The 57,428-nt window shown below is 53.9% G+C and carries 51 protein-coding genes, 1 tRNA gene and 1 other RNA gene (1 of these 53 running past the window's edge); 28 read left to right on the plus strand and 25 right to left on the minus strand.

Annotated elements, in window-relative coordinates:
• Nucleotides 1–168: 168 nt before the first annotated feature.
• Nucleotides 169–520: a transfer-messenger RNA gene (ssrA, locus tag ABQ298_09825) on the minus strand.
• Nucleotides 521–774: 254 nt separating this feature from the next.
• Nucleotides 775–1,014, minus strand: coding sequence for a hypothetical protein (locus ABQ298_09830; GenBank protein MEQ9824671.1), 240 nt, complete (start codon nt 1,012–1,014; stop codon nt 775–777).
• Nucleotides 1,015–1,567: 553 nt separating this feature from the next.
• Between ABQ298_09830 and ABQ298_09835 the strand changes: the two genes are divergently transcribed.
• A complete protein-coding gene (locus ABQ298_09835) occupies nt 1,568–3,013 on the plus strand; it encodes a Fic family protein (GenBank protein ID MEQ9824672.1) in 1,446 nt (481 codons plus the stop codon).
• 185 nt (nt 3,014–3,198) lie between these two features.
• Nucleotides 3,199–3,357, plus strand: a complete 159-nt coding sequence (locus ABQ298_09840) for a YqaE/Pmp3 family membrane protein (GenBank protein ID MEQ9824673.1) — start codon at nt 3,199–3,201, stop codon at nt 3,355–3,357.
• 79 nt (nt 3,358–3,436) lie between these two features.
• Here the strand turns inward: ABQ298_09840 and uvrA are convergent, their stop codons facing one another.
• Nucleotides 3,437–6,295, minus strand: a complete 2,859-nt coding sequence (gene uvrA, locus ABQ298_09845) for an excinuclease ABC subunit UvrA (protein MEQ9824674.1) — start codon at nt 6,293–6,295, stop codon at nt 3,437–3,439.
• A 115-nt stretch (nt 6,296–6,410) separates the two neighbouring features.
• Here uvrA and ABQ298_09850 point away from each other — a divergent pair, with 115 nt between their 5' ends.
• The 5 genes from ABQ298_09850 (at nt 6,411) to ABQ298_09870 (ending at nt 9,698) form a co-directional block, all read left to right on the plus strand.
• Nucleotides 6,411–6,662 carry a hypothetical protein gene (locus ABQ298_09850; protein ID MEQ9824675.1) on the plus strand — a complete coding sequence of 84 codons (252 nt, stop codon included), beginning with the start codon at nt 6,411–6,413 and terminating at the stop codon, nt 6,660–6,662.
• Nucleotides 6,663–6,684: 22 nt separating this feature from the next.
• Nucleotides 6,685–6,957 (plus strand): glutaredoxin family protein, encoded by a 273-nt coding sequence (locus ABQ298_09855; GenBank protein MEQ9824676.1) that lies wholly within the window; start codon nt 6,685–6,687, stop codon nt 6,955–6,957.
• 33 nt (nt 6,958–6,990) lie between these two features.
• Nucleotides 6,991–7,458: an NYN domain-containing protein gene (locus ABQ298_09860; protein ID MEQ9824677.1), complete on the plus strand. Its 468-nt coding sequence runs from the start codon at nt 6,991–6,993 to the stop codon at nt 7,456–7,458.
• Between the two features lie 63 nt (nt 7,459–7,521).
• Nucleotides 7,522–8,898: a M20/M25/M40 family metallo-hydrolase gene (locus ABQ298_09865; protein MEQ9824678.1), complete on the plus strand. Its 1,377-nt coding sequence runs from the start codon at nt 7,522–7,524 to the stop codon at nt 8,896–8,898.
• A gap of 92 nt (nt 8,899–8,990) precedes the next feature.
• Nucleotides 8,991–9,698 carry a carbonic anhydrase family protein gene (locus ABQ298_09870; GenBank protein MEQ9824679.1) on the plus strand — a complete coding sequence of 236 codons (708 nt, stop codon included), beginning with the start codon at nt 8,991–8,993 and terminating at the stop codon, nt 9,696–9,698.
• 64 nt (nt 9,699–9,762) lie between these two features.
• Here ABQ298_09870 and ABQ298_09875 read toward each other — a convergent pair whose 3' ends face one another.
• Nucleotides 9,763–10,566, minus strand: a complete 804-nt coding sequence (locus ABQ298_09875) for an indole-3-glycerol phosphate synthase TrpC (protein MEQ9824680.1) — start codon at nt 10,564–10,566, stop codon at nt 9,763–9,765.
• 97 nt (nt 10,567–10,663) lie between these two features.
• Between ABQ298_09875 and ABQ298_09880 the strand changes: the two genes are divergently transcribed.
• From ABQ298_09880 to ABQ298_09895, 4 genes are all read left to right on the plus strand, one after another.
• Nucleotides 10,664–11,329 (plus strand): MazG family protein, encoded by a 666-nt coding sequence (locus ABQ298_09880; protein ID MEQ9824681.1) that lies wholly within the window; start codon nt 10,664–10,666, stop codon nt 11,327–11,329.
• Nucleotides 11,326–12,069, plus strand: coding sequence for a YgjP-like metallopeptidase domain-containing protein (locus ABQ298_09885; GenBank protein ID MEQ9824682.1), 744 nt, complete (start codon nt 11,326–11,328; stop codon nt 12,067–12,069). The genes ABQ298_09880 and ABQ298_09885 overlap by 4 nt, the downstream gene beginning before the upstream one ends.
• 81 nt (nt 12,070–12,150) lie before the next feature.
• Nucleotides 12,151–13,032 carry an SAM-dependent chlorinase/fluorinase gene (locus ABQ298_09890; GenBank protein ID MEQ9824683.1) on the plus strand — a complete coding sequence of 294 codons (882 nt, stop codon included), beginning with the start codon at nt 12,151–12,153 and terminating at the stop codon, nt 13,030–13,032.
• Nucleotides 13,022–14,026 carry an alpha/beta fold hydrolase gene (locus tag ABQ298_09895; protein MEQ9824684.1) on the plus strand — a complete coding sequence of 335 codons (1,005 nt, stop codon included), beginning with the start codon at nt 13,022–13,024 and terminating at the stop codon, nt 14,024–14,026. The genes ABQ298_09890 and ABQ298_09895 overlap by 11 nt, the downstream gene beginning before the upstream one ends.
• A gap of 66 nt (nt 14,027–14,092) precedes the next feature.
• Here ABQ298_09895 and ABQ298_09900 read toward each other — a convergent pair whose 3' ends face one another.
• The 6 genes from ABQ298_09900 to ABQ298_09925 form a co-directional block, all read right to left on the minus strand.
• The gene (locus ABQ298_09900) at nt 14,093–14,974 is read right to left on the minus strand and encodes an Hsp33 family molecular chaperone HslO (protein MEQ9824685.1); all 882 of its coding nucleotides are present in this window, start codon (nt 14,972–14,974) and stop codon (nt 14,093–14,095) included.
• Between the two features lie 117 nt (nt 14,975–15,091).
• Entirely contained in the window at nt 15,092–15,607 is a 516-nt protein-coding gene (locus ABQ298_09905; GenBank protein ID MEQ9824686.1) for an Lrp/AsnC family transcriptional regulator, read from the minus strand.
• Nucleotides 15,608–16,033: 426 nt separating this feature from the next.
• Nucleotides 16,034–18,322: a TIM-barrel domain-containing protein gene (locus ABQ298_09910; GenBank protein MEQ9824687.1), complete on the minus strand. Its 2,289-nt coding sequence runs from the start codon at nt 18,320–18,322 to the stop codon at nt 16,034–16,036.
• Nucleotides 18,323–18,442: 120 nt separating this feature from the next.
• A complete protein-coding gene (gene mgrA, locus ABQ298_09915) occupies nt 18,443–19,438 on the minus strand; it encodes an L-glyceraldehyde 3-phosphate reductase (GenBank protein ID MEQ9824688.1) in 996 nt (331 codons plus the stop codon).
• A 119-nt stretch (nt 19,439–19,557) separates the two neighbouring features.
• A complete protein-coding gene (locus tag ABQ298_09920) occupies nt 19,558–22,884 on the minus strand; it encodes a UTP--glucose-1-phosphate uridylyltransferase (GenBank protein ID MEQ9824689.1) in 3,327 nt (1,108 codons plus the stop codon).
• A 5-nt stretch (nt 22,885–22,889) separates the two neighbouring features.
• On the minus strand, nt 22,890–23,732 hold the full coding sequence (locus ABQ298_09925) for a sugar phosphate nucleotidyltransferase (GenBank protein ID MEQ9824690.1): 843 nt from the start codon (nt 23,730–23,732) through the stop codon (nt 22,890–22,892).
• 367 nt (nt 23,733–24,099) lie between these two features.
• Here ABQ298_09925 and rsmA point away from each other — a divergent pair, with 367 nt between their 5' ends.
• The 4 genes from rsmA (at nt 24,100) to ABQ298_09945 (ending at nt 27,902) form a co-directional block, all read left to right on the plus strand.
• Nucleotides 24,100–24,930, plus strand: coding sequence for a 16S rRNA (adenine(1518)-N(6)/adenine(1519)-N(6))-dimethyltransferase RsmA (gene rsmA, locus ABQ298_09930; GenBank protein ID MEQ9824691.1), 831 nt, complete (start codon nt 24,100–24,102; stop codon nt 24,928–24,930).
• A gap of 195 nt (nt 24,931–25,125) precedes the next feature.
• Nucleotides 25,126–26,148 carry an NAD-dependent epimerase/dehydratase family protein gene (locus ABQ298_09935; GenBank protein ID MEQ9824692.1) on the plus strand — a complete coding sequence of 341 codons (1,023 nt, stop codon included), beginning with the start codon at nt 25,126–25,128 and terminating at the stop codon, nt 26,146–26,148.
• 32 nt (nt 26,149–26,180) lie between these two features.
• Nucleotides 26,181–26,924, plus strand: coding sequence for an SDR family oxidoreductase (locus ABQ298_09940; protein ID MEQ9824693.1), 744 nt, complete (start codon nt 26,181–26,183; stop codon nt 26,922–26,924).
• A 135-nt stretch (nt 26,925–27,059) separates the two neighbouring features.
• Nucleotides 27,060–27,902 (plus strand): hypothetical protein, encoded by an 843-nt coding sequence (locus ABQ298_09945; protein MEQ9824694.1) that lies wholly within the window; start codon nt 27,060–27,062, stop codon nt 27,900–27,902.
• A 51-nt stretch (nt 27,903–27,953) separates the two neighbouring features.
• Here the strand turns inward: ABQ298_09945 and ABQ298_09950 are convergent, their stop codons facing one another.
• Genes ABQ298_09950 through ABQ298_09965 form a run of 4 tightly spaced genes read right to left on the minus strand, consistent with a single transcriptional unit; the run spans nt 27,954 to nt 31,723 of the window.
• Nucleotides 27,954–28,871: an RlmF-related methyltransferase gene (locus ABQ298_09950; GenBank protein MEQ9824695.1), complete on the minus strand. Its 918-nt coding sequence runs from the start codon at nt 28,869–28,871 to the stop codon at nt 27,954–27,956.
• 21 nt (nt 28,872–28,892) lie between these two features.
• Nucleotides 28,893–29,354, minus strand: coding sequence for an FKBP-type peptidyl-prolyl cis-trans isomerase (locus ABQ298_09955; protein MEQ9824696.1), 462 nt, complete (start codon nt 29,352–29,354; stop codon nt 28,893–28,895).
• A gap of 24 nt (nt 29,355–29,378) precedes the next feature.
• Nucleotides 29,379–30,485 (minus strand): tRNA (adenosine(37)-N6)-threonylcarbamoyltransferase complex transferase subunit TsaD, encoded by a 1,107-nt coding sequence (gene tsaD / locus ABQ298_09960; GenBank protein MEQ9824697.1) that lies wholly within the window; start codon nt 30,483–30,485, stop codon nt 29,379–29,381.
• A gap of 23 nt (nt 30,486–30,508) precedes the next feature.
• Nucleotides 30,509–31,723 (minus strand): S41 family peptidase, encoded by a 1,215-nt coding sequence (locus ABQ298_09965; protein MEQ9824698.1) that lies wholly within the window; start codon nt 31,721–31,723, stop codon nt 30,509–30,511.
• A gap of 161 nt (nt 31,724–31,884) precedes the next feature.
• On the opposite strand from ABQ298_09965, the gene ABQ298_09970 reads away from it, so the two are divergent.
• Entirely contained in the window at nt 31,885–34,251 is a 2,367-nt protein-coding gene (locus tag ABQ298_09970) for a heavy metal translocating P-type ATPase metal-binding domain-containing protein (GenBank protein MEQ9824699.1), read from the plus strand.
• A 24-nt stretch (nt 34,252–34,275) separates the two neighbouring features.
• Here ABQ298_09970 and ABQ298_09975 read toward each other — a convergent pair whose 3' ends face one another.
• Nucleotides 34,276–34,800 (minus strand): putative metalloprotease CJM1_0395 family protein, encoded by a 525-nt coding sequence (locus tag ABQ298_09975; GenBank protein MEQ9824700.1) that lies wholly within the window; start codon nt 34,798–34,800, stop codon nt 34,276–34,278.
• 430 nt (nt 34,801–35,230) lie between these two features.
• On the opposite strand from ABQ298_09975, the gene ABQ298_09980 reads away from it, so the two are divergent.
• The 3 genes from ABQ298_09980 to ABQ298_09990 are packed head-to-tail and all read left to right on the plus strand — an operon-like array spanning nt 35,231 to nt 37,980.
• Nucleotides 35,231–36,052: a transglutaminase-like domain-containing protein gene (locus tag ABQ298_09980; protein MEQ9824701.1), complete on the plus strand. Its 822-nt coding sequence runs from the start codon at nt 35,231–35,233 to the stop codon at nt 36,050–36,052.
• 9 nt (nt 36,053–36,061) lie between these two features.
• Nucleotides 36,062–36,994 carry a shikimate dehydrogenase gene (gene aroE / locus ABQ298_09985; protein ID MEQ9824702.1) on the plus strand — a complete coding sequence of 311 codons (933 nt, stop codon included), beginning with the start codon at nt 36,062–36,064 and terminating at the stop codon, nt 36,992–36,994.
• A 32-nt stretch (nt 36,995–37,026) separates the two neighbouring features.
• Complete coding sequence (locus ABQ298_09990) at nt 37,027–37,980, plus strand: prepilin peptidase (protein MEQ9824703.1); 954 nt, start codon at nt 37,027–37,029, stop codon at nt 37,978–37,980.
• 32 nt (nt 37,981–38,012) lie between these two features.
• Here ABQ298_09990 and cmoB read toward each other — a convergent pair whose 3' ends face one another.
• Nucleotides 38,013–39,035: a tRNA 5-methoxyuridine(34)/uridine 5-oxyacetic acid(34) synthase CmoB gene (cmoB, locus tag ABQ298_09995; protein ID MEQ9824704.1), complete on the minus strand. Its 1,023-nt coding sequence runs from the start codon at nt 39,033–39,035 to the stop codon at nt 38,013–38,015.
• Nucleotides 39,036–39,152: 117 nt separating this feature from the next.
• Here cmoB and ABQ298_10000 point away from each other — a divergent pair, with 117 nt between their 5' ends.
• On the plus strand, nt 39,153–39,620 hold the full coding sequence (locus tag ABQ298_10000) for an SRPBCC domain-containing protein (protein MEQ9824705.1): 468 nt from the start codon (nt 39,153–39,155) through the stop codon (nt 39,618–39,620).
• Nucleotides 39,621–39,873: 253 nt separating this feature from the next.
• The gene (locus tag ABQ298_10005) at nt 39,874–40,857 is read left to right on the plus strand and encodes an NAD-dependent epimerase/dehydratase family protein (GenBank protein MEQ9824706.1); all 984 of its coding nucleotides are present in this window, start codon (nt 39,874–39,876) and stop codon (nt 40,855–40,857) included.
• A gap of 33 nt (nt 40,858–40,890) precedes the next feature.
• Here the strand turns inward: ABQ298_10005 and cmoA are convergent, their stop codons facing one another.
• The 3 genes from cmoA to ABQ298_10020 form a co-directional block, all read right to left on the minus strand.
• Entirely contained in the window at nt 40,891–41,616 is a 726-nt protein-coding gene (cmoA, locus tag ABQ298_10010; protein MEQ9824707.1) for a carboxy-S-adenosyl-L-methionine synthase CmoA, read from the minus strand.
• Between the two features lie 54 nt (nt 41,617–41,670).
• A complete protein-coding gene (locus ABQ298_10015) occupies nt 41,671–42,438 on the minus strand; it encodes an inositol monophosphatase family protein (protein MEQ9824708.1) in 768 nt (255 codons plus the stop codon).
• Between the two features lie 369 nt (nt 42,439–42,807).
• Nucleotides 42,808–43,287, minus strand: a complete 480-nt coding sequence (locus ABQ298_10020) for a peptidylprolyl isomerase (protein MEQ9824709.1) — start codon at nt 43,285–43,287, stop codon at nt 42,808–42,810.
• 178 nt (nt 43,288–43,465) lie between these two features.
• Between ABQ298_10020 and ABQ298_10025 the strand changes: the two genes are divergently transcribed.
• Nucleotides 43,466–43,541 (plus strand) — tRNA-Ala (locus tag ABQ298_10025).
• Nucleotides 43,542–43,819: 278 nt separating this feature from the next.
• Here ABQ298_10025 and ABQ298_10030 read toward each other — a convergent pair.
• A complete protein-coding gene (locus ABQ298_10030; protein ID MEQ9824710.1) occupies nt 43,820–45,970 on the minus strand; it encodes a tetratricopeptide repeat protein in 2,151 nt (716 codons plus the stop codon).
• Between the two features lie 191 nt (nt 45,971–46,161).
• On the opposite strand from ABQ298_10030, the gene ABQ298_10035 reads away from it, so the two are divergent.
• Nucleotides 46,162–46,629 (plus strand): hypothetical protein, encoded by a 468-nt coding sequence (locus tag ABQ298_10035; protein ID MEQ9824711.1) that lies wholly within the window; start codon nt 46,162–46,164, stop codon nt 46,627–46,629.
• A gap of 84 nt (nt 46,630–46,713) precedes the next feature.
• On the opposite strand, the gene ABQ298_10040 is transcribed toward ABQ298_10035, so the two are convergent.
• Nucleotides 46,714–46,929 (minus strand): hypothetical protein, encoded by a 216-nt coding sequence (locus tag ABQ298_10040; protein MEQ9824712.1) that lies wholly within the window; start codon nt 46,927–46,929, stop codon nt 46,714–46,716.
• Nucleotides 46,930–47,235: 306 nt separating this feature from the next.
• Complete coding sequence (locus ABQ298_10045; protein MEQ9824713.1) at nt 47,236–48,447, minus strand: RsmB/NOP family class I SAM-dependent RNA methyltransferase; 1,212 nt, start codon at nt 48,445–48,447, stop codon at nt 47,236–47,238.
• Between the two features lie 204 nt (nt 48,448–48,651).
• Between ABQ298_10045 and ABQ298_10050 the strand changes: the two genes are divergently transcribed.
• From ABQ298_10050 to ABQ298_10060, 3 genes are all read left to right on the plus strand, one after another.
• Nucleotides 48,652–50,241 (plus strand): methyltransferase, encoded by a 1,590-nt coding sequence (locus ABQ298_10050; GenBank protein MEQ9824714.1) that lies wholly within the window; start codon nt 48,652–48,654, stop codon nt 50,239–50,241.
• Between the two features lie 135 nt (nt 50,242–50,376).
• The gene (locus tag ABQ298_10055; protein MEQ9824715.1) at nt 50,377–51,708 is read left to right on the plus strand and encodes an acetylxylan esterase; all 1,332 of its coding nucleotides are present in this window, start codon (nt 50,377–50,379) and stop codon (nt 51,706–51,708) included.
• 106 nt (nt 51,709–51,814) lie between these two features.
• On the plus strand, nt 51,815–52,795 hold the full coding sequence (locus ABQ298_10060) for an aldo/keto reductase (protein ID MEQ9824716.1): 981 nt from the start codon (nt 51,815–51,817) through the stop codon (nt 52,793–52,795).
• A gap of 125 nt (nt 52,796–52,920) precedes the next feature.
• Here the strand turns inward: ABQ298_10060 and ABQ298_10065 are convergent, their stop codons facing one another.
• The 3 genes from ABQ298_10065 to ABQ298_10075 are packed head-to-tail and all read right to left on the minus strand — an operon-like array spanning nt 52,921 to nt 55,883.
• On the minus strand, nt 52,921–53,754 hold the full coding sequence (locus tag ABQ298_10065; protein ID MEQ9824717.1) for a tetratricopeptide repeat protein: 834 nt from the start codon (nt 53,752–53,754) through the stop codon (nt 52,921–52,923).
• A gap of 53 nt (nt 53,755–53,807) precedes the next feature.
• Nucleotides 53,808–54,836, minus strand: coding sequence for a VWA domain-containing protein (locus ABQ298_10070; GenBank protein ID MEQ9824718.1), 1,029 nt, complete (start codon nt 54,834–54,836; stop codon nt 53,808–53,810).
• Nucleotides 54,837–54,857: 21 nt separating this feature from the next.
• Nucleotides 54,858–55,883 carry a VWA domain-containing protein gene (locus ABQ298_10075; protein MEQ9824719.1) on the minus strand — a complete coding sequence of 342 codons (1,026 nt, stop codon included), beginning with the start codon at nt 55,881–55,883 and terminating at the stop codon, nt 54,858–54,860.
• 615 nt (nt 55,884–56,498) lie between these two features.
• Between ABQ298_10075 and ABQ298_10080 the strand changes: the two genes are divergently transcribed.
• The gene (locus tag ABQ298_10080; GenBank protein ID MEQ9824720.1) at nt 56,499–56,825 is read left to right on the plus strand and encodes a prepilin-type N-terminal cleavage/methylation domain-containing protein; all 327 of its coding nucleotides are present in this window, start codon (nt 56,499–56,501) and stop codon (nt 56,823–56,825) included.
• A gap of 63 nt (nt 56,826–56,888) precedes the next feature.
• Nucleotides 56,889–57,428 carry the start of a hypothetical protein gene (locus ABQ298_10085; protein ID MEQ9824721.1) on the plus strand. The gene runs 1,296 nt beyond the window's last position, so 540 of the gene's 1,836 nt are visible here — the first part of the coding sequence; its start codon is at nt 56,889–56,891; its stop codon lies beyond the right edge, outside the window.

The raw sequence follows: 57,428 nt of genomic DNA on the forward strand, positions 1-57,428 counted from the left end.
GCATCTTGTGAGGTAACTGAGGTCTCCGGCTAGCGAAGACCCTACGTTTCTGTTCAGTGAACAAAACCAGAACCAGTATGAGAGGCCCTCCGTCGCTCTACGAGCTATGGCGGGCAGCCTTCGCCAAGACTCCGCACTGGCAGAGCCAGCCGTAGCCTTGGCGAAGCATGGTGGAGGTGGCGGGAGTCGAACCCGCGTTCCCGGGGTTTTCGAAGATGGCGTCTACACGTTTAGTCGGTTCTTTGATGTCGCGCATGGAGCGTGAATCGACACACTCTCCGTTTGCCAGTGTCTGAAAATGTCGGTATTTCATCCCAGACACAAGATGAGCACCCTTGCCTGCTGAATGACGCCCAGACCTCCTTAGCAGGTATCAGGAGCTAGACGTGACTGAACTTATGCAGCCATGGGAAGATAATCTTCTTCATTTATTGTGTTGGTGACCTTTTTACGGAGCCAAGTCACCACCTCCGACGTGCAACCAAGTCCTACGGCCCAGGGTCGAATCCAAAACACCCCCAAAAAATGGATTCGCAATCCGGTGTTATTGCCGGATTGGATTTTTTCAGGTTACTGATTCACACTGGTAAGTTCCATCTTCTTGTCGATATTTGCCAAGACGAGAACAACACCCTGTTGTGATGTAATTTTCATCTATGAAGTACCAAAAGTCGATGGATGACCGAAATGTTAGCGTTACAAAACCTGTAAAAGAACGAATCTTGCACCCTAAAGTGCAATGACGTAACGAAAACACTCTCAGATCGATTGCGCTTACGCAAGTGTATTCAGCATGGTGCCCAATTTCTGGGCTACCTCTTGCTGAGAGGTCGGGAGATTGGCTTCGAAGACCTGACGCGGGAAGTCCGCAGAGCGCACTTGGGTGCGGCCATCGGGATAGAAGGGATTGCCCAGTACACGCTCAATCTCCGGTTTGAGCTTGGGCGCAATCCGGGTTTTGTATTCCAGCGCGGGATCCATCGGAGCGCCAGTATATCCTGAAATTCCGTTCATGATGATCCTAACAGGTTCAGCCAAGTAAAAATCATAGGCAAACGCAGCTCGGCGTCAAGCAAGCGGTCTGTTTTTGGAAAGGGAGAGGCAGGCATGCGCGTGTGGGGTTTTTTCGAGTTCATGAGTTTCGCCTGGAGGCAAAGTGTAGACTTGCCCCAAAAAGAAGGGCCTCCGGCTGGTGCTGGAAGTGTCTCCCATAGCGACGCAGCCGAAAGGCCCTCTTGTTTCTCATGCCTGAAAAGGGCTCCTCACTTCCCTTTCCAGATTCTCTCTCTATCTATTGTCCTCTCTCCCCCGGCTGCAGCGCATTCCTGCGAATGGCACAGCCAGAAAAATGCTTGAAGGCAGATGGGATTCCAAGGTCCGGCACTGCCTGTTTCTCCTTCATTATCGTCTGGATGAGTTGCGGATAAAGCACGAAAAGCAGGGGTTTGATGCATTTTAAATTCCCTCACAATGCGTTCACGAAAATTTTACAACTGAGTGCAGATCTGCCACTTGCGGTGAAGATAAGCATCGCTCCGATGTAAAATTCTGTTACATTCAGTCGTTCATGAAACCCCGAACTTCGTTTCCCCAGTTTCGGCAAATCGAAGAACGCCTGCGCTCGATTGGAACCCTGGCAGACTACGATCCGATCTTCGATGTGGTTCGCGAACAGTTTTTGCGGGAGATCAACCATCACCTGACCTCGCTGACATCGAGCAACGGAAATCTTCCCGATGCGGTGGGGTCCGATGGCTGCGATGCTGGCTGCCGTGAGCAGTTGAAAGCAAAATACCTTGAGATTGGCAAAGAGCATGCGGTCATGCAGCTGCTGTTCGACATGACACGGGGGGAGCTGCGCATGGACGGGGTGCGGGTGCTGGCCGAAATCCTGTTTGGCAGCGCGCAGATGCGCGATACCGAGATTGCGATCCGCAACTCGAGCGGGAAACGCAAGCAGGCGACGAGTCCGGATACGATAGAACGGGAGCTGGAGCACCTGCTCAAGAAATTCAGCGACGGGTTGAAGCGGAAAAAAGCACACCCGATCCTGTTGGCGACAGAGCTGCACCATGGATTTACCCTGATTCATCCGTTCAAGGACTGGAATGGACGCATCGCGCGGCTGATCCTGAATGTTTCCCTGATGAAAGCGGGCTATCTTCCGGTGCTGATTCGTCGCGCCGAGCGCCGCAGTTATTATGAGGCACTGGAAGCTGCAGACTATGGCGACCTGGAGCCGCTGATTCTATTCCTTGCAGAAAAGGAACTCGAATCGATCGAATCCTTTACCAGCAGTGCGGAATTTCTTTCGATCAAAGGAAAATTCGAGCTGGAGCGGCGCTTGAAAGGCCTTGGCCAGCATGACCGCTGTCTGGTGCTGACGGAGGACAGCACCTCCAACAACCTGCTGGCATTTCTTCTGGAAGCGTCGGGATTTCACATGAATGAGACCTACATGCTCTCCTATGAAGGATGCTCCAAAATTGCCTCTGCAAATCTGTTCTCCATTTTTGTGAAACAGAGGATGCCAGACATGCAAGTGCTTGTGCACCGGGATCGGGATTACCTGACGGATGCTGAAATTGAATACCAGCACGAGACCTTTCACCGCATCGATGTTCGCTTTTTTTACACCGAGGGCACGGATGTGGAGAGTTATTTTCTGAACGCGGATCACCTTTGCCATTGTTACCCAAAGCTGGAGCATTCGCTGGCGACTGCTCTGGTTGAGGATGCGATCAACGAGGTGCTGCCCAAGTCGATTGACTACCTCTACAAAAAGGAGTTTGGGAATCGCAGGGAATCGACGACACACCTCTATGATGCACTGGTGGACTATGTGAAAAGTCACCGTTTTCGCTTCACACATGGCAAGACGGCCAAGCAGGTATTGGAACAAAAAATCCGTGAAGCGATTGGACGCAAAGCCGAGATCGACCGGGTTTCTCCGGCACTGCGTGTTCCGCAACTGGCCAAAATCGCGCGGCGAATCTGGAAGGAACAAGCGTAGAGGGACTGGTTGTGGGCATGGCTTGCAGAAAGCGACTGATACAAATGATTGTTTTAGATGCTGAACCCAGGATTTGACAAAACACCGGTCGGCAGATGCCGAACTCAAAACGCTCCGATCACAAGGCCTTTAGATTTTGATGGCGAGATTGCAGAATCGGCGAAGGCGGTTATGCTTCGAATCCTATGAGTCTTCTAACGATTATCCTGAATATCCTGCTGCCTCCTGTAGGCGTTCTCATCAACAAGGGCCTCGGCGTTGATTTTCTGATCAACCTGCTATTGACCATCCTGGGATGGTTGCCCGGTGTGATTCATGCCTTTTGGGTGTGCTCTCGTAAATAGTCGCTGGAGCGGCGATGGACATGCTGTTCCGTCGCCGCTGATCCGCTTCCTTCAGCGCAAAAGGAAAATGGAGTCGGATTCAGGCATCGCGCAGCGATTCATATTGCTGCAGTGCCTGTTGGGTTGGAGTTTCGTGAGCACTGCGAAATGACGTGATCGACCCCTCATAGAGCAAGTGCCCGCCATCGTTACCGCCACTGGGGCCGAGTTCTACGATCCAGTCGGCGAGACTGATGACATCAAGATTGTGTTCGATGATGAGGATGGTATTGCCCTGATCGCGCAACTTGAAGAGCAGGTCCATCAAGTGTTGGATGTCGCTCCAGTGCAGGCCAGTGGTGGGTTCATCGAGCAGGTAAAGCGTGCGACCGGCACTGCGCTTGCTCAACTCCAGTGATAGTTTGACCCGCTGGGCCTCACCTCCGGAGAGCGTCGTGGCCGACTGCCCGATCTTGACATAGCCCAGCCCGACTGCGCGCAGGGTTTCAAGCTTTTCTGCGATGCGCGGCTGCTTGGAGAACAGCTCATATGCGTCATCGACGGTCATGTCGAGCAGCTCTGCGATGTTGACTCCGCGAAAGCGAATCTCGAGTGTCTCGCGGTTGTAGCGCTGACCGTGACAGCTGGGGCATTGCACATAGACATCGCTGAGAAATTGCATGTCCATCTTGATCATTCCATCGCCCTTGCAGCGTTCACAGCGTCCACCTGAAGTATTGAAGCTGAAGCGATTGGCCTTGTACCCGCGCACCTTGGCGAGTGCGGTCTGGGCATAGAGGTTGCGGAGCTGGTCAAAGAGCTTGGTGTAGGTTGCAGGATTGGAACGCGGGCTGCGTCCTATGGGTTCCTGATCGATGCGAATGATGCGGTCAAAATGGTAGAGACCGTCGATCTTTTGATGGCGTCCGGGAAGCGTCTTGGCCCCGTTGAGTTTGAATGCGGCGTAGTTGGCGAGAATGTCGTTGACCAGTGTGCTTTTGCCGGAGCCTGAAACCCCGGCCACAACGGTCATGAGTCCAACGGGAAAGTGTGCGTCGATGGATTTGAGATTGTTCTCAGATGCCCCCAAAACAACGATTTCATCGGAATTCCGACGGCGCACTGCACCAGCGGGGTCGATGCGCAGTTTGCCACTGAGGTAGGCACCGGTTTGGCTCTGGGGTGCGCGTTTGCACTCGCTCGGACTGCCTTCAAAAACCAGGTGACCGCCGCGTGCACCGGCATGGGGGCCGAGTTCAACAATGCGGTCGGCGTGGTGCATGATCTCCCCGTCATGTTCCACGACGATCACAGTGTTACCCTGATCGCGAAGCTCGAGCAAGATGCGGATGAGACGGCGATTGTCGATGGGGTGTAACCCGATGGAAGGTTCATCAAGCACGTAGATGACCCCGACCAATCCCATGCCGAGCTGGGTGGCTAGGCGAACGCGCTGGATTTCGCCGCCGCTGAGCGTGTGGTATTGCCGGTCAAGGGAGAGGTAGCCGATACCGACCTCGTTGAGAAAATGCAGCCGCCGCTCAAGACCATGCACCGCATCGCCGACAGCGTCATACCTGGGGTGGGACACGATGTGTTGCCGCATCCAGTCGAGGGAATCGCAGATGCTCATTCCCAGAAATCTGGCGTAGTTCAGCCCCTCGAGTTCAACCGCAAGGCTTTCCGGTTTCAGGCGCTGACCCTGACAGTGTTTGCAGGTCTGGGCGATTTGATACGTCATCAGCCGTGCGCGTAGTCCTTCACTGCTGGAGTGCAGCTGAGAGTCGGTGAGATCTGCGATCACTCCCTCAAAGGGCATGGGGTCTGGCTTTCGATTGCCGGCCTTGAGTTTGAAGAGGAACTCCCGGTCCGGCACTCCGTGAAGGATGGCGTGTCGGGTTTGCTCCGGCAGCTCCTGCCAGGGTGTGGTGGGGTCAAAGGGCAGCTGCTCGGCGAGCTGTTTGAGCAGGGCATTGCGCTTGATGATCATCGCCTTGGAACCGATGCGCCAGGGCTTGATCGCTCCTTTTTTGACGCTGAGCGTTGGGTCGGGAATGATCAGATCTTCGTGAAACTGAAGGGTTTGCCCGGTGCCGCCGCAGCGTGGGCAGGCTCCCTCCGGGTGATTCCAGGAGAATGAACGCGGTGACAATGGCGCATAGACATGGCCATGTGCCTGGCAGGCAAGGTGTTGACTGAGCGGGATCTCACGCCAGGCTGCTTCCCGATCAGCCTGCACGAGCGCGATGCAGCGGTTTTTGCCTTCCTGCATTGCCAGTTCCATGGAATCTGCGATGCGACTGCGCTGGTCTGTGCGCACGACGACACGGTCGATCACAATGTCCACCGCAATGGGATCACTGCCAGTTGGGATAAGTCTGGGTTCGTCAATGTCTCGAATTTCCCCCTGAATGCGCACGCGCTGGAATCCCTTCTGTTTGAGACGGGGAATCTCTTCGCGAAGGATGGCAGGCTTGGCGGTCATGTAGTGGGCGAGCAGGATAGTGCGGCAACCCTCGGCCTCGAGAAAGAGGTGTTCGATGCAATCATCCAGCGTGCGTTGAACGATGAGGCTGCCATCGATGGGGCAGTGGCGGACACCCATCAATGACCAGAGCAGGCGTGCGTAGTCTGCGATTTCGGTCACGGTGGCCACGGTACTGCGCGGATTGCTTCCCGAACCACTGCGCTGCTCAATCGCGATTACGGGTGAGAGGCCATGAATATAGTCGACATTGGGTCGATCCATTTGATCCAGGATCTGACGCGCCTTGGAGGAGAGGCTTTCGATGTATTTGCGGTAGCCTTCTGCGTAGAGCGTGTCGAAAGCAAGGGAGGATTTTCCCGAACCACTGACGCCGGTGATCACGATGAGCTGACCCCGAGGCAAGTGGATGTCGAGGTTCTTGAGATTGTGCTCACGGGCACCTTTGATGTGGATGGATTGCAGATCGCTCATGACACCCTTTCATGAAGATGGGAAGCATCTGAAATAGCAAACCTGATCCAGCGCGGGGCAGGATCTTGTGGGTTCTCCATTCACCGGGAAAAGGTAGATCGAGGGGTTCGTTGTAGTGTGTGGGGAACGCGAGCTGGAAGCTCCCTCTACGCTGTATGGGACACGCGAGCTGGAAGCTCCCGCTACGCTGGATGGGACACGCGAGCTGGAAGCTCCCTCTACGCTGTGGGGGATACGCGAGCTGGAAGCTCCCGCTACGCTGGATCTTGAGCTGAAAGCATCCACTGTGCTGCATCGAACATGTGCCACTTCAAATGCCTTGCGAAAAACGTCTGGACGGGTTGATGAGATTGTATTTGAAGACTAGTTTTGCTAAGTATTGCTTCACAATGAAACCGATTCTCTACATTAAGTCCGGATGTCCGTGGTGTCGCTCGGCCCGATCCTTTTTTGAACAGCACGGGGTTGAAGTGGAAATCCGTGATGTCATGCGCAGTCCGAAGGACATGGATCGAATGGTGGAAATCAGCGGGCAGACCCTGACGCCGACCTTTGAGTATGGTGAATTCATCGTGGCCGACTTCAGTGTGGATGAGTTTGTACAGGAATTGGAGGAGTTTCCCGAGGTCAAGCGTGAACTGGGTATCGATGATGAGGCCTGACCGCCTCCGGTATTTGCATGTGATTTCTATCTGATGGCAGCGCAGCCCCATGTGATCATCGATGGGTTCAACGTGGTGTTTGGGGTCCAAAACTTGGGCGATTTATTCAGAATCTCCCCGGACGCTGCCAAAGCGGAATTGATCAAACTCGCCCAGGCAACCCATGATGGGGATGGCAGTCAGGTAACCCTCGTGTTTGATGGGAAAGGCAAGCGCCTGCAAGTGGAACACCCGTTTCGGGATGAGCAGTTTACAGTGGTACACGCACCCTCGCACATCAGTGCAGACGGTGTGATTGAGCGCATGCTTTCGCGGGCGCGATTTCCAGATCGCATGACGGTGGTTTCCAACGACCACATGATTCGCGATGCAGCGATTGCCAGTGGTGCGGGTGTACAGAGTGTTAACTCCTGGATGGAGCAGTCGTCGAAGTCCACACGGCTCCGGCCCCCACGACGCGATGAAGCGGGGCATGGTTTTGGGAGTCGGATTCCACTCTAGGCGAGACAGGTTTGAGGGTGCGATTGGCTTGCAAACCCGTTAGGACTGCGGCAGGATTTTCACATGGCACTCAATGCTCTCGAAACTCTGAAAACCCTCGTTCGATTTCCGTCGGTTTCGACCGACCCGACCCGCAAGGCAGCACTGCTGGATACCAAGGATTTCCTGGTTGATACGCTTGCAGGCATGGGATTTGCCACAGAGACCCTGGAAACGCAGGGGCACCCCATTGTCCTGGCAGAGCGCAAAGTTGCCGAGACTGCACCGACAGTCGTGATCTATGGGCACTACGATGTGCAGCCTGAGGACCCCGTTCAGCTTTGGGAGAGTGCCCCGTTTGAACCGACCGTTAAAGGGGACCGCATTTATGGACGCGGGGCGGCTGACAACAAAGGACCGGTAGCGGTTCTGCTGGCAGCAGTATCGCATTTGCTGGAGCAACAACCTTCGCTTCCGCTCAACCTCACGTTTTTACTGGAGGGAGAGGAAGAGATTGGCAGTCCCAGCTTCAAACCCGTGCTCGATCGCCTGAAGCACCGCCTGCGGGGGGATTTCCTGCTGGCCTGTGATACTGGTAGTCAGAAAAACGATCAGATCGTCGTGACCGCGGGTCTTCGGGGCATCACCTGCCTGGAATTCAAAGTAAAGGGAGCCCGCAAGGATTTGCACAGCGGAATTTATGGGGGGGCGGTGCTGAATCCAATCAAGGCCTTGATGGATATTTGTCATTCGCTGCACAATGCTGATGGAACAGTCAATGTGCCGGGGTTCTATGACGATGTGCTGCCAGTGCAGCAATGGGAGCGCGACGAACTCGAAAAGCTGGGATTGGATCTCGATGCCTTCCAGGATTTCCTTGGAGTGCCGGGTTTCTTTGAACAGGCGGGGCTGAGTCCGCTCGAGGCCACACGCTATGCGCCGACATTGGAATACAACGGTGTGTGGGGTGGTTATCAGGGTGAGGGTTCCAAGACGGTTATCCCGTGCGAAGCGAGTGTGAAGATCAGCTGTCGGCTGGTAGCGCGACAGGACCCGGACAAGATCCAGGATCTGGTGATTCAGGCGATACGGGAGCGCTGCCCCAAAGGGGTTTCACTGGAAATTAAAAAGGATCACAATGGCGCCGCATACCTCGTAGTTCCGCCAGGAAAACCCAACACAGCGACCGATCTGAATCCGGTGTTGGCCCGTGCCTTTCACCTGACCGACGCATTGTCGGCGGAATGCTTTGGCAAGCCCGCTGTGTTCATGCGTGAAGGCGGCAGTATTCCCATTATCCACGACATCAAGGAGATCCTGGGCCTCGACTCACTGCTGATAGGCTTGTACCTGCCCGAGGACGGATACCATGCACCAAACGAGAGTTTCAGTTTGGAAATGATGGAGAAGGGGCAGCAGATGATCGAGCGACTGCTTGCTGGGCTTTGCGAGAGCGAGTGACTGCGCGCAGAAGCTTTGCATTTGACGGAACTCCGTGCTCGACTTGAAGGGCATGACAGAAGGAGTAGGCTGGGTGGAAAAATAATCTACTTATGAGACATCTTACTTCTCCCCAGATTCGGATGGTGGGCGCATGCCTTGCCATGATGGCCATGTTTGGAGTGCTTCACCTGCAAGCCATTACGACGCAGACTCAACAGCAAGCGATGAGTCCAGACGAGGTTCTTGAGGACCTGATAGCCGGAAATGAACGGTTTGTGAACGGAGTGACGACTCGTCGTGATTTCCTTGCGGAAGCGCGGCAGAGTGCAACTGAAGGACAGTTCCCAAAGGCCATAATTCTGTCCTGTGTGGATTCACGGGTTCCCGTTGAAATCGTATTTGACCAAGGAATTGGTGACCTGTTTGTCGGGCGTGTTGCTGGCAACGTGGAGGACATCCAGATGCTGGGAAGCATGGAGTTTGCAACGGCACTTGCGGGTTCCAAGTTGGTAATGGTGCTGGGGCACGAGTCTTGTGGAGCAATCAAGGGAGCCATTGACCAGGCGAAGCTTGGCAACCTTACAGAATTGCTTCGGGATATTGAACCTGCTGTGCAGGATGCAGGTGATGTGGAAGGGAAGCATACGTCGAAGAACCCTGCGTTGGTTGAGGCTGCTACGCTGGCGAATGTGAGACGCACGGTTGAGGATCTGCGCAGTCGAAGTGACGTGCTTGCGGATCTCGAAGCGAAGGGAAAGATTCGCATCGTAGGAGCATACTACACACTGCACGACGGACGCGTGCGCCTGGTGGAGTGAAGAAGAGCAACTGCTCTACCTCGGAAACATGGATTCGCGAGGCAAGGCTTTGCTCGTTGATGGATCAGAGGGAGTGTAATTCGCGAACGAATTGCTCGGGGTCGTCGCTCTGCATGAGCGCCTGACCGATCAATACCGCATCCGCTCCCGCATCGCGCGCACGCTGCGCGTCCTCCAGGTCAAAGATGCCACTTTCGCTGACTTTGAATATACCTTCCGGGATCATTGGAAACAGAGATTCCGTGATGGCCAGATCGGTTGTGAATCGAGCGAGATCACGATTGTTCACTCCGATGATGCCCGGGTTGAAGGTGAGTGCACGCTCCAGCTCCGCTTCTGTGTGCACTTCAAAAAGGCAATCAAGCCCCACACGTGTTGCAGACTCCTGCAGGATGCGGATCTCGGCATCCGACAGTGCGCGAACAATGATCAGGATGATGGAAGCACCCGCCTCAACTGCCTCCAGCACCTGAATGGGATGCACCATAAAATCCTTGCGCAGGCAGGGGATGGAGCGCTGGTGACGAATGAGAAGCTCCACCACATCCCAGAGATCGCGCATGTGTCCGCCAAAAAACTTCTCGTCGGTGAGGATTGAGAGCGCGTCGGCTTCGGCATTAAGGTAGCGAATCGCCTGCTCCTCGGCACTGACGCCTTCGGCAATGGAACCGGCGGAAGGGGAGCGACGCTTGATTTCGGCGATCACGGATAGCCGTTGCTGCTGTCGCTCCAAGACTCGGGTGAGCAGGAAAGGAGAGGCATCGGGGCGCTTTGCCAGCCGATCCCATTCCCGGTCAGGGATGGGACGAATGCGTGGGGCGACTTCCTGCCGCTTCCAGTCCATGATTTCTGCAAGTCGATCACTCATTGAGTGTTTACATCAATACCGGAAATGCCTTGATTACAATCCGATTGTGAACAGGAACCCCACCCATTGTGCCTGGGTTCTGAACAGCGATGAACTCATGGAAACTGAACACCCGCACTACCATGCCCTGATCCAGACGATTGCAACCCTGCGGGCACCCGGTGGTTGTCCATGGGATCAGGAGCAGACACACAGCTCCTTGACGGAATGCCTGATTGAGGAGTGCTCCGAGTTGCTCGAGGCAATTGACCGGCTCGATTATGAGCACATGGTTGAAGAACTCGGCGATGTGTTGCTCAACGTTGCCATGCAGGCTGAAATCGCGCGCGAGGCGGGTCATTTTGACATGGAAACGGTCTGCAAACAGGTCAACGAAAAATTGATCCGACGCCATCCCCATGTGTTTGAGCGGGATGCAGACAGCCTTGAGGATTCGCAACAGGTGCTCAAGCGATGGGAGGAGATCAAGGCAACGGAGGTCAAAAATGGGCCGCAGGCGGCTGAGGATTCGCCCTTTAAACCGCAACCACCCCGTCTGCCTGCACTGTTGTTTGCGAAAAAAACCTTCAAACAGCTCAGCAAGGCGGGCTTTCAGAATCATCCGACATTGCCGCATGAGACGATGAACTCCTTGCGAAGTGCCAGTGAGTCCGAGCTTGCCGCCACTCTGTTTTCTGTAGCGGCGGTGTGTCGGGAACGTGGACTGGACCCTGAACTGCTCTGCCGACAGTACACGCAGCAGATTCGCGATGCATTGCAATGAGCGTTGGGCGCAGCAGGATCGCCAGTGGCGCAGATAGCCTGAGCGGAATTCCATTTAACGTGGACATTCGAGCGCATCCCCGCAGTCGTCGTCTGAAACTGAGCTATCGGGAAGGGCGCGGTTTTTTACTGACCCATCCGCGCCGAGTCGCTTCGCACCAGATCCGCGACTTTCTGCAAGAACAGCAAGGGTGGATGCGGGAGGTATGGCATCGTCGACAATCACACGAGCGTGATACCCGTTCTCTCCGGGATTTTCTAACGGAACATGCGGTATTGTCACTGGGTATGACAGAAAAACCAGTTCGTTTCGGTGCAAGCCGGGGGCTACTGGAAGAGCGTGACAATGAAGTGGTGGTATATGACGGCATTGCGGAACCACAGCTCGTTCGCCAATTGCGGCGGTTGAGTGAGCAGTATTTGCCGCTCCATTTGTTGGAACTCAGTGAAAAGCTGGGGCTTCGCAAATGCATCAGCCGAGTGCAGGTGCGCGATCAGCGAAGTCGCTGGGGTTCCTGTTCTTCAAAAGGAAACATCTCCCTGAACTGGAGACTGATCCTGATGCCCCCACTGCTGCAGCGGCACATCCTTTTGCACGAATTGGCTCACCTGCCTCACCCCGATCATTCGCCAGCATTTTGGGCGTGTCTGAAGCGCTGGGACCCTGCCACTGCAGAGCATCGTGACGCTGTGCGACAAATGGGTGGGCGATGGATGAGATTGGGACGTTCGAACTCCTGAAAGAAGGAATATCACTGTGCTGGAGAGCCGTTTTTGAAATTGCCATTGGAGGGAATTTTGCATGAGGATTTGTGTCCAGCCATGAACCTCTCCCTGCGAAAATCCACTTTCCCCACCATTGCCCTAATCACGGATTTTGGACAGAGGGACTGGTATGTCGGGAGCATCAAGGGCCAGATTCTGAAGCATCATGCGGAAGCGAGGATCGTCGATATTTCTCATCAGATTCCTCCAGGTGATATTTGGGCCGCGAGTTATGTGCTGGCCAGCTGCTTGCGTGATTTTCCGGATGGCACCCTGTTTATGGTGGTCGTCGACCCCGGGGTGGGCACGGCTCGAAAATGCATCCTCGGACGCATTGGCCAGGCAACGGTCTTGTGTCCGAATAATGGCATTCTCTCCCATTGTCTACACGAGTATGCAAACCAACAGGGGCCGTTCTTTGAGATCGTGCCCGATATGGATCCGAAATCGCCCATCAGTGCCACCTTTCATGGCCGCGATGTGTTTGCACCGGTTGTGGGTAAGATTGCAGCGGGTACGCTGCATCCGGATGGACTTGGTCCGATTGTGCACGATCTGGTCGTGCTTCCCATTTCCAAGGCAGAACTGAAGCCGGGTTCCATTCATGGAACGGTTCAGTATGTCGATCATTTTGGCAATGCGATCACGAACATCTGCCAGTCCGAGCTTCGCCTCCTGAGGTTCAAGCCAGGCGCGTGTGTGCAGGTTCACCAAACCCTCATACCCTTGCGCTCGACCTTTGGTGAAGTGGAAGAAGGGCAGCCGCTCACCTATATCGGTTCGAATGGATTCCTGGAAGTGGCAGTCAATCGAGGCAGTGCTGCGCGGCAGTTGAAGCTCAAGGCAGGTCAACAGGTAACACTGCATCTGGACGAAGTAGGTGAAGGGGTGGGTTCCCCCGTCACCGGAAATCCGGAGGCAACCCCACATGATCGTTGAACCCGAGTGTCTGGATGCCATGAAAAGTATCGTAATCGTCATGCTTCTGGGGTTGTTGGCAGTGCTGTTGTTAGGGTTGCTCGGACCCCGACCGGTTCTCCGGAAAGTGCCGCATCAGATTCCCGAGATCCCCGGGGATGTGGATGCATACCTGGCCTCCCGCGAGTCCTCGACGAGCGAAGCCATCCGACCCGGCCTGCAGGCCGAAGTCATCTGGGCCTATCCCGACAAGCGCCGCACCCGGCGATCACTGGTCTATCTGCATGGATTTTCATCCAGTCGCGGAGAACTTTCACCCGTGCTCGAAACCCTGGCATCTGAGTGGCAGGCCAATGTATTTTTCACCCGATTTCGGGGCCATGGCAGTGAATCAGGCAATTTGCTGAAGGGTTTGAATCTGGATGATTGGATGCACGATGCGCTGGAAGCACGTGCGATTGGAGAACAGATTGGAGAGGAAGTGCTACTGGTGGGAACGTCGCATGGAGCATTGCTCGCCAGTTGGGTGGCAACTGTTGATGGGTTCCGCTCCGAACTTGCGGGCCTAGTGCTGATCAGTCCGAATTTTGCTCCGGCAGATCCCCGCACCCGACTACTCATCCTACCGTGGGCGCGTCAGGTTCTTCCCTGGGTTTTTGGGAAGAAGCGGGATTGGGATCCCCAAAATTCGGGGCATGAATATTATTGGAACACCGTCTATCCCAGTGATGCGCTGTTTCCCATGATGGCACAAGTGAATTTCATCACTCCGCGAACCCCCGACCAGCTCGATGTCCCCGTGTTGGTGCTGTATTCGCCGAATGACGTGACCGTGGATCCGATGGCCATCGAAGCAGCCTATGCCCGCTTCCCCTCGAAATCCAAGCGCTTGATCCAGATGCCGCCGGTTGGTGATCGGAATCAGCACATTCTCGCAGGCGACATTTTGTCACCCGAATCCAGTGAAACGGTGATCATGGAGATCCAGAACTTTGTGGAAATGCTGCCGAAGTGATGCTCCGAAAGCTCGAAAGCACGCTCAGGGGGAAGCTGTTGTCAACGCATAAGCGAAGAGAACTTGTCAGTTGCCACGGGAGTCTGCATCGTCCTCAGATTCCGGAAGGGAAGCGGCCCGTTGGGCAAGCTCTGCACGGGTGATGGAGTACGTGGCTCCACATCGCGGGCAGTTCACATCGGCGAATTCGGCATCCCCAAATATCGATTCGGCATCCTGTTTCATCATGGGTGCGAGCAGGGCTGCAATCTTCTCATGGGTGCATCCACAGGACCAGTAGAAAGTTCGGGTTTCAAGCAGGTTGACGGTCTCCGTGGAGTCCAGTTGCAGCACGGTTTGAAGGTCCACGTGGGTGAACCAACCTTCATCGTAGTCCGGGTGGGCAGAGACGAGGGCAAAGCGGTGGTTGCCCAAATCAAAAAAACGGGCAGGACGTTGCTCGCTGACATTGTAGAATTGATGAATGGCGGACTGAGCAGTGGAACCGCTGAACTCAATCATGCTCAGATGGGGTTCGCGGTTGGGGCGATGCAACTCCTGGTGCATTTCTCCCATTTCGGCGACCTTGACATGCTGCTGGAAAAAGCGTCCGGTGACGGTTCCGAGTTCTGCATCTGCGGCGAAAAAGAAGCTGACTACCGGAGTTGGATAGCGCAGCGTCCAGGCTACCATTTCATTGCGCGGACGTGAGGCTGCATGCAGTGTAAAAGCTGCCAGCAGTTGGTCGAAGAGCGGAGCAATGTTTGCAGGAACCTCAATGCCGTGTTCCACTCGGTGTGCAGCGACGTTTTCAAATAGAACGCTGGCATCCATTTCCGAGATCAGCACATTTCGCGTGCGTACGAAACGGTTTGAGACTACAAAACCGTTGGGCATGCGGGAATCAGGCTGCGTCAATTTTTCCATAAAACGGGTGTATGGCAAAGCACTGTAGCGATGCAAGTCCATCCTTGGTTTTTACGGTGCGGAAGTTGCGCATCGCTCAACGGATCCGCAAAGGGCAGTGGTGGTCATCGAACAGCCCAGTCACAGCTTTTTCAACTGGGCCTAGAAATCGGACGGATATCAGACGGGAGTCTGGTGTTTTTTGCGCTTGGTCAGGGACCAGGCCGTACTGGTGGTCAATACTGCCGGATGGGATCGAAGAAACTGGGTGACATATTCCCCAACCTTGTCCGCATCATCGGAATAGAGAATGACCACAATGTCATGGTCTCCGCCGAGTAGAACATGCGTGCCGCCAAAGGCAATGCCGCGACTGAGTTCGTTTCCGTTGTGGAAGGACTCAGCAATCTCACGACAGAGCCGGGCCTGGTAGTCATTTCCGAGGTCATCTCCGGCGTGTGGATCGAGTCCGGGGTACTGGGTTTCCATGAAGATCCAGAATCGGAAAATCTTGGGTCCATAATTCTTCACGTGAAACGAAGGAACAATGTATCCTTCATCCTGAAGGTTGCGCCAATGTTTCTGGACTGCCGGGTAGGTCACTCCCAGTTTCTTGGCAACTTCTTCGCGAGTGGTTGACGGGTTCTCCAGGAGAATGGAGAGAATTTTCTCTGGAATGTCTGATTTCTTTGGCATGCTTGCGCAGTTCAGTTTGATGAGTTCGAAAAAGAACCCCTATGAACAAGAGTCAGTGCTATTGTAAGGGACGCGTTAATATGGAATAGAACAAGGAATAAACAAGATTAATTTCCTATGAAATTTGAGTTATTGTTTTTTTTTAGGATGGAAAATTGCATGAATTGCGACAAGAAACCACACGCCATAGCAGTGTTGCGATAAACGGCGATCAGGATTTATACGGTATTGTCAACTGGACTTAGCCAGAAATGCGCCAATCGTTGTTTCTGGATACGAATAAAGCAGGATATTCGAAGAATCGATGATGCGCTGCAAACATTGTTCAAAAATGCACACATCCCCTTCGCGCTGCGGGGATGCTTTCCGGCAGGATTGCGGTGACACTTCTTCAAATCCCAGCGGGGATCCAGAAGATCGGGGATGTTACGGATGCATGTGGATCTCCAGAATGCCCGGAGAGGACAGGTCAGCCTGCGAAAGTTGGCAGGAATGCAATGATCCATTCGATTGCAGAGGGAGTTCCCGTGCCTTCCACTTTACGGATTGCACCGGGAGAGGCGTGACCCATTCCAGGCGTGTATTGTGGGGCAGAGCGGGGATTTCCACCTCGATCCGGTTTGGGTGACGGTGCAGGTGAACAATCTGTTCTTGCTGGGGGCTGGAGGGATCGATGTAAATGAAACGGTAGCTCTCTCCGGGCTTTCCCGGAAACAGGTGCAGTGTCAGATGAGATGGATCCGTTGCCCACTGGCGATCACTGCCACGGTAAATGTTACCACTGATGTAGAGGCTGTTTGCCCGCACAAAGCGCGGAATGTGGTGCAGGGGAGCATCGACGGTGATCCTGCGGGCACCCTCGATAACGGTTGCTGGGTCGTCAAAAGCATGCCAGCTCCCTTCGGGCAGGTAGAGAGTGCGCTCAGTTCCCTTGTCAAATACCGGTGCCACGAGGATTGAATCCCCAAGGAGGAACTGATCCCACAAGTCGTAGGTTGCAGGATCCGTCAAGTCTGCGTAGGCCATCGGCTGCATGAGCACTCCCTGGGTTGCGGAGCGATTGGCCAGCGAGTACAAGGTGGGCAACAGACGCATGCGCTCTTCACAAACTTCGCGGAAAATCTGCTGCAGGCGTGTGGAATAGTGCCACGGCATGCGGTCCTTGCCACTGCCGCCGGCACCGTCGAGTTTGATTTCAAACAACCCGCTCATGGCACCCGCCTGCAGCCAGCGAATGTAGAGATCCTCGGGGATGTCACCCTCTCCAAGGTATCCGCCCACATCACTTCCCCAGATGGGAAATCCCATGAATCCGACACGCATGGCATTGGCAAAATTTCCCCGAAATCCCGCCCAGCTTGAACGCGGATCACCGCCCCAAATCGCGCTGAGGTATGGCTGCACGCGGTGATAGGCAGCGCGCGCAAAATTGAAATGATCGTCGCCCCATTCCTGGGTCAGCGCGTCGTGATGTACTTTCGAAAAGAGATAGACATAGCGGTTGCGTCGAAAAGGTTCAGTGATGTTGGCATCCGTCCAGGGTGCGTAGGAAGGGAACCGTTCATCGGCCCGATCCATTTTGTGACCTCGCACACCGTGCACATATTGTTGGGATTTCAGTTCATGCTGAAAAGCCTGTACGCTTTCGGGATCACTGAGGTCGAGATAGGTATGCCAGTCGTCGAGATGGTGAGAAAAGCGTGCATCTCCAAAAAATGCGGTGGAGGTCCAGGTCATGAACTCGACACCATGGGTATTGTTCAGGGTTGCGATCCATTCCCCCGGGTTTTCAAAACCCTGCCCAAAATTCATGTGAGACCACCGATGAGCGCCATCGCTGTAGGGCCGGTCGACAAACCAAGCGGTGGCGGGGATGCGCAGTTGGTCAAACCCTTTGGCATCGGCGAGGATTTCGGCTGCACCTCCGGCATTGTCATCGCGCCATAGTATGGGACCCATTGCCCAGACGGGGACTGTCTTGGGAGCACCGATGACTTGATAATAGGAGCGGAGAATATCGGTTCCGTTGCTTCCGAAAAACACATACCAGTCCAGTGCTCCGGTGGCGTGAGTGATACGGTGGGTTTTTTCAATGGATGCAAAATGGTAGCGTCCGCGTGCAAAGCTATCAAAAAAGGCACCATACCCGGCACTGCTCATGTAGAATGCAGAAAATGCGGAGGCGTAGTTTTCCACAAGGGTTTCACCATCACTTTTCACCTCAACCTCAATGACAGAACCCCGAAGGTCAGGAGATAGCTGATTATCGGGTTGCAAAGGCTCACTCAGCCCAAATGCATGGTCACCGGAGTCCTCCAATACCAGTGTGACATGCTCGGCCCAATCGGGAGAGCCATGCAGGCGAACACCGCCGGGAATGGCTTCAAGCCAGAGGGTCGCAATGCGTGGACTTTCATCATCAGCGTGATGCCAGAAATCGACCTCCACGGGATAGGAGGCGATGATGTTGAGGCAGCCGTCGCGCGAACCCTGTTCCACCTTGAGGGACAGTGGGGATTTCCAGTCAAACTGAATGGATTGCAGACTGAGAATCTTCCGGGACTGATGGTGAACCTCAATGACTCCATTTTCCTCTGAAACACGGACAAAGGTTTGCCCGGTGAGTTCGAATTCGGAAGCGGCAAGATGCGGGTGAAGTTGGCTGATCGACAGCAAGGCCACACACAGAACGGGGGACAAAATGCGTTTCATCATGGTAGGGTAGGTGGGGTTAGAGTTGTGCGAAGGAAGCCTTCACCTGGGTTCCCAGGTGAAGGCTCTTTTGCATTATACCCAAATGATGAAAAGGCATTGGGTTGTGCATGCAACCTTCTGCTACTCTACCAGAATAGCTTCAATTGCACGCAATTCCTCCTCATCAAAATTTGCGTTGTCGAGTGCTTTGACGTTGTCCTCGATCTGTGAGACCCGGCTCGCTCCGATGAGTGCAGAGGTCACTGTCGTCCGGCGCAGCAGCCAAACCAGCGCGAGCTGGGCCAGGGATTGTCCGCGTTCCTTCGCAATAGCATTGAGCGCGATGAGTTGTTTCAGGCGGGATTCGGTGATGTCTCCGGATTTCAGAAAAGGAGAACCACTGGCTGCGCGGGAATCTTCGGGGATACCAGCAAGGTAGCGCTGGGTGAGCAAGCCCTGGGCGAGCGGACAGAACGGAATACAGCCCATTCCGTTTTCATCGAGAACGTCGAGCAGTTCTGCTTCAACCCATCGGTCAAACATGTTGTAGCGCGGTTGATGAATCAGGCAGGGCGTTCCCAGTTCGCGAAGGATGTGGGCAGCCTGTCGGGTTTGTTCAGCAGAATAATTGGAAACCCCCACATACAGTGCCTTTCCTGCCCGAACGACCGCATCGAGAGCCCCCATGGTTTCCTCCAGAGGAGTGTCAGGATCGGGTCGATGCGAGTAAAAGATGTCCACATAATCCAGCCCCAGCCGTTTCAGACTCTGATCGAGACTGGAAATCAGGTATTTTCGCGATCCCCATTCTCCATACGGACCGTCCCACATGTAGTAACCTGCCTTGGTGGAGATGATGAGTTCATCCCGGTAGGCTGCCAGATCTTCACTGAGGATGCGTCCGAAGTGGGTTTCAGCAGATCCCGGAGGTGGACCGTAGTTATTAGCCAGATCAAAATGGGTGATGCCCAGATCAAAGGACCGGTGGATCATCGCACGCGAGGTTTCGATCAGGGTCTGGTCTCCAAAATTATGCCAGAGTCCGAGTGAAAGCTTCGGAAGTTTGAGTCCACTGCGTCCGCAGCGCTGGTAGAAATCGGAATTCGCGTATCGTGTGGGAGAAGGCGCGTACTGCATGAATGCAAGCGTGTTGAAAACTCCAGGCAGAAGCGAGGGTATTTCTACTAAACCCCGCATTCCACAAATGAAAAGTCCAGGCCTGTCGATGAAGGTGGGTGACAGATGTCGGTGAGGGGTTAGTCCCAACTGCAGAGTGAGGCGATGTAATCGGCTGAACCATCCCGTAGCCACCCATCAAGCTGTGCCTGTTCCTTGAGCTGCTGACCGCGCTGACGATCCACCTTGAGAAATCCGGTTCGGAGTTCGGGAACTGCACTCATATCCCCCCATAGACGTTCGAACTGCAGCACTGGATAGACATCCTCATGACCGCGACCCCATCGTTTTTTCACCTCTTTGAGCGTGATATAGGTCGGCATGCGGGCTGCAAACTTTCGAACGGATGCGCGAACCTTTTGCGGGTCTTTTAAGTCGTGTCGCTCCAGTTCGAAGGCGCGCAGCAGGGAATCGAGATGAACCCATGCGGTTGCGGAGTTGTAGTAGCGGAGCTTGAACTCATCGCGTTCAGAAGGCATCGCCAGGCCCTCAACCAGGCGCGGTTTCCCATCGACACGGGCGAGACCTCCGCCGTGATCGTCGATTTGACGGGAGATGACCTCGAACATCAAATCCTGTCCGGATGCCATGAAAGTGGCAAGCGTGTCGGCATGTAGACTTGCCCCAAGGGTATCAATGTTATGAATGAACAGGTACTGCAGGTCAGGCTGATGGTCGAGCATGCGGGCCATAACGCCATTGAGGAACATGTTGGGAACTTCATACCAGTGACCAACCGGGTGCATGCACTGAAGGGGAAGATTGTCGCGGTAGTCCGAAGCTTCGCCAGTGTTTTCCGCCCAGTCCATCAGCGCCTTGCGAACGCTGCGGCGAACCTTTTCGGATTGTTCATCAAGCTGTTGTTGGGGCAGCACTTCCCACGCAAAATGCAAATCCTCCAGCGTCGGGACAAGGCGCAGGCCCACAGATTTCCCGCGGGACAGCCAAACGGCTGAGTGAGTATGCCGGGCATTTGCATCGTGTTCAAACCAGCTTTGGATGGGACCATGGGTCAGATAACTGGTGGTGAACACATGCAGTGGATGCTGTCCATACTGTTGGTGAATCCGACGTGACTTGGCCAGATGCACTTCCATGAAATTGCGATGTCGACCACCCAGATGGGCAAATGGGTGCAGCGCCTTGACCACGCCAGCTCCCTGCGTCCAGCGCGAGCCTGCACCTGCTGCGAGGGTAATCACTGCCACCTGCCCATTGCGGATCGCGTTTTCGGCACTGGCGATTTGGGTTGCATCCACTTTCGGATGCAGCAGGTCCTGATCCTCAACATCCTCGATTTGGGTGTTGGCGCGCAGGCGGTTTTGGGCGATCCCGATCTTCCCACTTTGCAGTTCACTGCGAATGGTTTCGTGCTGCAGGGGATCAAACCCGTTTTCCTCGAGCAACGCATCGAGGGTGGACAACGGATCTGAAGCGGTTTGGCCCGGATCGCTCAGATCTGGCAGCAAGCCCGAGAGCAGTTCCATGCCGACACCGGCGGGCCAACCCTGCTGGTTGAGACCCCGCGAAACGGACTCAAGGTCTGCCCGGTCGGTACGGGTGCGCTCATTCGGCGAAAGTTGCAGCAGGCGATTGAGCCGAAGTCGGTAGTAGGAGGACGGAAACAGGGGTGCCAGTGCAGCGGTGGAACCTGCATCGTTGATGGCAAAATCGTAGATAACCGGGTCCATCGCAAAGGGGAGAGCATGCTCCATTTGGCGTTTGGTCCTGAGCAGAATTTCATGGATGATGGATTTTGCGCTCTGCTGTCGCGCGGGTGCGACCATGAATCCCATGCCACCGCCGGACATGCCGCCAAGCATCCAAAATCCCCAGAAATCTTCACCTAGCGCAGTGCGGACCTGTTCGATCACGCGTTCGGTGTAGGCGTTGCTGGCCCAGGGAATGATGCGTTTGAGGGGTCCGAAAAAATGACGTGTGGTGAGTTCTCCAAGCTTTTGAATGTCACCTTCTTCGAGGGCCTTGAGTATGTGTTGGGTGATCTCGAGGGACTCCAGGCGTGCGGTCCAGTCATCACGGGTTCGCAGCAGGTAGCGCTCGGTCACCATTTCGAGAATGGGACCTACATTTTGTGCCATGCCCCCATGAACGAGAATCAACGAGTCCTGAAGTGCCTGACGTGCCGAGGGAGAAATTTGATCGGGGCCAAAAACGGTGTGGCGCGGAAGCAGTTTGCCACGACTGACTCCGAATTCACGGTCGCGCTCCTGTGCCAGGCAACCCTCGATCAGCTTGATGCCTGGCCATACTCCACCGGAGTCCTGCCAGCCGCCACCGGAGCCACCGAGCCACTCTCCGAGGATTGCCCGGGCGGCGATGAGTCGGCGCTCATTTTCTGCAAGCGGACCGGTAAGGTGCTTGACCTGTTCTGTCGCACGCATGCAGACAGAGATCAGTGCGGCGAGCAAGTTGGTTGAAACCGCCAGGCGCGAACCCTTTGGAATGTTTTCGACGGAGCTGACCAGCTCAAATCCAAGACCCGGTCCAATCATGCGTTCGAGCAGGGCAGAAAGAGGTTCATCGGAACCCTCCATGCCCGGAGGAACCAGTCCGGAGGCGATCACGGCAGCCTTGAGCAGGCCCAGATAGTCGCGTCCGAAGTCAAAAATTTCATGAAAGGAGCGGATGCTCGCACTGCATTCCAGGTCGATTGACACCAGGCGGATGACTGGCTCGTCAATGACACGGAAGTAGGCTTGAACAGGAGGTTTGGGTCCATGGGCCGCATCGCGCAGGGCGAGATCGATGGAAATGTTGATCACCCGTGCATATTCGGGGCGATCCATGCCGAGGAAAAAAATGTCGCTCCAGGAACTATGAGAGAGGTCCATGCGTACTGCGGTTTTTTCCGCGAGGATCGGGAAGCAACCAGCACCCTCTCTGAGTTCATTGCGGATGCGAAGCGGAAAATCGAGCGGGTGACCTGTTCGGAACATCCATTGGTTGCCGACAACGCCGCGCACGCAGGAGCGGACCTGGTCGGCAAGGAATTGAAGGCCCAGTCGCATGTAGGCGTGAGCCAGTCCGCTGCTGATGGTGTCGTTGAGTCTTGGATCCGCTTCGGCCTGGAGAAAGGTCGTAATTGCCTCGGTGAATCGACGGCTGAGCAGGTGCTGAAAAGCGGTGTGGGGAATGGGACCGTAGCGATTCAGGCCGGTTTTTTGCGGTAGCACAAAACGATGAATGGCATAGAGGAAGAAGAGGGCACGAACGCGATGGTAGAGATTGTCTGTGGATTTCCAGAATCGTTCGAGTTCTTCGCAAGACTTGAGCAGCCTGTCCAGGGGCATATCCCTGCAGATGTGAAACAGAGACGTGTCGCGGACGGAAGCTTCCTGCGAGAGGATCACTTCCACAAAGGGGTCCATGTGTTCGGTTGCAGGCATCGCGATCAGGGTTTGCTGGAGGCGAGCAGGCTGATCAACCCCGAGAGCACCTCGTCGCGGTGTTTACTGTCCAGCGCGAGCGCCAGCTGGGCAAAAAGCAGACCGTGGCGGTTTTCCAGATCATACCGTTTTCCCTTCAATTCGACGGCGAGGTATTGACCCTCGCGACCATAGGCGAGCAAGGCTTCCGAAAATCCGGTAAATGCACCTGATTCGGTCATGTGAAGGAATTCAAAAATCCGGGGGGTAAGTAGGTGGATGCCAAAGAAACAGAGGTAATATCCACTGCGCATGCCGGGCACCCACAATTTTTCCTCCGCTTCCGTCGGAGTGGGTTTTTCGATCACTTCGTGGATGCGGTAAAGTGCACGGTTGGCATCAAAATACTCTCCGCCGATGGTGCCAAAAAACCGGATTTGACTTTCATGAGTCGACTGAACTGCGGAAACCGGACAATTCTCCTGCAGATAGGGTTCGATGACCTGAGTCACGCAGTTTTTTCCTGAATCCTGGCTGACGAAGATGTGATCACCAACCATCAGAATGAAGTCATCCTCCCCCACAAAATCGCGTGCCAGCGAAACCGCATGGCCATACCCGAGGCGTTCGTGTTGCACAATGAAGCTCAGTTTGTCCACATGTTCTCCGGCAGCCTCCATGTAGAGGGATTCCGTTCCTGGCGATACGACCATGCCAATCTCCCGAATGCCTGCTTCGACGAGTTCCTGAATCTGCGAGAAAAGAGTCGTGACCGGATAACCTTCACGCCCGGTGAGAGTTTGCACGGGAAGGTGGCGATGGGAGACTCCTGCGGAGGTGATGACAGCTTTATTGGAAAATTCACTCATGGCGGCAGCGAGTTGGATCAGCGCGACAGGTCAGGCAGGCAATCGATCATCATGTTCATGTGGGAAGCGATAACGAGATGCAGGCGTTTGAGATCAAAGCGGAGCACCTTCATGCCGTTCCGGCCGTGTGTTCGGAGAAGGGATCACAAGTTGATGGTGAAGCGGTTAGGTTATGGGGTGCGCGTGGGCAAGGTAAAGCAAATTTCCATGGAACTGCATGGAATTCATGCGTCGCTTCATACGGAAGTTCAAGAAGCTTGATGCGTTGCCAGAATGGGGAAGGATGCTTTTGCAGATGGGCTGGGCATGAAGGTTTCACCGGTATTCGCGATTGTCTTTTGCGAAAGCTTGGGTTGGATCGAAGCCTGTGAATCGAAGCGAACTCATCGATTACTTTCGGACCACCGGGTTTCATCCCAGTCACCGCATGGGGCAAAATTTTCTGGTGGACCGCAACCTCGCGCAGAAACTGGTGGCACTGGCGAAGGTTGAACCGGGGAGTAAGGTCGTCGAAGTCGGGCCGGGCATGGGTATGATCACACGTGCGATTCTGGAGACCGGTGCCAGCTTGTGGACTGTCGAAAAAGATGAGCGCTTGTGGCACTACCTGAATGCACGGCTGCAACCCGAATTTCCAGACCAACTGCGACTGCTCCGGGGCGATGCCGTGCAGCACCCGCTGGCAGCAGCCATGCCGGTTGCAGAGCTGACCGTGATTGCAAATCCGCCTTTTGCCATCACAGGACCCTGGCTGGCAGCAGTGCTGGATGCAGGCTTCCCTCGGGAGATGTCGCTCTTGTTGCAGAAGGAAGCAGTGGATCGGTTGACGGCAAGGGCCGGGAGCAAGTCCTATGGAGTGCTTCCGATCCGCATGCAAGCGGCATACGATGTGGTGGCGACCCATGCTGTGCCCCCGCAGAGTTTTTATCCGGCTCCGAGCATTGATTCTCAGATCGTCTTGTTGAGGAGAAAGGCGGAACCCGTTGAATTGCCGAACCGGTTGATCACAGTGATGCAGGCATTGTTCCAACAGCGGCGCAAGCAGATGGGAAGTCGACTTCGGTCGCTTTTAACGGAAGGGGAACGTCACACTTGGGAGCACGTCTTTGAGAGGAATGGATTGACGCTGCAGAGCCGACCCGAGCAGGTCCCGCTGGATGCATGGATCATGCTGGCCCGACTGATGGAAACCGGGTGAAGCGGGGTGTCTGTCGGGGTACATGCCATTCACCTGAAGCGACGCGCACGTGAGCCGGGAGATACATGCTCTGAGGGGAACGTTCATCGTGAAAGGATTGCATTTGGTGCTGGAATCCTTGCCGTAGCTCCATCGATTTGATAGTCTGCACCTTCCCTTTTCACAGACAATCCCTAACCCCAATCGCAATCCATCATGAAAGTCCTATTGATCGGCGGAACTGGAACCATCAGCATGGCGATCACGCGCCAACTGCTCGCCCAAGACGTGCAGGTAACCCTGCTCAACCGTGGAAATCGCAATAACGGACTGAATGGTCCAAATTTGCGATATCTGCATGGAGACATTCACGACGAGCCGCAAATGAGGGACTTGCTCGCAGAGGAAACCTTTGACGTGGTTGCGGATTTCATTGCGTTCACGCCCGCTCACCTCGAACGGGACTTTCGCTTGTTCAGGGACAGATGTGGACAGTTTGTGTTCATCAGCTCGGCTTCTGCCTATCAGTCTCCACCAGTGGATTATCGTATCAATGAGGGAACTCCCCTGCAGAATCCTTTCTGGAAATACTCACGCGATAAAATTGCCTGTGAAGCGTACTTGTTGGAGCAGTATCGCGACCACGGATTTCCGGTAACACTCGTGCGACCCAGTCACACTTATGATGAGCGATCCATTCCGCTGGGGGTGCACGGAGCGCGTGGAAGCTGGCAGGTGGCCAAACGCATGCTGGAAGGTAAGCCTGTGATCATACACGGAGACGGAACTTCGCTCTGGACCCTCACTCACAATCGGGATTTTGCGACAGGATTCATTGGATTGCTCGGGAACATTCACGCGATCGGGGAAGCGGTACAGATCACCTCCGATGAAAGTCTGACCTGGAATCAGATTTATGGGTGTATCGCCCATGCGCTGGGGGTTGAGCTGCGCGCGGTGCATGTGTCTTCCCGTTTCCTTGCAGACTGCAGCGACTACGATTTTGAAGGAGGATTACTGGGGGATAAGGCCAACTCAGTGGTGTTTGACAATTCCAAGCTCAAGCGACTGGTGCCCGGGTTTCAGGCGACCACGCGATTTGACCAGGGGATTCGGGAAACAGTGCAACATATCCTCAATCATGCAGAACTCCAGGTGGAAGATCCGGAGTTTGACCAATGGTGTGATCGTGTGATTGCGGCGATGCAGCAGGCACTGAACGGGGTCAAAACTTCCTGACATTCTGTCACGAATAAGAAAGGAACGAAATCATGATATCCGTTAAGGGAAAATGGGCACTGATCACTGGAGCGAGTCGGGGAATTGGAACCCTTGTCGCGCGCTTCATGGCAGATCAGGGCTGTCATTTAATTCTTCACAGTCGCAAAGTAGAGCACTGTGAAGCACTGGCAAGGGAGCTTCGTGTGCTGGGAGTTGAAGTGGTAACGGTTGCGGGTGAATTGGGGGATCTCGCGGCGGTTCGCGCGATGCTCGAAGCAATTGATGCGCTGGAAGTTCCGGTGGACCTGCTGTTTAACAATGCGGCGGTGCAAATTGCGTATCGTCAGGATTTTTGGCAGACTCCGGCTGATGATTACGAGCAGAGTTTTCGCATCAACTGCATTGCTCCTGCGATGATGTGCTACCACTTCATGCTGGGTATGATTGCCAGAGGATTTGGACGCGTGATCAACACGACGAGCGGTATTCGCGATGAACCCGAGCAGGCTGGATATTCGGCTAGCAAGGCGGCACTCGACAAAATCACGAAGGATTTGGGGACCAAGGTTGAAGGCAGCAATGTGATCATCAGCTTGACGGATCCCGGTTGGTGTCGAACGGATCTCGGAGGTCCCCGGGCACCCAACGACCCGGCATCTGCACTTCCCGGAGTGATCGTGGGCGCCTTTGTCAACGATGGGCGCAGTGGGAGGATGTTCCATGCTCAGGATTTTGCGGAGCTTTCGCTGGCGGATGCGGTGAAAAAAGCGGAGAGCCTGGTTCGGCATGACTGATGGGGTCGGATGGAACCTGGGAAAGGGGAGATCAACTTGCGGTTGACCTGAACGGGATTCCGCATTGATTGCTGAGTGATCTGCAGCAGCTTTGCGGCGGCGCAGTGATTGGAATTACTCATGCTCCCAAACCTGATGATGTTGAAACCTCGATTCAGCGTATTCGTTGCACTGGTGCTTACATTCAGTGCAGTTCCACTGGCAAGTCTGGCTCAGTCAGAGGGGTTGCCCCAAGGCACAGGTTGGACGAGCAGCAGCTTTGATTCACCCGGGTCAACCCATGGAGAGGGGTTCAAGGTTTCGTTTCAAGTGGAGCTCAAAGGAAACGCAGCGGAGACGATGGACCGCATCACTCTCGAGGGAGAGACGCGAGTTCAGAATTCACGTTTGGATCTCTATTTCAAGCAGAAGGAACGTGAGTATCAGAGTTCCGGGTCTGTTTCGGGCATGGGAGCGATGACCGATGCGGCGCAGCGAACCCGTCCAGAGCGTCCGTCACGTGATGGCGGGCTTCCAGAGTCCGGCTTGGCGGAGCAGATGGGAAGTGACAGCTGGGGAGATAGTTGGGGCGAGCCGCAAGCCAGTCTATTGCAGGGGCATTTCAAACTGCTTCGACTGCAGCCCTTGGCGAGCACTGGTAATGTGACGGCGGAACTCTATATTGGGAAAGAAACCTTTTCCCCTCATTTGGAAGCACTTGAGGTGCGGCTCAATCCATTCAAAAAAACGGTCATGGAAGTGGTCATGTCGGGATTTACCAAGGTGGACCTGCGCAATGTCCGTGTGGTAGTGGATCTTGATGGTCCCGTGAAGCCCGAGTGGAAGGAGCAGGAGTTCAGCGCGATCTTTCAGGTTGAACTTCAGATTGGAGAGTATGCGAGTGAATGGGATTCCGGCTTTGGTGATGAGCCTGAAATTCAGTGGGTCGAGGATGAGGAGAGCACTGAATCAGAGGAAGCCCAAGGGGATCTCTTTTGAACGGCAAACAAGCTGTTGTCGCTGCAGCCAACGTGTGGTGGTGGGTGAAGCTTACGAGCAGGTATTGAATCGCCAAGCGAGAATGCGTGACTGCTTGTTGCCGTGCTGCATGGGAAGGATGCGCACTTCGGCAGGATTGAGTTTTTCGAGCATGGGCTTGAGCTGGGTAACGGAAGATGCCCGCGAGAGCAGAGTGGTGAACCAATGCACTCGAGATGCATGGACGGCGCTCTCATGGAGCAGTTGTTGCACAAACCCGACCTCGCCCTCAGGGTAACAGAGTTCGTGAATCCATCCCCCGGTGCTCCGAAACCTGGGGTGGCTGGGAAGATTGCGCCGCAGATGCGTGCGATGTTTGTGATGATGTGCCCGAGCTGCGGACTCCGGGGAATCATAGAAAGGGGGATTGCAGACGGTGGCGGTGATCTGATCATCGTTGTGGAGCACGCCCTGCAAAATTCGAGCGGGATCAGCCTGAACCCTTATGACTATTCTTGACGCGATTTGCGGGTTGCGCAGCAGCGTAGTCCGAAGGCACTGGAGGGATGGCGGGCTTGCATCGCAGGCAATGACACGCCACTTGAAATGGGAGGCGGCGAGCAGGGCGTATATCCCGCTGGCACCCGTTCCGATGTCGAGCAGCGTGACCTCAGGAACGTTTTTTCCGATCAGCGAGCGCAGATGGAAAAGGTAGTCGATGCGTCCCGGAATGGTGGGGCAGAGGTAGGGTTCGGGAAGCTCCCAATCTGATATCCCGTAGTCGTTTTCCAGGATCGCGCGATTGAGCAACCGAACTGCTGTCGGGTCGGAGAACCGGATCCAGCGTCCGGAACCGTCCGGTTTTTCGATCAAGTGAGAGTTTAGTTTGGGAAAAGCACTTGCGAGCTGGTCAAAATCGTAAGGTCCGACGTGAGGATTGTCGGGATGAAATCCCGAAATTGCCGGGTGTTTTTCATCCTCATTTTGCATTGGAAAGGGGGCAGAATTGGGTCAGCGCAGGATGCTGACCAGCTCCACCTCAAAGTGAAGGGTCGAATGAGCGGGGATGCGCGCTGATGCACGTTCACCATAAGCGAGATGCGATGGGATAAAGACCTCCCAGATGGATCCGACCGGCATCAATTGCAGGGCCTCACTCCAGCCATCAATCAGTTTGTCCACCTCAAAAATTGCGGGTGGGCGAATGATTTCGGTTTCATCGAAGATGGTGCCATCGAGCAGATATCCCTGATAATAAACCTCAACGCGGTCATGGGGTCCGGGTCGTGGACCATCCCCCTCAACAAGTATGCGGTACTGCAACCCGCTTTCAGTGGTAATGACACCTTCTTTTTTGGCGTTTTCCTCGAGGAAGCGCTCTCCCTCGATACGATTGGATTCGCTTGCACTGACGCTGGATACAAGCAGCAGGAGTAATGAAAAAAAGAACGAAATGCCTGACAAAACCTTCATGGCAGCAGCGTGAAACATCGTCTGCTACTTTGCAACAGCAGATCCATGTTCGGTGGGTGCGGCATCGACTCGCAGTGAGGGGTCAAACGTGAGTGATTGTTCCCTGCTGTCGGGAAGGTTGTAGTCCGGCTGCATCCATGCGGCAAAGGCGATCATGGACGCATTGTCACCCGTATGTTTGCGTTCCGCCATGAGTACCGGAACCTTGTGCTTGCGACCCAGCGCTTCAAAATGGTTTCGCAGCAGACCATTGTTGGACACTCCACCGGACAAGCCGATGGATTTCCAGTCTCCTGAACTTAACACGTGGCGAGTCTTGCGAATAAGTTGATGCACCACTGCGCCCTGGTAGGCGTAGCAGAGGTTGGGGAGTTCCTGCTCGACAGTGGCGTCATCCATTTTTTCGAGTGTGTAGCGCAGGCTGGTTTTCAGGCCGGAAAAACTGAAGCGCAAGTCCTTGGGATTGGGGAAGGAAACGGGAAACTCGAGTCCGGCTGGTCCGCCACTGCGTGCGAGTTTTTCGATGACGGGTCCACCCGGGTAGGCGAGGCCGAGCAATTTGGCTCCCTTGTCGATGGCTTCTCCTGCAGCGTCATCGACGGTTTCTGCAAGAATTGAGATCCGGAGACTGGTATCGATTCGAATGAGCAGGGTATTTCCTCCAGATACGATCAAACCCAAGTGTGGAAGAAGGGAGTGGAGCTGCACGCGAAAGGAAGACGGGTCTGCTGCGTGCAGGGGAATAAAGGGCGAATAGGCATGGCCCTGCAGGTGGTTGACTCCCACGAGGGGTAAGTCGAGACTCAAGGCGAGCGCTTTGGCGAGTGTGATTCCCATGGCGAGGCAGGCGGCAAGGCCGGGTCCCCGGGTGACGGCGATCTGCTGCACTTGTTGAAAGTCCAGTTCGTTTCGCAGTCGTTCCAGCAAGGGGAAAAAGTTTTCCAGGTGTTCGCGGCTTGCGAGGTCAGGCACGACTCCACCGTAGCTGGCATGAAGCTCCAGTTGGCTGCAGATGTACTCGTGGCTGAGGCCCGCAGTCGGACAAAAACAGGCAACTGCGGATTCATCACAGGAACTCTCAACTCCCAGTATCATGGCTGCATGTTCAACCGGATTCGTTGAATGGCGCAAGCCCGATTCTGGAAACAGGCGGCTCAGGAGGAACGCTGGAGTGAGCGCAGGGCTGCGCTCCAATAAGGATCACCCTCCGCCGCATAGGGTGCGATCCCCTGGCGTTCCCGCATACGCTGAGTAGTGTAGTCGTTGTCGCTCAACGGGATCCTGACATCGGGCTGAATACCCACTTCATGGATGGTGGAACCGTCGGGAAAAAAGTAGTAGCTGGAAGTCTTTTTGTAGGCATCGCCCCGGCGCATGCGGTAAACGGTCTGGATCGATCCCTTACCCAAGGTGGTTTCTCCTACGATGGTAGCCTTTCCTGTGACCTGCAGGGAACCAGCGAGAATCTCGGATGCACTGGCGGAGTTTCGATTGACGAGAATGACAACGGGTGTGTTGTGGATCATCCGGGGTCGCCGCGCGTGGTAGGTGCGTTCACGGTCACCCTCGGTGCTTCGGGTTTGCAGCATGAGTTCCCCGCGATCATAGAAGGCATCGAGCATGTCAATGGAGCTTTGCATAACGCCTCCCATGTTGTTGCGCAGGTCGATGACGATACCCTGCAGCGCTGGTGTGGAATGGGCACGGAGAGCTTCGTAAAATTCGTCATCGGTTTTTTCACCGAATTGGTCGATCTTCAGGTAAAGCACTCCATCTTCGGTACGGTGTACTCCGCGTATACTTGGGATGTCAATTGCACTGCGCTGCAGCACCAGGTCGATGATTTGTTGATCCCGCAGCACCTGAAGCTTGAGTTCAGTGCCTGCGGTGCCGCGGATCTGGTGCACGACACGGGAGAAATTCCAGCCACGCACGTCGAGATCATTGATTCGGGTGATGACATCGCCTCGATGCATGCCGAATCGTTCTGCGGGACTCCCCTCAAACACATCGCGAACTTCGGCACCCTGTGGATTGCTCATCAAGGACACTCCGATGCCTTCATACTCCTGACGGGAATCGATGGAAAATGATTCGAACTGGTCCTCGGACAGATAGGTGGAATACTGATCAACGGACTGGAGGGCCTGTTTCAGCTGGGTTCGGTCTTCGTCGCGACTCAAGGCCCAGAAAGGATCGCGAGCTACGAGACCTGTGCGGGATAAAATGTGATGAACCGCCGACTCGATACCGACGGCCTCGAGCACTTCGGGTTTTCGATGGTAGAGGATCCACACCGACTGCAAGCCGATAATCATCCAGCAGATGGCCAGAATCCAGGGGGTGCTGTGTTTCAGTCGTGGTTTCAAGGTTCGTGAAATTTGAAAACAGTTGGAAATTGCTCCGTTATGCGCCAATTGTCAAACGAGGGGAGGTGCTCTTTGATTGTCAGAATTCTCCACATCGGATGTGGTGGATGCAGAATCCCGCGATGCAGGTGCATCCCCCTGGGTAGAAATCGTTAGCATCCATGTCGAAAACCGAAAAAACCTGTCTACACTGTGGTGCTCCCTTTCAGGGGAGTTCTGATTTTTGCTGCCGAGGCTGCGAATATGTGCACCACCTCATTGTGGAGGAGGGCTTTGATCGCTACTATGAGTTGAAGGATAAAAACCTGCAGCCTGTGGGCACGACAGCTTTTGTGCAGCGCGATGACCGTGAGTTGGTTGAGAAGTGGCGGCAGCGAGAAGAGGTGGCACCTGGAGTCCTTCAGCAGGATTTTGAACTCAAGGGAATTTCCTGTGTGGGCTGTGTCTGGCTGATTGAGAAAGTCTTTTCCAGATATGACGGAGCAGTGGGGATCGAGATCGATCCGCAGCACGGCCGTGTTTCGATCGAGGCAGCGCGGGAGTTTGAGCTTGCGGCATTTGCGGGGGAGATCCAGCGATTTGGTTACACCCTAAGGGAATGGTCGGGAGCACGAGGGCAAGAGTCGGAAGGACAGACTGCCGGGGGCAAGATTGGGGTTTGTGCGTTCCTTGCACTGAATGCAATGGCATTCACCCTACCATTTTACCTGGGAATGTCGCAGGACGATGCACTGGCTCCGTTGCTGCGGTTTGGGATTGTTGTGCTGGCATCCTTCAGTGTGCTGCTGGGAGGTTCCTTCTTTTTTCGACGTGCGCTGGCCTCGCTGCGCATGGGAATGTTGCACATCGACCTTCCGATTGCGCTTGGAATCGCAGTGGCCTACGCGGGATCTCTGGTGGGTTGGATGACGCGGGATCCCGATCTGTTTTATTTTGATTTCATTGCCATCTTCATTGTTCTGATGCTGGTCGGGCGTTGGTTCCAGGAACGGGTGACCGAGCGAAACGTGCACCAGGGGTACGAGGCGCATCCCTCAGAGCAGTTTGTGGAACAACTGGAGGGTAGCGGTGAACGAGTCGGAAGGTTGAATGTCAGGGATTTGCAGCGCGGCATGGGGTATATTCTACCGGCAGGGGCATGGGTGCCCGTACAGTCGCGACTCGAATCCAGTGAATTGTTACTCAGCCTCGAGTCCATCAATGGCGAGTCCGACCCTCGGGTCTACACAAAAGGTGACGTCATCCCGGCAGGAGCCATGATCCTTTCGAGAGGAGAGGCAGCGGTGATGCACGCCCAGGAGGATTGGTCCCAATCCTTGCTCAAGCGACTCTTTGAAATCCAGTCGGGAGGTCGTCGGGAAAGTTCGCTGATGGAACGGATTCTGAAGGTTTACATCCTGGTGGTGATTGCGTTGGCAGGACTGGGCCTGGTCGTGTGGGGATTGGGCATTGGGGACTGGCGAACGGGATTCCAGGTCACCGTGTCCATCCTGGTCGTTTCATGCCCCTGCGCCATTGGATTGGCCTATCCACGAATCAATGACCAATGTGCAAGATGGCTGAGGACGCGAGGGGTTTACGTACGCCTCCACAGTCTTTGGGGCAGGTTAAAGCAAGTGCGGCAATTGTGTTTCGACAAGACCGGAACACTCACGCTGGAAACTCTTGAACTGCTCAATCCCGAAGATTTGAAAACGCTCTCAGATGGCCAGTTTCAGGCGTTGTTTGCGTTGGTGGACCGTAACCTTCACCCGGTGGGTCGTTCGCTGAAAGAACATTTGCTGACACAGAAACCCTCGCTGTTGCGCTCGAGTGAGCCGAGAGAAGCGGTTGAGGAAACCGTGGGTTTTGGGGTGAAGACACGATGGATGGGTCGGGTGTATGAACTGCGGAAAAGCAGTGACCCATGCCGCGCTGGGATGAGTGATTTTATGGAGCAAGGAGAATGCATCGCATCCTTCGCATTCAGGGATTCGGTTCGTCGTGACGTGGAGTCCTGTGTGCAGTGGTTTGAACAAAACGGGTTGTCGGTCAGCATCATCAGTGGAGACAGCGCGGATCGAGTGCGGCAACTTGCGGATTCCCTGGGATTACCGACGGAGCGTGCTGTGGGTGGGATGGATCCTGTCGCCAAGGCTCGATGGATCGATGAGCGGGAACCGGAAACCGTCATGATGGTGGGTGATGGTGCCAACGATGCGCTTGCCTTTGAGCGTGCGGGATGCCGGGCGACTCCGGTGATCGGTCGGGGCATTCTGGAGAATCACTCGGATTTTTTCTTTTTGGGGCAGGGAATCCAGGGTGTGGTGGATGTTTTTCGCCTGGCCTCCCTGAGGCAGCGCACGCTGCATCAGGTGCTGTCCCTCACCTTGAGTTACAATGCAATTGTCGTGGTCATTGCGATGCTGGGGTGGATGAATCCGCTATTGGCGGCGATTCTGATGCCGTTGAGTTCCATTGTAACGGTCAGTTGGGCATCGCTTTGTCTGGCGAGCGGGCGACTCAATCGCATGCTGACCCAGCTCTGAGACCCATAAATCAATGGGCCGCTCTCAGGCCTGTACTTCGAGCTGGTTGCTGGAAAATTTGTCAGCGGGAATGGATGCGGATGACTGCGCCTCAATCCCGTTTCGGTAGGTTTCCATTGCCGTGCGCTGGCTCAGGATCGAAACCCGCGATGCGGCGCTCGCCGCGACGTTGAGATCGGCCTGGGAGGGGTTCGATACCGAAACCGCAGCCCGTTGGATGGTCTGCAGCACCTTGCGAATGTCCTCCGGCTTGGTGGAATTGAACTTGGGATTCACCTCAACGCTTCCGTTAATCACGTAGGGACGACCATCCGGGCCGACTTGGTACTCATAGCGAATGGCACCGGCGTGACGGCCCAGCAGGCGTGCGTGAGCTTCTTCTTCCTTGCGAACGGTTGCATCGCGCAGGCGAAGCTCCTGAAGCATCCGGCGCTGTTCTTCGCTGAGTTCCCGGGAGGATGAAGTGGGTGCAGAGGCGTCAGGATCGGTCAACCCACTCACGTTTTCCTGCTTGGGCAAAAAAAAGGGAGCGGCTTTTCCTTTGATCATGATTTGCGGGTTCGAGCGCATTTCATGGAAGCCTGTCAGCGGTTCTGTCATGAGCCATTCTCAATATTCCAAGTCTGGTAATCGGAAAAAATGCTTTAAAGTTAAGGGTGTTTTAAAGATTTTTACAATTTCGGCCCGCTCAGGTGAATCAATCCTGCAATAGTTGGATGCTTCCGAAGCCGGATGGGGCGAGAGAGGGGATGGTTATCTTCGGTGCAGAAGGAGTGAATTTACGCAAAACCTGCTTTATTGACAGGAAAGCGTGCCGATCATCAAAATGGACCAGCACGGACAGCCCCAAAGGGATTCTGATTTCCCGACCGACGGTTCTTGAAATCGTGCACGGGTGGTGGTAGTCTGAGTTGTTTTCAGATCGATTTGATGTCTTAACATGTGGGAAGCGAGCAACAGGGATTGGTTGGTAAAACTCATGGATGACCCTTCACCGGTCGTTCAGGAGCAGCTTTTCCAGTATTTTTCGGGAAACGAGGCAGAATCGGTGGAATTTCTGCAGGAATTGGCCAAACACCGACGCGGACTCGTTGCCTATCACGCACGGCAGTTTCTCGAGCGCATGGGCGTCGAGAATACCATTGAGGCTTTTCGATTTTTCATTCGCTCCTTCAACTATGAACTGGAGACGGGCAGCTGGTTGCTGGACCGCACAATCCATCCCCGGCTAAACATCGCACAGTCGAGTGAAATGCTCGATGAAATGGGAGTGCGCGCACTTGATCTGTTTGTCGAGCCTTGTTCGATCAAGGAAAAATGCCGGGTGATCAACCGGGTGATGTTTCATGAGTTCGGGTTTGCGGGGGATCTTGAAGAATACAAGAAGCCGGAGAGCAGCATGGTGAGCCAGGTTCTGAAAACTCGGAGGGGCATTCCGCTTTCACTTTCGATCATTTACATTCTGGTGGCAATGCGCTGTGGCGTGGATCTGCGTCCCATCGCGGTGCCCGGCAGGTTCATGGTGGGCTGTTTTTCCGAAGAAAAACCCTTTTTTATCGATGTTTTTGAGAACGGACGTTTTCTCACGGTTGCGGATGTGTTGATTTTTCTGGAGACTAACCGCATCACCTACAACGAAGGATCACTCTCTCCCGTTCCCGTCGGGGAAGTGCTGTGTCGCAGCTGCAAGAATCTGCACAATCAGTTCCTTGCGGCAGAGGACAACAAACGCGCCGACCTCTTTGCGGAATTCATTGACGAATTCGAAAATGCGTACAAGCGTGCTCAGCGAACTTCGTAACCATTTCTCATGCTCCAGATTGACGGACTTCGGTCCTTTAACGTGCCCGGCACCCACCTTGCGGTTGTGGGTTATCCCATAGCGCACTCGATCAGTCCGATTTTTCAGAATGCTGCGCTGCAAACGATGGCGCGGCAATACGCTGATCTGGCAGACTGGACCTATCACAAGATTGAGGCACCAGTGGAAGAACTTCAGCAGGTCATAGAATTGACAACATCCCGTGGCTTTCGGGGACTCAACCTTACCCTGCCCCACAAGGTTGAAGTGCTGCCATATCTGGATCGCATTGATCCTGTTGCGAAAAAAATGGGCGCGGTCAATACGCTCAGTTTTGATTCCGCTGGGGTGACGGGTTACAATACGGACGGTGATGGCATTTCGCGGGCAATTCGCCATGCGCTGGAGATCGGAGTTGAAGGCAGAGCGGTTGTGGTTCTCGGAGCTGGTGGAGCAAGCCGTGCTGCCTGTGTTCGCTTCCTTGAGGAAGGCTGTAGTGAACTGTGGGTTGGAAATCGGAGCCTACCGCGCCTTGAGTCCATGTTGGATCACTTGCGGCGTGAGTACCCGGGTCGTGCGATTCACGGTTTCCAATCCGGCTTGGAACTGCCGGAACCCAGTGAGGATGCACTGCTGGTGCAAGCGACTTCCCTCGGGTTAAAACCGGACGACCCTTTGCCTGCGGATGATCAGCTGTTATCCCGTGTTGCTTACGTGTATGACATGGTCTATGGGAGAAAGCCTACTCCACTGGTGCGTGCCGCACTTCGCCTCGGCAAACCGGCGAGTGATGGACTGCCCATGTTGCTGTATCAAGGTGCGCGCTCGCTGGAGATCTGGACTGGGTTGCCTGTGCCAGTGGAAGCGATGGCCAAAGCTGTCGCCCGGCATCATGGGAAGCTTGACAATGTGAGTGTTGCTGAGCGAAAGGCGACACCGTAGAAACCCTGAATTTGCCATCCCAAGTGTCTATCATGGAAACCATTGCCATACTCGAAACCACGGCCCCCTGGGTGATGCCAGTTGGGGTCTTTATCCTGGGTGCCTGTATTGGCAGTTTTCTGAATGTGTGCATTGTGCGCATACCGGCAGGCGAGTCACTCTGGTGGCCTCCGTCGCACGCTGCCGATGGGCGGCGCCTGAGCTGGTGGGAGAATGTGCCGATCCTTGCCTGGTTTTATTTGCGCGGGCGGGATCGTGTGACGGGCGAACCTTATAGTTTTCGTTATCCGTTTGTTGAGCTGCTGACAGCGGTATTGTTTGGAGTGTGCTGGTGGATGCACAGTCCGCTTGTTGCGCTGGCAGGCATGATCCTGCTATCCCTCTTGATAGTAGGTTCGTTCATTGACCTGGATCACATGATTTTGCCAGATGGAGTGACGATTGTTGGCATGATTGTGGGGGTGTTGCTCTCCTTCTGGATTCCGGAGATGCATTTGCCGAAGGGGCAGAGTCCCTATTTGAGTGATGGGTTTGCATCTGGCGTGATCTCGATGATTTCGGTTCTGATAGGAGCAGGACTGGTATTCTGGGTGGGGGAACTGGGCGAAGTGGCATTTCGCAAGCCCGCAATGGGATTGGGTGATGTCAAACTGGTTGGCTGCATCGGTGCTTTTTGTGGATGGCAGGGAGCCGTGTTTTCGCTCTTTGGTGGAGCGGTGATTGGCTGTGTGATCCTGTTGCCGTTGTTGCTGCTGATGAGACGCAGTCAGGGCAAGCCTGGGCTTCGACAAAACGAAGATTTGCAAAAGGAAACTGCAGGCGGAAATTCAGGGGAAACAACGGATGCGACTCTCGCGCAAGGATTAGGCATGGAGGTCCCATTTGGGCCGATGCTTGCTCTGGGTGGAGCAGTGTATTTTCTCGGCGCGGATGCCTGGGTGGATCCCTATTTTGCGATGTTGGCGGAAATGGTGTTTGGAAGGTAAGTTGCCGATTCGGAAGGATCGGACCAGAAAACTCAGGGTTTTTCTGCAAGAATGATCGCACGTTTGGGAGCCGGGTATCCCTCAAAGGTTTTCTCCAAATCGTTCGGGTCGAGAAAATTCACGAGGGATTCATAGGGCATCCAACGCGTACTGCGCTGTTCACGAATACTGGTGATGCTCTGGTGAACGGTGCGCACATTTTTGAATCCGATCTTTTTCATCCATATTTCGATGGCCTGTGCGGATGGAATGAACCAGACATTCCGCATTTTGGCATAGCGATCCTGTGGCACGAGCACCGTGTGTTCATTGCCATCGATCACGATGGACTCGAGCACCAGCTCACCTCCGCTGCGAAGAGCTTCGAACAGCCGTTGCAGGTGATCAAATGGCGAGCGTTGATGGTAGAGCACCCCCATGCTGAAGACCGTATCAAACATTTCCAGATTTACGGGCATGGACTCGAAGGGTACGGGGGCGAGTTGCACAGGTTGCGTAACACTTCCGAGGAAGTGACACAGCATTCGGTACTGCATGATATAGCGCAGGTAGGGATCAACTCCGATCACAAAACGCGCACCGTCTCCGAGCATGCGCAGGGCGTAGTAACCATTACCACAGCCCACATCCAGGATGCGTCGATTGTCGAGAGGGGCGATTGCTGCTTTGAGGCGATCCCACTTCTGGTTGCACTGCCATTCGGTGTCGATCAGGACATCGTGGATGCGAAAGGGACCCTTGCGCCATGGAATCATGCGCATGAGCAGTTCATCGATTTGACGGGTTGTGGATTCGGGTATGGGTGTATGGGAGCGTACCTTGATAACCGCCTGGTCCAGGTGAACTTCGTCAGGCTCAATCCGGGGCAAATTCTGAAACGTATCGAGCCACAGGGGTAGGTGTCCGTTGCGGGAGACCTCCAGCGCGTTCGGGATGTCTTCCCGAAGTTGGTCAGCCCAGTTTTTCCATCGATCCCCCGCCACTCTTTCGTAGAGGGGTTCGAAATCAAACAGGCCGCTTGAAAACTCGATGATCTTTTTGACACTCCAGTCCATTTATAGTGTCGGCTTGGGATATAAGTGTGGATTCTGAATTCATTGCATAACCATAAGATCATTGAAAACAACACATTAATCCCTAGCCTTCACCCTTCTGTTACTTGCAGCCACCTCATGAGAAGCATTGAACTGATCAGCATTGTTGAATCCAGCCTTAGTGATGTTTGGACGGCCTGGACGACGGAAGAAGGCCTGAATGGATTTTTTGCGGAGAAAAATCGGGTGGAATTGGCAATTGGAGGTGCGTATGAGCTGGAAGTTCATTCCTGGTCGCCAGAATTGATTCGTTCCCGTCCGACGGGAGTTCTTGCATATGTGCCGGAGCGCATGCTCGCATTCGAGTGGAACCAATTTCCTCAAGGACTGTCACTCGACGGGGGAAGCACCTGGGTGGTTGTGGAGTTCAAGGAAATGGATGATGAACTCTGCGAAGTGTCGCTGACCCACCTTGGTTGGAACGAAGGTGCAGATTGGGAGACCTGTTATCAGTATTTTCTTTCCTTCTGGCCCAAGGTATTACAGCGCTTTGAGCGCTACATGTGTGTTGGGGAGATTGATTGGAGCACGATTTCCCGCTCCTGAAGTGTCGGGTTCGTGAGGCAGGAGAGCGGTGCTTGAATGCTGTTCCGGTCAGTAAACGAATCCGTGATGATCGGCTGAAAACGTGTCGTCAAAATGGCTTCAAGTCGAAGCAAAGGAGAACATCCACGTGACCCACAGAAGATAGTCAACCGCGGGATTTGCACACGGAGTTTCCGAGTCTGCCTTAAGACGCTTTTTCCCTTGCCATTTCCGGTGCATCCTATCGAATCAGCCTTTTTAGGATTTTGCCACGATGAAGATACTTGTTACCGGAGGAACAGGATTTACTGGAAAAGCCCTGGTCAAACGATTGCTTGATGACGGCCACGATGTTGTCGCAATGGACTACAAAGAGGGTTTAAAAACGGATGAAATCCGCAAGTGGGGTGCCAAGGTCATCATCGGGAGTGTCGTGGATCGAGAAGTGGTTGATCAGGCATTGCAGGGAGTGGAATTTGTGATGCACCTTGCGGCTGCATTTCGGGAACTCAATGTGCCTCAGTCCTATTATCGTGATGTCAATGTGGGAGGAACTGAGGTGATGCTCGAGGCGTCCTTGCGCCACGGCGTTCGAAAGTTTGTGTACTGCAGTACCTGTGGGGTGCATGGGAATATTGCAAACCCACCGGGAGGGGAAGATGCGCCGATCCAACCTGCCGATTATTACCAGCAGACCAAATACGAAGCCGAGCCGTTGGTGCATGCGTATCAGGAGAAGGGTCTGAAGACCGTGATTTTGCGTCCTGCTGCGATTTATGGTCCGGGCGATCCTGAACGCTTCTTCATGATTTTCAAGCGAGTTGCAAAGGGCAGTTTTCCGATGTTCGGGAAGGGCAAGACCTTGTATCACCCGCTCTACATCGACAATCTTGTTGATGCGTTTGTCAATTGTCTGGGAGATGGTATCGGTGAGGGTGGAACCTATCTGATCGCGGATGAAGAATACATTGAGATCCGTGACCTGGTTAAGCGAGTGGGAAGATCGATGGGAGTTGACATGAAGATTCGTTACTACCCGATCCTTCCGTTGATGTTGGCGGGATATTTTTTCGAGTTTGTCTGCCGTCCCTTTAAGGTGACCCCACCGATTTTCCCACGGCGGGTCGACTGGTACCGGCAGAACCGGGCGTTTGACATCTCGAGTGCAAAGCGGGAGCTGGGTTATGACCCCAAGGTGGGTTTGGATGAAGGACTCAGGCGAACGGCCGAATGGTATAAGGCGGAGAATTACCTTTGAGGAACACTGCGGTGGTAGAATCCACTTTTGCCCTCAGGCTTTGACGGCAATCAGTGAAGTAAAGTTGAAGCATTGAAACCACGTGCAGATGCGGTCAAATCCGGCTTGATGCAAGCGTTCTTTGTGGGTAGGCAGGGATTCCGTGATCAAGGTATTTTCGAGGGCAGTTCGTTTTTGGCTGATTTCAAGATCACTGTAACCGTTTCTTCTTTTGAAGTCGTGGTGTAACTGGTAGAGCAGAGCCTCTTCTTCGACGTCGTCAAAGTGAATTTTCTCAGAAAGGATCAAGGCTCCTCCGGGATTCAGCCCCTGATGGATTTTTTGAAGCAGGCACAGGCGATCTGCCAGGGGAATGAATTGCAACGTGAAGTTGAGGATCACGACGGAAGCGTTTTGGATGGGTGTTTCGCGCAGGTCCTGTTGGTGAAGCAGGATGGGGTTTGAAGGAGGGTTTGTCTGGATTTCCTTCTCGCAACGCTCAAGCATCGGGGCTGAGGTATCAATCGCGTGAACTTCGTAGGGAACATCGCTGCGCGCATTGGCAGCAATGAGACTGCCTGCCCCCAGTGAACAGCCCAGATCATAGATGCGGCTCTGCGGTTGAACCATGCGCGAGGCAATCACTCCGATCATGGCCAGTGTTGTCCGGTAGCCCGGAACGGAACGTGATATCATGTCTTGAAAAACGCGAGCGACTGAATCGTCAAAAGTGAAATTTTCGACCCAGTCGATGGGTTTGGCATAGATATCGTCGCGCATGACAGTGATGGGATGTTGGATGAACAGGTGGGCCAGTTTGCTGCTACAGCAGTATCAGGACTGGGCAGCGATCAGATCCGCATGCGCTGCCATCCAGACATTAAAGTGCAGGGGTTGGTCCGGCCAGGCGTCGAGTTTCACGCTTGCTCCCACGGATTTGGCAAACGCGAGTCCGGCTGCGATGTCCCAAAGCTTGATGCCTGTTTCGTAATAAACATCAAAATATCCGGTTGCGACATAGGTCATGGCAAGAGCTGCGGTTCCGATCATGCGCACTTTTTTGTAGCGCAGCAGGATTTGAATATAGCTGTCCATCGAATCCATATCCCGCTTCATAGAGTGGGGGAATCCGGTTGTGAGACATGCCTTGTCGAGTGAGGTTTCCCAGTTGGGTGTGTGAGGTGTTCCGTTGATAGCGAAGGGAAGTCCCTCTCCGCCCGTGAAAATCTCGTCTCGATTGAAATCATAGACCACTCCAAGCACAGCTTCGCTACCTCGCATCAGCCCGATACTCACGCAGCATTGCGGGTAGGCCCTCAGGTAGTTGTAAGTGCCATCAAGCGGGTCGACGACCCAGTAGTATTGCTCAGAATCCCAGAGGGTGCTGTCACCTCCCTGCTCCTCTCCAATGATCGGGAAAGGACTCGCACTGCCCAGATAATCGCGAATTTTGCGTTCAGACTCCAGGTCAGCCTGAAGTTTCACATCGTGAGCCTCCTCGACGTGAATGGATCGGTAGCCTTTGGCAACCTGCTTCAGGGGTTCAGCGGCGACTTTTGCTGCCTGGATGGCAATTTCGAGATTCGTTCGAGTATCGTGCATTTTCCACATCATTTGAAACAAGGATTGAAGGCTCAATCCCTAAAATCAATGAGATTCCCAGTTCATAAGGTTCATGAGAAAAATCTGAAATATTTGGAATAAAAAAACTCGTAAACTCGAATTCTTTTTATTAATCGTAGGAAAATAATCTAAAACGTTCGAAACACTTGAGCGTTCCTTTGAATTTCAGTCAAGCGGTTGACGAATCGATAAGGAGCAACTGGCGGGCAGTTACCAGTTGCTCCTTTTTTTTGCGAAAAAAAAGCAACCCTAGGGTTGCTTTGGCGAGAGGGTGAAACTCTCTGAAAACTGCGCAGTGGATCGATATCGGGTTACGGGGTATCTTCTGTTGGATCAGAATCCTCGGAATCAGGAACGCTTTACGCTGATGCGTTGGATTTCCTGGTTTTCAACAGGACGATCCCCTCGGCCGGTTGGAGTGGTTTCGATCTTTTTCACCACGTCCATTCCAGAAATGACCTCGCCAAAGATGGTATGGCGCATTTGCAGCCAAGGAGTCGGAGCACAGGTGATGAAGAATTGACTTCCGTTGGTGCAAGGTCCGGCATTGGCCATGGCAAGCAACCCGGCACGGTCAAATTTGCAGTCAACCGTGCATTCGTCCTCGAAGGGTTTCCCCCAGATGGATTTGCCGCCCATACCAGTTCCATCGGGATCTCCTCCCTGGATCATGAACTCCTGAATGACGCGGTGGAAGATCACACCATCATAGTAGCCCTTTTCAGCATGTGTGGTGAAATTTTCACAGGCCTTGGGGGCGACTTCAGGGAACAGGTTGATTTCAATGTCTCCCTGATTGGTGTGCAAAATGACGGATAATTGACTCATGGGCTTTACTTCAACAATCCATATCGGGATTGCAACCTTTGAGCATTGCAAAGCGACTGAAAGCTCAAAATTTCAGCCTGTGGATTTTCATAAAAACATCATTTACAAGGATTCAAAACTTTCCTAGCGTTGAGGTTTCAGCATGCTATGCGTGCATTGCAAATGCTGAGAGCATTGGGGGGCTGTAGCTCAGTTGGAAGAGCGCTTGAATGGCATTCAAGAGGTCGACGGTTCGATCCCGTTCAGCTCCACCATCCTTCGCTCCTGCTGGAGCTTCGGATGGTGTACCCTCGATTCTGTTGAGCTTCCAAATTCGTGGATGAGAATGAGATGCGAAGGATGGTGGAGCCGCTCGAAGCCCGAAGGGCGAAGTGGGGCGTTTGGAAGTCGGATTTACGCGTATGGCTTCGCTCCTGTCGGAGCTTCGGATGGTGTACCCTCGATTCTGTTGAGCTTCCAACTTCGTGGATGAGAATAACACGCGAAGGATGGTGGAGCCGCTCGAAGGGCGAAGTGGGGCGTTTGGAAGCGTTCAGGCTCTGGGCAGCCGGATTGTGAAGGTGGTGCCCACTCCACATTGACTCTCGCAGGAAATCGTGCCCTGCATGGCGTCGACCAGTGCCTTGACGATTGAGAGGCCGATGCCAATGGAGGATTCTCCTGCTGTGGGCTGCGTGGAAATTTTTGCGTGTGGTTCAAAGATTCGCTGCACTTCCTGGTCACTGATTCCGGGACCCTGGTCTGTGACTTTGACCTCAAGATAATCGGATTGATCCTCAAGCTTCAGCAGAATTTCCCTGCCAGCTTCGCTGTATTTGATGCTGTTGCTGATGAGGTTGTTCAACACCTGAATGAAGGTCTCCCGATTTCCTATTGCGAGTGCACTGTCCGCTTCGGTGCAGTTTTGCAGATGCAGCTTTTGCTGTTTCAGCCGGGAGGGCGTGAGATTTTCCCGCAATGCATCACCGCAGGCATCAACGAGGTCGAACGGGGCTATCGAAAGTTGAAGATTCCCAGATTGAATACGCTCGGAGTTCAGTAGGTTGTTGAGGATTTCCATGGCGCGATTGCAGCTGGCTTCGATCATGTCCACCATTTCCATGGTGCCCTCTGACTGACGGATTTCGTCACGCTCGCGCAGCAAGCTGGAGGTGCTGAGCACTCCATGCATGGGGTTGCGCAGGTCATGAGATACGATAGCAATCAGTTGATCTTTTTGGCGATGCAGTTTTTGCAGGTCGTCGTGGTTACGCTTCAGTTCATCGTTGAGTGAATGCAGTAACCGATTTGAGCGGGCCTGGGTTTGATAGCGCAGGATAAGCAGAATGAAGAGAAAAAGTCCGACCAAAATGGTCACAATCAGGTAATAGCGAAGCGTTCGTTCCTGATCCAATTGCGTCTCACTCATGGCACGCTGGAGTTCCTTGTGTTGGAGTTCCAGGGATTGCCGTTCCTGTTCGGACTCAAGATGCTGGATGCGCAACTGCTGTTGTTCTGCATCAAACGAAGCTCTCAGCTCCTGCAGGCGTTCCTGGTTGGATTGACTGACCATCTGCTCGCGTGCGGCACTATGCTGCATCGCGTAGTCGTAGGCTTGTTCGAAGCGCCCTGCTTTTGCAAAATGATCGGCAATATAACCGAGCACCTCGATTTCCTGCAAATGCAAGCCGTTGGAACGAAACTGCTCCAACGCCTGGTCAAAATATGAAAAAGCCTTGTCGAAGTCACCACTCCCTGCATGGGCTTTGCCGAGATTGGCCAGTGCGACTCCAATGGCTGAGGGATCCTGGATCTCCGTGGCGATTTGCATTCCAATTCTTGCGTTTGCAAGTGCCTCCTCCCACTCCTCAAGTCGAATGTTCAAATCACAGAGATTGAGATATACCCCGACTAAGAGGGAATCCATCCCTGCGTTCGACCCCGTTTGCAGTGCTGCAAGATACATGGCACGCTCGCGCTCCACATCACCCTGAATGCCATAGATGGATGCGAGATTGATGCCGATGACCATGCGCATCTGGGCATCATCGGAGTCCTTGATTTGCTCATAGCAGGATTCGAGATAAGCGAGCGCATCGTCAAAGCGGCCAATCTGCAGGTAGATGTTCCCCAGATTGGCCTGCAATTTCACCAAGGAAGTAGTATCACCGAGCTGAGTGAGCAAATCGATGGCTGCTGTGTAGTGATTGATCGCTGTTTCCAGGTTGCCCTGAATGAAACCAACGTTGCCGAGCAAATTGTGAGCGGAGGCCATTTGGCGGACATCATCGATGCGTTTGGCGATGTTCAGGCCTGATTGGGCAGCAGAGGCGGCATCCTGATGATTTCCCAAGCGAAATTGAATCAAGCCCTTGAGAACCAATGCCTTGCATTTTTGGATATCGGTAAGGTCATGGGCCAGGCACTTTTCGGTCAGCTCCAGTGCTTGTTTAAAATCCCCTGCAAACAGAAGGGCTTTCCCGGCAGCGAGTAAGGTATGAATTTCCGCCTCAGTGGAAGGGTATTGCCAGTTCTCTGCAAGAAATGGGTCGAGAATCGCAAGGGCCTCGGATGGATTTTTATCTGCAAGCTGTTCGGCGTGATCCAGTACCTCCAAGTCCTGAGCGGCGGCCAGGGCAGCGCAAAGGGTCAACAGTAGACTGAAAGCGTTCCTGATGGAACAAATGGGTCGGGTAAATGCCATCCGGGAGATCTGATGCATTCCGAAAAGAAGTACACGATCATGGTCATTGCAACCTAGATTTGTGGGCGAAAGCGGAATTCTTTTTCAATGAAAGTGGTGCATGTTGAGGTGAAAACAGAAAGCATTGCTTTTGGATTGGGTTCACCCATACTCATGCGGGTATGAAGCAGCGAGATGAAGGAAGCGCGCGAATGAGTGACGAAGTCTCGGAGAGTGAAGCCAGCCAGCTCATCGAATGTTTCAAACATGATGCTCCCGCCATTCTTGCATTGCTGGAGCGGCAACTGAGCGTATTGCATACGCGTGGCCAGTTGGTCATCGGTTTTGGGTCGATTGTCATCACAACCACAGGTTTTTCGGGTCGAATGATAGCGGGAACTCATGCCACAGCACAAGTTTCCATCATTGTTGGACTCGTGCTTGTGCTTCTGTCTTGTATCTGGACGTTTCTCAAAGTGATGCGTGTCGAATGGGTCGTGAGTACCAGCCTTCAGTCGGATCTCTATCAAACGGTTCAGACGATTCTTCACTACCGCGATTCAAAAACCCGTGCTTACCGGATCGGGGGATACGGTGTTTTTGTTGGATTTGCGATCTACGTGGTGGCGATTGCAATCATGTTGCTAAACCCAGAACCCCTGACTGTCCCAGTGCGATAGCAGGGTGGGATACAGTTGTTTGTGTGAGAGCGTAAAGTAGCATTACCCGACATCATGTCATGGGCGATGTCGCGACACTGTTGCTCAATCGTAGTGGTAGCATCGATTGTTGCGCTGACCGAAAATACGGGCGGGCAACAGCATCAGGCTCCGAAACAACTCGAATAAGCCTTCAAAGACAATACCGACTACGCGAAACGGCAGGAGCATAAGCCAGATCAGGGGATAGAGCAGCAGTGCCAGTATTGCGACTGGCCACGCCAGCAAAAAGAGCAGGATCCAAAGCAGAAAATTGGTCATGGTTGAGATGTTGATTGAAGTGTTGCGAAATGTGTTGCGCTTTTTATTGCAAGGAACATGCCAGAAAAATTACGGATCGGGAGATTGTGTTGATTCCGGGCGAAAGCGGGATTTCTCCTGTTCGGATTATTAGGATTTCTGCGGTTTTGAAAGAAAATCGGGTCAAGGAATTTATGGGCAAATGCAGTTCCGATGCTGAAAGCGGGCCGAGGGGTTTGGTTATTTTGACGAAGATGCGGCGAAAAACACCAAGCCAGGTTGTTTTTATCGGTAGATGCCTCGCTGAGAATGCTTGTTGCCCGCAGATCAATGTTGTGAAGCCCGCTGCAAACGTGCCATGAAAAAACCCTGTCCACCCTGCGAATCGGGCAGCAGTGTTTGAGCTTGCTGCAGGTGGAAGTCTGGGAATGAGTTAAGGAAACTCGAAATTTGTTCGGTATTTTCCTCGTTGAGCAAGCTGCAGGTTGCATAGACCAGCGTTCCGCCGGGTTTCACGACCCAGGCGTGTCGGCGCAGCAGTTCGGCTTGTTCGTTTTGCAACTGATCGAGACGCTGTTGGGTAAGCGTGAATTTGATTTCGGGATGTCGACCGAGCGTTCCGGTGCCACTACAAGGTGCATCGATCAACACCAGATCAAACGAATCCCGCAAACGTTTCAGAGTTTTGGTCGACGTCTTCAGGCGGCTTTGCAGGCAGTGTACGCCAGCTCTTCGGGCACGCTCCTGCAGACGCTCAAGTTTCTGAGCAACAATATCCATCGCAATGATCTGTCCCCGATTTTGCATGAGTGCGGCGAGGTGCAGGCTTTTCCCCCCGGCACCTGCGCACCCGTCGAGCACGCGTTGACCCGGTTTCACCTGACAAAACGGGGCGACTTGTTGGGAGTGTTGATCCTGAATTTCGAACCACCCATTGCGAAACGCTTCGGTGTGATGGAGGTGAGTTTCACCCCTCATGCTGAGGGTTTCGGGACCCAGTTTTTGAACTGAGAATCCATTTGATTGCAGCGATTGCATCACGGCAGTTGGGGTGCTTTTGAGCGTATTGACGCGCAGCGTCGGGGGTTGGTGCTGGTTGAGTGCAGCCAGAATGGTCTTGAGTTCGTTCCCATGGGATGCCTGAAGGCGATCCCACAGAAAGGGTGAAAGGCTGTAAAAACGGGGAGGGTCGAGTTGTGCCTGGGCGAGGCGTTGTGTCCATCTGACGGGCCAGGATGCGGGGTCTTTGAGACAGGCATCGAGATCGGGCTTGAAGTCTGTAGTCACCTTTAGCAGGACATCGGCCAGGCTGGCATCCAGAGCAGGTTTTTGTTCTGCCAGAAAACACAGCAAATACCAATGCCGGAGCAGTGCTTTGGCGATAGGGAAGGTGGCAAGGATACGTGATCGGTGCTCCGGTGGTGCCTCAGCCATGAGCAGGGTGTGTGCGCCTTCAACGGTGGCAGATTGTGTAAAAACGGCGTGCAGCAGGGCTTGCAGCGAAGAAAGGTCATAGGAATCTGGGTCGATCGGGTGCACGCCTGAAATTTGTAACTCCGCATTCGCTGAGGCAACTCTGCATTCAGAAATACCCTCGATTCTGAACAGAACTCCGCATGCGCGGTTGTGCAGAAGGGACGCTTAGGACAGTTCGGATTGATCGCGATGCTGCCGGACGTTGCATGCATCGATTCCCATTGATATGCGGTTGCACTGTGCCCGGATTTGGGTGATGAATGCAGCATGTTGAGTGGTCAGGGATTGGGGAAAAAGGGGTTGAGCCATGTGCAGGAGAAATTCATGGAAGTTCCCGAAGACTGGGAAGCGTTGACGCCAATGCAGCGACTCGATCTGCTGGAGCGGGTTCGCAGTGCGTTTGACAGGCTTTCGAATCGGGAGATCTGGTTGCAGGCACTTGAGCAGCGTGTTCTTGCTTCGATGCACGCTCTACCGATTGCGGAGGCAAAACTTGTTTTCCGAGTGCTGGAGCACCTGGAGTCGGTCCGCCCGGAACTCGAATCAAGGCTGATACTGCAATTGCATGCCCCATTGGCATTGCTGGGACAGAAACTGGGAGTCCTGGGAGCTTGCGGCGGTGATCGATCCCTGAAGGCGCTGGAGGAACTGCGCAGCTCGGAGCTCTGGACGGAATGCTCATCGTTTGTACAAAAACAATGGCATAAGGCCATGGGGCGATTGCGCCGACGCCTCGCTTCTCCATCGGTCCTGGAGTTGGACAAATTGCCCTGGAATCGGAAAGTGCGCTGGGTGTTGCAATGCATTCCCGGCATGGAAGCGATGTTGGCCGACGAGATTGCTGAAAAACTGCCCTCAGAACTCATCGTGCAGCCATGGGAAACGATGAGCGGTGAGGTGTGGGTTCAGCCAGTTCGGCATGCCTTCACACTGCATTCGCTGTTGCAGTTGCGACTGTTTTCCGAAGCCCGCATGGTGCTCGTTCCACTGCTTGTCGGATTGCCGAAAGCGATGGAACCCATGCTAGAGGAAGTGGCGCAAGCATTGTCGGACAGTGCTCTTGCCAGTATCCCTGCAGCCTGCACCCAAGGACCGATACGGTTTGCGGTGCGAACTTCGGGCAAACAGCGTCCATCGGGGGCACAGCTGGCGAAGGCAGCGCGGAAGCTGGAGAAGTGCTTGAATGATTCGTCACTTGGGGAGAGGCAATGGATCAACGATCCTCGGGATGAGAATTGGGTGTTTCAACTGCATTGGACGGCAGCCGATCAATTGCTTCTGGGCTTGCAGATATCGGCAAAAGACTGGGACCTGCGGTTTGCCTATCGCATCGCGGACCTGCCGGCGGCTTCGCATCCGGTCGTTGCGGCACTCCTTGCGCGTGAAGCGTTGCCATTACTGTCGCAACGAGCTGAAGTGCTCGACCCATTTTGCGGATCTGCACTTGAACTCATCGAGTTGGGCCGTGCGCGTCCGGATCTTCGGCTCCGGGCGGGAGATGTGAGTGCGGATGCCCTGCGCATCGCGGCAATGCTTGCGGAGCGTGCACAGGTCACCCTTGAATCCATGGAGTGCAAGGATGTGCTGCAGTGGTCCCGTCAACAGGATCTGGATGCGGTTGTTACGAATCCTCCATTTGGGCGACGCGCAAAAAGTGCAGATATTGTTGAGTTATTGCAGTTATTTCTCAAAGCGATTCCGGGTTGGCTGAAACCTGGGGGAGTGCTGGTTTGGATTTCACCTCAGCCACGCCGAACAGCGGCAACATTGACGGAAGTCGGCATGCATCTCCTGATGCGACAAGCCATGGACCTGGGTGGTATTCGGGTCGAATTGCAGGTGGCGCAGAAGCGATAATCGTGAACTCAATGTTCGTGGATGAGCACTTGTGCCCAATGCAAGGCGGGTGGGAAAGGAGAGGGAAAGGTTCCTGTCAATAGGGGTGACCCAAGATTGAATTGCAACGCTAAGGAACATGGACAGAATGCGGGTATGGCCATCTTGAAAGGGTATCCCCGCATCTGCCAGCTGTTCTTGTGTTGTGTCTTTGTGAGTGCTGGAGCATTCGCGCAGGACTTGAATGAGCAGGATCGGCAGCGCATCCAAGAACTGACGTGGCAGGATCATCAAGCCATGCTGCGCATGCTCGGAATCGAGTCATTGCGACCGGGTCCATCGGGAGATCCCGATGCCCCGAATGCGGCAAATCAAAATGAACGCATGGCAGGGCCGTTTTCGGAGCTGCCGGACCCCCTTCGCTTTGACGATGGGCAGGTGGTGGATTCGCCTGCTGCATGGCGAGCAAGACGTGCTGAAATTGCTGAACATTTCGACCGTGAAGTCTATGGCAGAGTACCGGATGAAATTCCGGCGGTGACTTGGAAACTTGTGGGTACGGAGGACCGGACTCATGGGTCGGTGGCTGCCACCCAATTTCAATACACTGGTCAGATAGCATCTCCATCGGCTTCGGTGCCGGTGGATGCTGTGCTGGATCTGACATTGACCTTGCCAGTTGGCGAGAGTGAACAAGTTCCGGTGATACTCGCCTTCACATGGAGTGAGGCAATTCGGCAACGGTTCCCTGAACCCGAACCGGGATGGAAAGAGCAGGTTTTGGCCATGGGGTGGGGATGTGCGGAACTGATGCCGACAGAGCTTCAGGCTGATCATGGCGCAGGGTTGCAAGAGGGCGTCATTGGATTGCTCAACCAGGGAGAACGGCGGGATGCCGACGACTGGGGAGCACTCAGGGCATGGGCTTGGGGAGCCAGTCGGGTGCTGGATCTGATGGAAACCCTGCCTGCAATTGATGCGAAGCGGGTGGGAATTGAAGGACTTTCGCGATACGGAAAAGCGGCACTGGTGACGATGGCCTATGATGAACGCTTTGCAATTGCGTTGGTAGGATCGTCGGGCGCAGGAGGCGCCAAAATCCTGCGGCGTATTTTTGGGGAGCAAGTGGAGAACCTGGCATCAAGTTATGCGTATCACTGGTTTGCCCCGAATTTCATTCGGTACGCGGGACCCCTCTCTGTGGATGACCTTCCGGTCGATGCTCATCAGCTGATCGCGATGTGTGCGCCGCGCCCGGTTTTCATCAGCGTGGGTTCCCCTGACGTGGAGGGACAGTGGATTGACGCGCGCGGCATGTTTCTGGCTGCGGTGGAAGCGAGTCCGGTCTATGAATTCCTGGGTGCCCGAGGCTTGGAGACCGATGAGTTTCCCCTTCTGGGAACGGGCCTGCTCGACGGGGAATTGGCCTTCCGACAGCATGAAGGAGGACACACCGTTTACCCCAACTGGCCCTACTTTCTGGACTAGGCGAAGCGGTATTTTGAATCAGAAGCTTCTAATTGACCCACTGGAACCTGTTCTTTAGGGTGCATATTCCCTCGGAGTAATTTCAAGGCACAGCTTATTTTCCGTCATGCATTATCGAAAATTTGGACCTGAACGCATCAATGTATCTGAAGTCGGACTCGGCTGCTGGCAGCTTGGAGGGGATTGGACTCAGGTCAGTGACGATCAGGCCAATGACATCCTGAAAAACGCATTGGAGCAGGGTATCACCTTTTTTGACACTGCGGATGTGTATGGAGGAGGACGCAGTGAAACGCTGATCGGTGATTTTCTGAAGCAACACCGGACTGAGGTTTTTGTGGCGACAAAGGCTGGCCGCATGTCCATGTTTCCCGATCAATATTCTCGGGATGGGCTGCGCGAGTGCATAGAGGCATCCCTCCGCCGACTGCAGCGACCTGCACTCGATTTGCTACAACTGCACTGCATCCCATTCGAAGTCATGAAACAGGGCGATGTATGGGAGTGGCTTGAGGCGTTTCGCGAACAGGGCTTGATACGGCAATATGGAGCAAGTGTGGAAACCATGGAGGAGGCAGAGTGGTGCCTGGACCATGTGGAACGACTCGCTTCCCTGCAGATCATTTTCAATATTTTTCGACAGAAACCTCTGCAATCCGTCTTGGACAAGGCGGCCCATCAGCAGGTGGGGATTTTAGCAAGGCTGCCATTGGCCAGTGGCTTGCTCAGTGGGAAAATGAAACGGGAAACAAAGTTTGATCCTACGGATCATCGACACTATAATGCGGATGGTGCGGCATTTAACGTGGGCGAAACATTTGCGGGGTTGCCATTTGAAAAAGGAGTGGAGCTGGCTGCGGCCCTGGATGCTTACCGCGAACCGACGCTTCCGATGGCGATGTGGGCATTGCGGTGGATTTTGGATCACGCTGCGGTATCTGTCGTGATTCCCGGTGCATCGCGTGCAAAGCAGGTGGTATCCAATGCGATGGCTTCCTCTCTCCTGCCCTTGTCTGATGAGACTCATCGGGACTTGAGGGCATTTTATCAGGATCAGGTGCATGAGCACATTCGGGGTCCGTATTGAGGCGACGAATGTCAAAACAGATTGTGAGGGGGAACCGCCGTTATGCAGGATGCTGAACTCCATCACATGCTAAAGAGCATGGGACCTTACGGTTGAACTGAAAACTGAGTTTCTGCCGTGTGGCCCTACCAATTGGCCTCGGAATCGGTGGATTCAGAGTCGCCGGAAGTGGTGTTGAGTTCGGAGAGAGTGATTCGCTTCTCCGAGTGCTCAAGTGCATCGAGCAACAGCAGTGCTTCCTGCAGACTCAGCCGATCCGTGGATGGGGTGCCTGGGGAGGATTCCCGTGTTTTGGGAGCATCGGGCATCTTTGCCTGATCGGGGTCAGACCCCGATGCAGGTGGTTCCCGGTCGGACTCGGGGGCATCGGATTCGTCGCCGGACTGGGGGTTGGTCTCTGGGTCGGAGGGATCGGGTTCCGGTTGCGACTCCTCGGGAGAGGAGGATGGATTCTCCTGCTCTTGAGCTTGCAGCTCGGCAGCCAGTTTGTTGCGAAGCTCTCTACACCGCATCAGGTTTACCCGTCCTGCTTCTTTGTTGGGGTCGAGTTCGACGGTGTTCTCAAAAGCGACCACAGCCTGGTCGAGATAGTCCAGCATGCGAACCGTGTCGTCGGATGCGTAAAGTTTGCTCTGCTCGAAGAGAGTCACTCCGATATTGAACTCTGCCAAAGCCTGGAAATCCGGATCTTCGATGCTGAGTTGCACGGCCCGGTCGAAAGCCCGCAGGGCACTTTGGAACCGAAAGGAGTGGAAGTAGGCAATACCGAGGTTGTACTGAAAATCAGCTCGAGCTGGTTCGGTACTCAGCATGGCTTCGTAGGCAATGATGGCAGATTCGTATTCGCCAGCCAACAGGGATTGGTAGGCGTCTTCTGCAGAAGTGCGAATCGTAGCTGTAGCGATATTTGAAAGCGTCAGCAGCATGCAAAGCATGTAAGAAATGCGTAGCGATTTCATCAGTGAATGGCGGTTTTCAAAAAAGGATGGGTGATGTTGGTTCGGGAGCGAAATCAGTGTGAGCGGGAAGCGGATGCTGTGTTTTCGTTGCGTCGTGTGCCGATCGAAAATTCCAGACACAAGAGCAAAAAAGCTGCAAGCAGAGGGACCTGGTAATAGTCAACGGGGATTCTGCGCTCTTCAATTTCGGCGTCACTTGGCTGTTCGGCTTGGGGAAACAGCCAGTTGTCGAGGTGGCGTATGGAGTAGTTTTCGGATTGAAAATGAAGGGAATCCCCTCGGAGTTGGGATGCGATGCGCTGAAGCAGCTCCGGGTTTGCGCGCGAGAAAACAACATTGCCGCGATTGTCAAAGAAGTAGGGTTCGGATGCGTTTCCCTGGTTATTGGGGATCAACCCCCCTTTGGGGGTGCCGATGCAGATCGTGTTGACCTTGATTTCACGGTCACGGAGAAACTGAAGTGCCAGTTGAAGTCGGGTGGAATGATCTTCTCCATCGGAAATCAGAATGACGCGGTCGCGCTCGGGATGTTGCACGAGATCTGGAAGCATCATTAGCGCGCGCGCAATGTCGGAACCCTGCTGTTGCATGACCTCAGGTCCCTGCGTTTCGAGTGCTTCGAGCAATGCGGCATGATCTCCCGTGATGGGGCATTGAAGGAAGGCATTTCCAGCGAAGACGAGTAACCCCATTTCGGTTCCCGGGTGTCGTTCGACAATCTCGCGAATGACCAATTTAGAGCGTTCCAAACGGTTTGGGTAGACATCTTCCACCAGCATACTGCGCGAAACATCGAGAAGGATGATGACCTGATTTTTGGATTTTCGGAGATCGATCCATTGGAATCCAAACTGAGGCCGTGCCAGGGCAAGCATCAGTGTGCTGATACCGAGTACCGTGAGCAGTACCTTGATGCGTGATCGGGTGACACTGTGGTTGTTGAGTGCCTTTTCGGGAATTTCGTAGATCGCACTGAGTTGAGAAACCCGACGACGACGATGGCGTCGCGATTGCACGTAGAGCAAACCAAACAGGAACAGTGCCAGTGGAATTGCGAACACAAACTGTGGGTTTTCAAACATCAGTTAAAGCGGAAAACGGGTTTAGGGTACCTTGTGCAGGAAGGTGCGCGCCAGGAAAAGTTCAAGTGCAAGCAGTAGCGCGGCGAGCATCATGGGCAGCATCATCAGTTCTCTGGCTTCATCGTAGCGAACGAAGGTGACTTCACGTTTTTCAAGACGATCAATCTCCTGATAAATGGTTTTGAGACTCTCCAAGCTGGTAGCACGGAAATAGGTTCCTCCAGTGAGTTGGGCGATCTCACGCAGCATGGGTTCATCAATTTCGAATTCGACCCAGTCCATCACCGGATTACCACTTGAGTTCCGCACAATTCCTCCGGTTCCTTGTCGTGGCATCAGGACGGCACCGGACTTTCCCACTCCGATTGTATAGATGCGAATACCGAATCGATCTGCCGCTTCGGCGGCTGTGATGGGGTGTAAGTTACCAGCATTGTTTTCACCATCGGTGAGCAGGATGAGCACCTTCGACTCTGCTTCGATGGAACGCAGACGGTTGGTGGCTATACCGATCGCGCTGCCGATGGCGGTGGAGTTGGGTCCGATCAGCCCGATCTCAAGGCGTTCAAAATTGCTTTGCAACCATTCCCGATTGGAAGTGAGAGGGCTGACGAGAAAAGGTTCCTCTGCGAACACGAGCAAACCGATGCGGTCGTTTTTGCGATTTTGAATAAACTCGGCGACCACCTCCTTCACGATGACGAGACGATTGACGAGTTTGCCATCGAGTTCAAAATCGTGGGCGTGCATGGAGCCCGAAAGGTCGATGGCCAGCATGATATCGACTCCGGCAGTGACCTCTTCTATCCATTTGCGACCGATCTGCGGGCGCATGAGTGCAATCACGATCAGCAACAGTACCAGCAGGCGAAGTATGGTCAGCAGGCGTCGCAGGCGTGAAAAGCCTCGCTTGACCACCTCATGCAATGCCCAGTTGCTGGAAAACCGCAGTGTTGAACCCTTGCCCCAATAGCGCCGCAGTCCCAATGCCGCGACAAACAGCAAGAGCAGTAGACCATAGAGCGGATCCTGGAAGCGAAAGTACACGAGAGCACTTAATCCAGGTTTTGATCGGCTTTCAATGGGAAATCAGTCTTGCGGGGAGCATGGGGAAGCAATGGGAAAATGATGGGGGTTGTAAGTATCTCAAGCCGCACTGTGCTTCGGGTCAAAAGGCTTCTGGAAAATCAGGATCCTGAAATCCTGTGCGGTGTAGGAGGATTTGATATTCGAGAAGCATTCTGCAGATGCTGAAAATCTGCATTTTGCATCACACATGCAATCGAACTTTGACTGCTGATCGACTGGATTGGAGCACCACTTTTCGACAGGTGGAATGCTTTGTTTCGTGCACCAGAATCTTTCCAGAAATTGCTTATGATGAAATTGTGAAAAAAATGTGAATAAGCTTGCAAATGTCGACACTGGAGGTATTAAGGGTTTTACGAAATGTTTATAAAACGACATAGGTCGCTTTTGTTAGCGTAACGTAAAGGGATGATTTTGTGTGAAAGCGTTGTCAAAGTATCGAAGTTGAATCAAAAAATCCACGCTTTGGTCTTTACTTTATTCGATATTGATGAACCATTTTATACGATAGCCGAAAAAGCTAATCACGCATATTCATTCATATCCAAATCATAACTCAAACAATCGAATATCATGAAAAATAATAAAGGTTTCACACTCGTCGAAATCATGATCGTTGTCGTCATTATCGGATTGCTTGCTGCCATGGCCGTTCCCGCATTCCAGCAGGTGCGTAAGTCCTCATCGGAAAAGGCAGCCCTGAATGACCTCCGCCAGATCGCTGCAGCTGCAGACCAGTATTTTCTGGAAGAAGGTGCAACCACAGTAACAGTTGAAGCACTCGTTCCGACTTACATCAAGACGCTCAACGCCAACAACACCTATCCGACGTCGGTGAATTCAAGCGATAACAGCATCGTTGCAAACACTCCATTTGGGGATGTGACCTACGACATGTAAGGGGAATCTCTTCACAGCCAATTTTTGGATTGCCGCTTCCTTCGGGAAGCGGTTTTTTTTGGCATGCTCCATAAACGCCTCTTGCTCTTTGCAGTGCTGGCTCTGTTCCTTGGTTCAGTCGGATATTTCCTGTTGCCTCCGGCGTTGGCCAACAGCCTCTATCAGCGCATCGCCTACCCAGTCATTCTGCTGCACTGGGTGTTACTGGGAGTTGCGATTTGGAAGTGCCAGTGGTTTCGGCCTGCTGCGCTGAAAGCAGTGATGCAACCGGGCCAGCGTCTCCTGCTCGTATTGTTTCTTGCCTCTGGAACTCTGTTCACCGTACATCACCGTTGTGAATTTAAAACGCTGGGGGATGAGGCACTCGTGGCGTCGGTGTCGCAAAACTTACACCTCAATCGTTCACCGGAATTCATTTGGAGAGCCTATTCCATTGATGGCAGTTTTTCGGTAGTAGAAGCCAAGCCTGAGAAACGCCCTATCGGCTTTGCGGTGTTGCTCAGTGTCGTTCATGATCTCACGGGTTATCGTGTCGAAAATGGCTTTTACCTGAATCTCATGCTTGGCTGGCTGATGCTGGCACTGCTGGCATGGCTTGGAAAT

The sequence above is a fragment of the Puniceicoccaceae bacterium genome (assembly GCA_040224245.1).
In the GTDB taxonomy this organism is placed as follows: Bacteria; Verrucomicrobiota; Verrucomicrobiia; order Opitutales; family JAFGAQ01; genus JAKSBQ01.

Bases quoted from the DNA above. Each gene is read 5' to 3' on its own strand.
- ABQ298_09970 (MEQ9824699.1), top strand. From the start codon at position 31,885: ATGTCGAAAACCGAAAAAACCTGTCTACACTGTGGTGCTCCCTTTCAG.
- ABQ298_09955 (MEQ9824696.1), bottom strand. From the start codon at position 29,354: ATGAAGGTTTTGTCAGGCATTTCGTTCTTTTTTTCATTACTCCTGCTG.
- ABQ298_09910 (MEQ9824687.1), bottom strand. From the start codon at position 18,322: ATGATGAAACGCATTTTGTCCCCCGTTCTGTGTGTGGCCTTGCTGTCG.
- cmoB (MEQ9824704.1), bottom strand. From the start codon at position 39,035: ATGGACTGGAGTGTCAAAAAGATCATCGAGTTTTCAAGCGGCCTGTTT.
- ABQ298_09880 (MEQ9824681.1), top strand. From the start codon at position 10,664: ATGGAAACTGAACACCCGCACTACCATGCCCTGATCCAGACGATTGCA.
- ABQ298_09865 (MEQ9824678.1), top strand. From the start codon at position 7,522: ATGGCACTCAATGCTCTCGAAACTCTGAAAACCCTCGTTCGATTTCCG.
- ABQ298_09980 (MEQ9824701.1), top strand. From the start codon at position 35,231: ATGGATGACCCTTCACCGGTCGTTCAGGAGCAGCTTTTCCAGTATTTT.
- ABQ298_09935 (MEQ9824692.1), top strand. From the start codon at position 25,126: ATGAAAGTCCTATTGATCGGCGGAACTGGAACCATCAGCATGGCGATC.
- ABQ298_09940 (MEQ9824693.1), top strand. From the start codon at position 26,181: ATGATATCCGTTAAGGGAAAATGGGCACTGATCACTGGAGCGAGTCGG.
- ABQ298_09905 (MEQ9824686.1), bottom strand. From the start codon at position 15,607: ATGCCAAAGAAATCAGACATTCCAGAGAAAATTCTCTCCATTCTCCTG.
- ABQ298_09990 (MEQ9824703.1), top strand. From the start codon at position 37,027: ATGGAAACCATTGCCATACTCGAAACCACGGCCCCCTGGGTGATGCCA.
- ABQ298_09875 (MEQ9824680.1), bottom strand. From the start codon at position 10,566: ATGAGTGATCGACTTGCAGAAATCATGGACTGGAAGCGGCAGGAAGTC.
- ABQ298_10050 (MEQ9824714.1), top strand. From the start codon at position 48,652: ATGTTGAGTGGTCAGGGATTGGGGAAAAAGGGGTTGAGCCATGTGCAG.
- ABQ298_09890 (MEQ9824683.1), top strand. From the start codon at position 12,151: ATGAACCTCTCCCTGCGAAAATCCACTTTCCCCACCATTGCCCTAATC.
- ABQ298_09975 (MEQ9824700.1), bottom strand. From the start codon at position 34,800: ATGATCAAAGGAAAAGCCGCTCCCTTTTTTTTGCCCAAGCAGGAAAAC.
- aroE (MEQ9824702.1), top strand. From the start codon at position 36,062: ATGCTCCAGATTGACGGACTTCGGTCCTTTAACGTGCCCGGCACCCAC.
- ABQ298_09945 (MEQ9824694.1), top strand. From the start codon at position 27,060: ATGATGTTGAAACCTCGATTCAGCGTATTCGTTGCACTGGTGCTTACA.
- ABQ298_09870 (MEQ9824679.1), top strand. From the start codon at position 8,991: ATGAGACATCTTACTTCTCCCCAGATTCGGATGGTGGGCGCATGCCTT.
- ABQ298_10020 (MEQ9824709.1), bottom strand. From the start codon at position 43,287: ATGAGTCAATTATCCGTCATTTTGCACACCAATCAGGGAGACATTGAA.
- ABQ298_10040 (MEQ9824712.1), bottom strand. From the start codon at position 46,929: ATGACCAATTTTCTGCTTTGGATCCTGCTCTTTTTGCTGGCGTGGCCA.
- ABQ298_09950 (MEQ9824695.1), bottom strand. From the start codon at position 28,871: ATGCAAAATGAGGATGAAAAACACCCGGCAATTTCGGGATTTCATCCC.
- ABQ298_09830 (MEQ9824671.1), bottom strand. From the start codon at position 1,014: ATGAACGGAATTTCAGGATATACTGGCGCTCCGATGGATCCCGCGCTG.
- mgrA (MEQ9824688.1), bottom strand. From the start codon at position 19,438: ATGCAGTACGCGCCTTCTCCCACACGATACGCGAATTCCGATTTCTAC.
- ABQ298_09895 (MEQ9824684.1), top strand. From the start codon at position 13,022: ATGATCGTTGAACCCGAGTGTCTGGATGCCATGAAAAGTATCGTAATC.
- ABQ298_09840 (MEQ9824673.1), top strand. From the start codon at position 3,199: ATGAGTCTTCTAACGATTATCCTGAATATCCTGCTGCCTCCTGTAGGC.
- ABQ298_10005 (MEQ9824706.1), top strand. From the start codon at position 39,874: ATGAAGATACTTGTTACCGGAGGAACAGGATTTACTGGAAAAGCCCTG.
- ABQ298_09925 (MEQ9824690.1), bottom strand. From the start codon at position 23,732: ATGAGTGAATTTTCCAATAAAGCTGTCATCACCTCCGCAGGAGTCTCC.
- ABQ298_10035 (MEQ9824711.1), top strand. From the start codon at position 46,162: ATGAGTGACGAAGTCTCGGAGAGTGAAGCCAGCCAGCTCATCGAATGT.
- ABQ298_09885 (MEQ9824682.1), top strand. From the start codon at position 11,326: ATGAGCGTTGGGCGCAGCAGGATCGCCAGTGGCGCAGATAGCCTGAGC.
- ABQ298_10000 (MEQ9824705.1), top strand. From the start codon at position 39,153: ATGAGAAGCATTGAACTGATCAGCATTGTTGAATCCAGCCTTAGTGAT.
- ABQ298_10080 (MEQ9824720.1), top strand. From the start codon at position 56,499: ATGAAAAATAATAAAGGTTTCACACTCGTCGAAATCATGATCGTTGTC.
- ABQ298_09920 (MEQ9824689.1), bottom strand. From the start codon at position 22,884: ATGCCTGCAACCGAACACATGGACCCCTTTGTGGAAGTGATCCTCTCG.
- uvrA (MEQ9824674.1), bottom strand. From the start codon at position 6,295: ATGAGCGATCTGCAATCCATCCACATCAAAGGTGCCCGTGAGCACAAT.
- ABQ298_09855 (MEQ9824676.1), top strand. From the start codon at position 6,685: ATGAAACCGATTCTCTACATTAAGTCCGGATGTCCGTGGTGTCGCTCG.
- ABQ298_10055 (MEQ9824715.1), top strand. From the start codon at position 50,377: ATGGCCATCTTGAAAGGGTATCCCCGCATCTGCCAGCTGTTCTTGTGT.
- ABQ298_10065 (MEQ9824717.1), bottom strand. From the start codon at position 53,754: ATGAAATCGCTACGCATTTCTTACATGCTTTGCATGCTGCTGACGCTT.
- ABQ298_09835 (MEQ9824672.1), top strand. From the start codon at position 1,568: ATGAAACCCCGAACTTCGTTTCCCCAGTTTCGGCAAATCGAAGAACGC.
- ABQ298_10030 (MEQ9824710.1), bottom strand. From the start codon at position 45,970: ATGGCATTTACCCGACCCATTTGTTCCATCAGGAACGCTTTCAGTCTA.
- ABQ298_10060 (MEQ9824716.1), top strand. From the start codon at position 51,815: ATGCATTATCGAAAATTTGGACCTGAACGCATCAATGTATCTGAAGTC.
- ABQ298_09900 (MEQ9824685.1), bottom strand. From the start codon at position 14,974: ATGGACTTGCATCGCTACAGTGCTTTGCCATACACCCGTTTTATGGAA.
- ABQ298_09860 (MEQ9824677.1), top strand. From the start codon at position 6,991: ATGGCAGCGCAGCCCCATGTGATCATCGATGGGTTCAACGTGGTGTTT.
- cmoA (MEQ9824707.1), bottom strand. From the start codon at position 41,616: ATGCGCGACGATATCTATGCCAAACCCATCGACTGGGTCGAAAATTTC.
- ABQ298_10070 (MEQ9824718.1), bottom strand. From the start codon at position 54,836: ATGTTTGAAAACCCACAGTTTGTGTTCGCAATTCCACTGGCACTGTTC.
- ABQ298_10015 (MEQ9824708.1), bottom strand. From the start codon at position 42,438: ATGCACGATACTCGAACGAATCTCGAAATTGCCATCCAGGCAGCAAAA.